The organism is Streptomyces sp. NBC_00620, assembly GCF_026341825.1.
In the GTDB taxonomy this organism is placed as follows: domain Bacteria; phylum Actinomycetota; class Actinomycetes; order Streptomycetales; family Streptomycetaceae; genus Streptomyces.
Genome location: NZ_JAPENY010000001.1, coordinates 2,510,502 through 2,568,172, shown reverse-complemented (window position 1 = coordinate 2,568,172; position 57,671 = coordinate 2,510,502). Strand labels below are relative to the sequence as shown.

The window sequence follows — 57,671 nt, the reverse complement described above, 5'->3', positions numbered from 1 at the left end:
CCGGTGCCGTCCCACGAAGACCGCCCCGTGTACGTCATCGGCGGCGGCCCCGGCGGACTCGCCGCGGCGTACGCGCTGCGCGCGCAGGGCGTACGCGCCGTCGTGCTGGAGAAGTCCGAGCGCGTCGGGGCATCCTGGCGGCGCCACTACGACCGGCTGCACCTGCACACCACCCGGCGGCTGTCCTCGCTGCCGGGGCTGACGATGCCGCGCGCGTTCGGGCGGTGGGTGTCGCGGGACAACGTGGTGCGCTACCTCGAGAAGTACGCCGAGTTCCACCAGCTGGAGATCGTGACGGGCGTCGAGGTCTCGCGCATCGAACCCGCCCCGGGCGGCGACGGCTGGCTGCTGCACGCCACCGGCGGACGCGAGCTGACGGGCAGCGCGGTGGTCGTCGCCACCGGCTACAACCACACGCCCCACATCCCCGACTGGCCCGGCCGCGACAGCTACACCGGCGAGCTCCTGCACGCCGGCGACTACCGCAACCCCGCCCCCTACACCGGCCGCGACGTCCTCGTCGTCGGCATCGGCAACACGGGCGCCGAGATCGCCGTGGACCTGATCGAGGGCGGCGCCTCCCGCGTGCGGCTGTCCGTCCGCACCGCGCCGCACATCGTGCGCCGCTCGACGGCAGGGTGGGCCGCCCAGTTCACGGGCATCGCCGTACGGCGGCTGCCGGTCGGCCTCGTCGACCGCCTCGCCGGACCGATGGCCAAGCTCAGCGTCCCGGACCTGTCCGAGAAGGGGCTCCCCCGCCCCGACACCGGCCTCTACTCACGCGTCAACGAGGGCTCCATCCCCGTCCAGGACGTCGGCCTCATCGACGCCGTCCGCAAGGGCCGGGTCGAGATCGTGGCCGCGGTGGACGGCTTCGAGGACGGCAAGGTCGCCCTCGCCGACGGGGACCGGATCGGACCGGACGTGGTGATCGCCGCAACCGGTTACCAGCGCGCACTGGAGGGCCTCGTCGGCCACCTCGGCGTACTCGACGAGCGCGGCCGCCCGGTCGTCCACGGCGCCCGCACCCCGAGGAACGCACCAGGCCTCTATTTCAGCGGTTACACCAACCCCATCTCCGGGATGTTCCGCGAAATGTCGATCGACGCGGAGAAGATCGCGAAGGCCGTCGCCCGCCATGCCCCGACCCGGAAACCGTCCTCGTCCGCACGCTGACCCGATCACCTCCCTGACGTAGGGACTCTCAACTTCCTGATGTACCAGGGGTGTTACTGGTGCGTCAGATGGGGCGAGAGTGCTGTACCGATCCAGCCACGGGGGCCAGAATGCGAGCCCTGCTCACTTTCCAGCTCCATCCACCTCGCGCATTCGACGGAGGATGAACGTGGCCCGTGAAAGACAGCTCTCCCGGCGCTCCCTGCTCGGCGGTGCCGCCGCGACCGGCGTCGCCCTCACCGGCGCGGCCGCCGGCACCGCGTCCGCCGCCACCCGCGAAGCCGACGTCGCCGTCGTCGGCGGCGGGCTCGCCGGACTCACCGCCGCCCGCGACCTGGTGGCGGCGGGCAAGACGGTCGTCGTCCTGGAGGCCCGTGACCGCGTCGGCGGCCGGGTCGTCAACCTGAAACTGGCGAACGGCGGTGTCACCGAGGGCGGCGGCGAGTTCATCGGCCCCACCCAGGACCGCATCAAGGCCCTCGCCGACGACCTGGGCGTGGCGACCTTCGCCACGTACAACACCGGCAAGAACGTGCTCTACAAGGACGGCAAGCGCACCCCGTACGCCACCGACGGCCTCCTCGGCTCGGTCCCGCCCGTCGACCTGGCCGGGCTCGCCAACGCCGCGGCCCTGCAGGCCATGCTCGACGACATGGCCACGAAGGTGCCCGTCGACGCACCCTGGACCGCCGAGAAGGCCGTCGAGTGGGACCAGCAGACCTTCGAGACCTGGCTGAAGGCCAACGCCATCATCCCCTCGGCCAAGTTCCTCCTGGACGTCGCCTGCACCTCCCTCTTCTCCGCCAAACCCCGCGAACTCTCCCTCCTCTACGTCCTCTTCTACATCGCCTCCGCGGGCAACGCCTCGAACCCCGGCACCCTGGAACGCCTCACCGAGACCGCGAACGGCGCCCAGGAGACCCGCTTCGTCGGCGGCTCGCACCAGGTCCCGGTGAAGCTCGCCGCCACCCTCGGGGACCGTGTGGTCCTGAACGCGCCCGTCCGCTCCATCACCCTCTCCGGCGGCCGGTACACGGTGACGGCGGACGGAGTGACCGTCAGCGCCCGCCGCGTCGTCGTTGCCCTGCCGCCGCCGCTGGCCTCGCGCATCTCGTACGATCCGCTGCTGCCCGCCGACCGTGACCAGCTCAGCCAGCGGATGCCGATGGGGTCGGTCGGCAAGGCCGTCGCCGTGTACGACACCCCGTTCTGGCGCGCCGACGGCCTCAACGGCCAGGTCGTCAGCGACACCGGCGCGGTCCGCTCCACCTTCGACAACTCACCGCAGGACGCCTCCTACGGCGCCCTGATGGGCTTCATCGAGGCGGACGAGATGCGCGCGTTCGACTCGGTCCCGGCCGACGAGGTCAAGGCGGCCGTACTGAAGGACTACGTCACCTACTTCGGCGACAAGGCCAAGTCCCCCAACTCCTTCGTACTCCAGCGCTGGGACAACGAGGGCTTCTCCCGCGGCGGCCCGGTCGCCTACGCCCCGCCCGGCGTCCTCACCCAGTACGGCCCCGCCCTCCGCCGCCCCACCGGCGGCATCCACTGGGCCGGCACCGAGACCTCCACCTACTGGAACGGCTACATGGACGGCGCCGTCCGCTCCGGCGAGCGGGTGGCGAAGGAGATCCTGGCGGTGCTCTGACGGGCACTTCGGACCGCCTCGGATACTCATGAGCGTCTGCTCATGAGTGTCTGCTCATGAGTGTCTCTCTGCCAGTGAAGCGGCGAACCACGTGGTACCCGCCGAGCAGTCTGCGCCCGGCGGGCACCACGTCCGCGACCGGTCAGGACACGGTGCGCTCGGCGAGGACGCGTCCGGACAGGTTGTGTACCAGTCCATCCGCGGCGTGCGGGGTGCGGACCGCGCCGACTATGTGGAACTCGGGGCAGACCGCGCCGCAGGGCCAATGAACGCCGAGGCGTCAGGAGCCCATCATCTCGTGCACCAGAGGTGCCACCTGGGTGCCGTACAGCTCGATGTTGGTCATGAGCGCGTCGTGCCGCATTCCGTTCATGCCGTACTTCAGGTCGAAGCGCGTAGCGCCGAGTTCCTTGAGCGTCGCCGCGATCTTGCGGGCCACGGTTTCGGGGGATCCGACATGCAGCGCACCGCCGGGGCCCACGTCGCGCAGGAGGCTCTCGCGGGTGGGAGTGCGGAAACCGCGCTGCGCGGCCACGCTACGGATCACGGCTTCGAAGGCGGGCAGGAATTCCTCCTGCGCCTGCTCGTCCGTGGCCGCGACATGGCCGGGCGCATGAATGCCGACGGGCCGCCGGGGCTGTCCGAACTTCTCCAACGCCTGCTGGAACAACTGGGAGAACGGCGCGAACCGGCCCGTGTCGCCCCCGATGATCGCGAGCATCAGCGAGAACCCGTACCGGGCTGTTCGGACGACCGACTGGGGGCTGCCGCCGACGCCGACCCAGGTCGGGATCGCTCCCGACTCGCTGCGCGGGTAGATGGCGAGGCCGTCGAGCGACGCGCGGGTCTTGCCCGACCAGGTGACCGGCTTCTCCCGCAGCAACTCGGCAAAGAGGCCGAGCTTCTCCTCGAACAGCTCCTCGTAGTCGTTCAGGTCATAGCCGAAGATCGGGAAGGACTCGGTGCTCGATCCCCTGCCGAGGATCACCTCGGCGCGACCGCCGGAGACGCCGTCGAGGGTGGCGTAGCGCTGGAAGACCCGGACGGGGTCGTCGGAGCTGATCACCGTGACCGCCGAGCCCAGGCGGATACGTGATGTGCGTGCCGCGACGGCCGCGAGCACGATGTCGGCGGCCGACAGCGGCATGGACTCCGTGTGGTGCTCGCCGATGGCGAAGTGGTCCAGGCCGACCTGGTCGGCGAGGACACCTTCCTCGACCAGACCGCGAATGGTCTGGCCGTGCGTGAGGGGTGCGCCGTCGGCGTCGTTCGTCACGTCACCGAACGTGTCAAGGCCGAGCGTGATGTCTCCGTCACCGGTTCGGTCGATCGAGTGGTCGGTCATCGTCGTGCTCCTCGGGTTCTCGCACCGGCGCGCATCACCAGGCGGGTCAGGTCGCGAAGTGCCGCAGTGCGCTGATGAGTTGGGTCAGATCGGCGCCCTCGACGTGGTCGAGGATGTGGCGCCGGACGCTGGCCAGGTGGGCGGGCCATGCCTGTTCCAGCCGGGCGAGGCCCGCATCCGTGAGGACGGCGTTCCACCCTCGGGCGTCCTCGGCGCACCTGACCCGTTCGACCAGCCCCTGCTTCTCCAAGCGGGTGACGATGCGGGTCATCCCGCTCAGCGAGAGGGTGCCGGTGGCGGCGAGCTCGCTCATGCGCATCAGCCGGTGCGGGGCCTCGGACAGAAACATCAGTGTCGTGTACTCGGAGAGTTGCATGTGCTGCTCTCGCATCATGTCGGCGTCGACCACGCGAGGAAGGGCGATCATCACCCGGCTGAGCTCGCGCACGAGGGCTTCCTCGTCCGTACTCATGGGTTGCAGTGGCTGCTCGGAGGTCGGCATGCGCCCCATCTTACTTGTTTGACGAATCAAGGGCTATGTGATTACTTGACGGAACAAGCATATTCACGGATGGATCAATGGGAAGGCGTAGCGCTATGACCAAGATCGGGATCATCCTCGGCAGCACCCGCCCCGGACGCAACGGGGCGGCCGTCGCCCAGTGGGTGCACGAGGTCGCCGCACAGCGCACCGACGCGGAGTTCGAGCTCGTCGACCTGCTCGACTACAAGCTCCCCCACCTCGACGAGGCGTACCCGCCGTCGCTGGGCCAGTACACGCAGCCGCACACCCTGAGCTGGGCCAAGAAGATCGCCTCGTTCGACGGCTACGTCATGGTGACGCCGGAGTACAACCACTCCACCTCCGGTGCGCTGAAGAACGCCATCGACTTCCTCTACGCGGAGTGGAACAACAAGGCCGTCGGGTTCGTCAGCTACGGCTCGGCCGGCGGCACCCGCGCCGTGGAGCACCTGCGCCTGATAGCCGGCGAACTCCAGATGGCCGACGTGCGCGCCCAGGTCGCCCTGTCCCTGTTCACCGACTTCGAGAACTTCAGCGTGTTCAAGCCCACCGACTTCCAGCGCAACTCACTCACCACCACGCTGGACCAGGTCGTGGCATGGAGTCAGGCGTTGGCCCCGCTGCGCGCCGGCTGAGCTCACACCCTGTGAGGTGAGGGCGAGGTCCCGCTGGATGTCGGTCGGCGTCCGAGCCTTGAGAGCCTGTGCCACATCCCCGGCCGGATCAGTGCACGTCGTCTGGTGCGTGCGATCGCAAGGCGCCGGAAGGTCCTCGTAGCGGAGCTACTAGGGCCTTTCGGCAACGCGGCGAGCGTGCGTGCCAGGCGGCGGGCGCCCGGCCGGGGATGTGACACAGGCTCTGAGGGCCACTGTTTCCGAATTCCCTTGCCCCCGTTGGCCTTTGACCGCGGTGTCGGCCGGTCGCCACGTTCACGACCAGCATCGACCGGCCGGGCACGACGCCGGAGACCGGGCGCCGCAAGGACGTCTGCGACCCGGCGATCTGCGGGCTGAGGGGAATCGCCGGTTCGACGAGATCGGCCAGTCAGATCTGGTTTCCCCGCAGCAGGGCGGCCGCTTCGGCCGCCTGTGCCGTGACGTGAGCGGCCGCGCGAGCGGCTCGTCCGGACACCCGCCAGGCGAGCATGCTCAGCGCGGTGGCCGGTGCTGGAGGAAAGATGCCGAGCTGGCCCAGCATGGTCATGTCGTCGCGCACCGCTTCATGTCGGACCACCCTGCCGTCGCGGATGTCGAGAACGTGAATCTGCTCGAAGTCGATTTCGCGCCGCGTGGGGGGTATGGCCTGGTCGAGGGCGCCGTCGCGGAAGCGGACGAACGGGCCGGTGTGGTGGCCCTGCATACGCAGCCGCACCCAGACCTGGTCGTCGTTGCCGGTCATACCGACGACGGGGAAGCGCAGGTCACTGAAGGCCGACCGCATCCACGCACCCGAGGCGAGAACCCCCGCAGGCCCGGGAAGTGAACAGGCCGGGGGCGACACGGCCGCTTCGCGGTTGTGGAAGTCGTCGCCCACCACGTCGGCGGCCAGCGCCGGATCACCCGCCACGAGGATCTGGAAAAGTCCCTCGGCCAGACCCCTGGCATCTATTCCCATTGCGTTCATTCCTCTCGCGACTGGAGAATCTGTTTCGCTCGACGATCACACGCGGCAAAGCTGTGGACAGAGCGCCAGGACACATCCGTGATCGCCACAACTTTGAAATCGCACTCGCCGGGGTTCAGTCGGCTTCAGGGAGAATAACGACACCGGATTCCTCGTTGAACTTCAGAATCTCCGGAGTGGCGAAACGCTCCAGCGTCCAGCGGATCGGTGACTGACCGGGCTGTGCTTCGTCGCCGTACATGAATACGCGTTCCTCGCCGGGCGGAGTGAACATAAACAAAATCCTGGCAGCGTGCACGCCGGTATTCTTGAACCGATGCCGCGTTCCTCGCGGGACGAAAACGAAGTCGCCCGTGCCGGCCGTGAACGTTCGTTCACCGTCCAGGATCTCCACTTCTCCGTTGAGGACGTAGAACGCCTCGTCAGTCTTGGTGTGCACATGAGCGACCGGTCCATTGCCCGGGGGAACCGTGGCTTCCACGAGTCCGAGTGAACCATTCGTGGTCTCACTTGACGCCTTGATCGTGTACGTATCCCCGGAGAACCATTTACTCGGCCCCTCTCCCGCGGGGACGTACAGAGCTCCACTCTTCAGATAATTCGGATCCTGGTCGTCATGAAACGGCAGACTCATCTCAATAGCCTTTCAATCGTGGAGCCCGTGAGAGCGGAAGCCCCGACTCGTACCGTCAGGAAACCCCGCACCGGTCGCCGGGAACAGCGCCGAGAGTGGCGTAACACCGGAAGACGCGGACGGGAACATCGGGGTTGGTCATCGTCACCACCGAACGGAGGCGGCTGCGCAACCTGCGCGACGCGACGGCTGCGAGCGGGCGGTGCGGGCATCGGCCCTAATCGGTGAGGGCCTAATCAGTGCGGACATAGGTTGCAGCGGGCTGCTCGGCGCTGGGCACAGGCATCACCATACTTACTTGACGCGTCAAGCGCTATGCTTGACGGGACAAATATCTCCCCTTGCGTCATCGGAAGGTTTGCCACACGACGGAGGGGTCAGGTCATGACTCACGCGGGTACACCTGAGACTGCGGGGGGGCGCCGGGCGCCTTTGCCGAGGACCTGGCGCCAGCGCCGAGAACCCACAACCAAGCGTCCTCCACACGTCTTTGCGTGCACAACGGTTCCTGACACGGCGTCAGTTAAGTAATCTGACAGTGCGTCAGTTAATTGGCTGTCACACAGGAGCGGGCGGACCGATGCTTGGATCAACCCACGGCACCCTCACCACCGACTCCCGCCGGGCCCGGGTCATCGCCTGCGGCGAGCAACCCTCACCCGTCGTGCACGGCCGGCCGGCCGAGGTCCACGACCTGGACGTCAGCGGCCGTCCGCTCTACGCGGGCGTACCCGATCTGGACCGTTTCTTCCGTCCCGAGTCCGTGGCCGTGATCGGCGCCTCGGACGCCGAGGGGCGGCCGAACACCGGCATCACGCGACAGCTGATCGCCTGGGCCGAGCGGGTCGGCGCGCGACTGCACCCGGTGCACCCCACCCGTCAGTCCGTCTTCGGCATCCCGTGTCTCCCTTCCATCTCGGACCTGCCCGAACAGGTCGACCTGGCCGTGCTTCTGGTCGGCGACCCTCTTCCCGTGATCGAGAAGCTGGCCGAGGCCAAGGTGAAGTTCGCGGTCGCCTTCGCCTCCGGGTTCGCCGAGACCGGAGCCGAGGGCGCCCTCGCACAGGCCCGGCTCGCCACCGCCGTCGCCGGCTCGGGGCTGCGGCTGCTCGGGCCCAACACCAACCTCAACGCCTTCGAGAAGTTCCGGGACGACCTCGACGGTCCGGCGATCGCGCTCATCACACAGTCCGGGCACCAGGGCCGCCCTGTGTTCGCGATGCAGGAACTGGGCGTGCGGCTCTCCCACTGGGCGCCCACCGGCAACGAGGCCGACCTGGAGACCGCCGACTTCATCTCCTACTTCTCCGAGCGGCCCGAGGTCGGTGCCATCGCCTGCTACGTCGAGGGCTTGAAGGACGGCCGCTCCTTTCTGCTCGCCGCCGACCGCGCCGCCCGGCGCGGCGTACCCGTCGTCGCGGTCAAGGTCGGCCGCACCGAGACCGGCGCCCGCACGGCCGCCTCACACACCGGCAAGCTGACCGGCGCCGACACGGTGGTGGACGCGGCGATGCGGCAGTTCGGCGTGATCCGCGTCGACGGGCTCGACGAACTCCAGGACACCGCGGCCCTGTTGGCCCGCGCCCGCGCCCCGCAGGCCGACGGCGTCGTCGTGTATTCGATCTCGGGCGGCACGGGTGCGCACTTCGCGGACCTGGCGAGCGGGGCCGGACTCTCCCTGCCCACGCTGTCGGCCGACAAGCAGGCCGAGCTGCACGAGTGGATACCCGAGTACCTGAACGTCGCCAACCCCGTCGACAACGGCGGCCACCCGGTGGGCGACTGGCGCGGCCGCAAAATCATCGACGCGATCCTCGCCGACCCGTCCGTCGGCGTGCTGATCTGCCCCATCACCGGGCCCTTCCCGCCGATGAGCGACAAACTGGCACAGGACCTGGTGGACGCGGCGGAGCAGACGGACAAGCTGGTCTGCGTGGTGTGGGGGTCGCCCGTCGGCACGGAGGCCGCCTACCGCGAGACGCTGCTCGGGTCGTCCCGGGTCGCCACCTTCCGTACCTTCGCCAACTGCATCACCGCCGTACGCGCCTATCTGGACCACCACCGGTTCGCCGCCTCGTACCGCTCCCCCTTCGACGAGGCGCCCCGTACCCCCTCGCCCTCCTTCCGCAAGGCGCAGGCGCTGATGCGGCCCGGGCAGCAGCTGAGCGAGCACGCGGCGAAGCAGCTGCTGCGGGCGTACGGGATCCGGGTGCCGCGCGAGCAGTTGGTGACCAGCGCGGCGGCCGCCGTGCGCGCGGCGAGCCTGATCGGCTACCCCCTCGTGATGAAGGCCTCCGGCGCGCAGATCGCCCACAAGACCGAACTCGGCCTGGTGAAGCTGCCCCTGACCTCCGCCAGCCAGGTCCGCGACGCCTATCGCGAGCTGACCGACATCGCGCGCTACGAGGGGATCTCGCTCGACGGGGTGCTCGTGTGCCAGATGGTCGAACGGGGCGTCGAGATGGTCGTCGGCGTCACGCACGACGAGCTCTTCGGACCGACCGTGACCGTCGGCCTCGGCGGCGTCCTCGTCGAGGTGCTCCGGGACACGGCCGTCCGCGTGCCGCCCTTCGGTGACGACCAGGCCCGCGCCATGCTCGCGGAGCTGCGCGGGCGGGCGCTTCTCGACGGGGTCCGCGGGGCTCCGCCCGTCGATATCGACGCGCTGGTGGAGGTCGTCATCCGCGTCCAGCGCATGGCGCTCGAACTCGGGGACGACATCTCGGAGCTGGACATCAATCCGCTGATGGTGCTGCCGCGGGGGCAGGGGGCGGTGGCGTTGGACGCGCTGGTGATGTGCCGCTGAGCGGCCTCGCCTCCCGCTCCGGAGGCCCACGGCTCCTCGTACGGAAACCGTTGTTCCTCGCAGGAGAGCCACTGCTCCTCGTACGAAAAAGCCCAGCACTCCTCGTACGAAAGGGCCCACCACTCCTCGTACGAAACGGAGTACCCCCATGTCCGACTCTCCCCATGTATCTCCCGAAAAGTCCCTCGACTCATTGATACTTCACGCCACTGACAACGCGGTCGCCCGGATCACCCTCAACCGGCCCGAGGCGATGAACGCCCTCACCTGGGACCAGCGGGAACGCATGATCGCGCTGCTCGCGGAGGCCTCCGCCGACCCGGACGTACGGGCCGTCGTGATCACGGGGACGGGCCGCGGCTTCTGTGCGGGCGCGGATCTGCGCGGGGGCCCGCCGGCCGGAGAAAGGGTGCCCGGCGACGTCGCCCGTACGATCCGGCTCGGCGCCCAGCGGCTCGTCTCCGCCGTCCTCGACTGCGAGAAGCCGGTGATCGCGGCGGTGAACGGCACGGCGGCCGGGATCGGCGCGCACCTCGCGTTCGCGTGCGACCTCGTACTCGCGGCGGATTCGGCCAAGTTCATCGAGGTGTTCGTACGCCGGGGCCTGGTCCCGGACGGCGGCGGCGCGTACCTCCTCCCCCGGCTGATCGGCCCGCAGCGCGCCAAGGAGCTGATGTTCTTCGGCGACGCGCTGACGGCGGCGGACGCGGAGCGGCTCGGCCTCGTCAACAGGGTTGTGCCGCCTGAGGAGTTGGAGAAGACCGCGCGCGAGTGGGCCGAGCGGCTGGCCACCGGGCCGACCCGCGCGCTCGCTCTCACGAAACAGCTGGTCAACGCGTCGCTGGACAGCGACCGCGCGGCCGCCTTCGCCGCGGAGGCGGCGGCGCAGGAGATCAACATGACGACGGCGGACGCGAACGAGGGGGTCGCGAGTTTCGTGGAGCGGCGGGACCCGAAGTACCGGGGGCGTTGAGGTACGGAGGGCACCGGCACAGGTTCCGACCAAAACGGCTGGCGGCATTCACTTCTGACTATCCGTCAGCTTCAATGGGTGCTGTGATGGGACACGCAGGGATGGCGGCCACCGCCGTCCGATACCTCAGGTCGGTCGGCGCATCCACGGTCGCGGAGCCGGTCGAAGCGCTGCCGCGCCCGGAGCTGCGGGCCGTCGGCGACGACGAACGGGCACCTGTCGACCAGGCCGAATTCCGCCGCGTACTGGGGAACTTCGCGACCGGAGTGACCGTCGTGACGGCACCGGCCGGCGACGCCGCTCCCGGCGAGGGCGGGGGCTCGGGAACCGGCCCCGCCGGCTTCGCCTGCCAGTCCTTCTCCTCCCTCTCGCTCGACCCTCCGCTGGTCTGCTTCATGGTCGGCCGTACGTCGTCGACATGGCCGCGGATCGCTCGCGCGGGCGTCTTCTGCGTCAACGTCCTGGGGGCGCACCAGGGCGAGTTGTGCCGTGGCTTCGCGGTGCGCGGCGGGGACAAGTTCGCCGGGGTCGTGTACGACGCGACGCCCGTCACCGGCTCCCCCCGCCTCGCGGACGCCACGGCCTGGATCGACTGCACGATCCACGCGGTGCACACGGGCGGGGACCACCTGATCGTGGTGGGGCGGGTGGAGGCGCTCGGCACGGGCGACGACGAGGCGGACCCGCTGCTGTTCCACAGGGGCAGGTTCATCTGAGGCTGAGGCTGAGGCCGAGGACGCCGGTGCGCCGTCAGGCCGCCAGCAGGGGCGTCCGTACGGGCCGCCTGCGCCGGATCACCAGCGCCATCAGCGCCGCCGCCGCGCACAGCGCCCCCGACGCGTACCAGACCACGTTGTACGAGCCGAACGTGTCCCGGGCGACGCCGCCGAGGAAGGCGACGAGGGCGGCGCCGATCTGGTGCGAGGCGAGGACCCAGCCGAAGACGATGGCGCTGTCCTCGCCGTACTGCTCGCGGCACAGGGCCAGGGTGGGCGGGACCGTGGCGACCCAGTCGAGGCCGTAGAAGACGATGAAGAAGATCATCGGCGGGTGCACGGTCTCGGCAAGCAGCATCGGCAGGAAGAGGAGCGAGATGCCGCGCAGGGCGTAGTACACCGCCAGCAGCCGGCGCGGGTCGAAGCGGTCGGTGAACCAGCCGGAGGCCACCGTTCCGACGACGTCGAAGACCCCGATGACCGCGAGCAGCGAGGCCGCCGCCGTGATCGGCATGCCGTGGTCGTGGGCGGCGGGCACGAAGTGCGTCTGGATCAGGCCGTTCGTGGAGGCGCCGCAGATCGCGAAGGTTCCGGCGAGCAGCCAGAAGGGGCCGGTGCGGACGGCGGAGAGGAGGACCGTCACCGCGCGGCGGGCGGCGCCCGGCACGGGGGCGGGCTTCTCGACAAACTCCGTTGCCCCGTAAGGCTTCTGGCCCACGTCCGCCGGGTGGTCCCGCAGCAGCAGCCATACGAAGGGGACCACCGCGAGGGCCGCGAGGGACACCGTCACGGCGGCCGGCCGCCACTCGTGCCTCGTCACGATCCACGACAGCAGCGGCAGGAAGATCAGCTGACCGGAGGCCGAGGCCGCCGTGAGGATGCCCGTCACCAGGCCGCGCTTCTCCGTGAACCAGCGGTTCGTGACCGTCGCCGCGAAGGCGAGCGCCATCGAACCGGACCCGAGCCCGACCAGCAGCCCCCAGCACAACAGCAACTGCCAGACCGCCGTCATCCACACCGTCAGTCCCGACCCGAGCGCGATGACGACCAGGGCGACCGCGACGACCCGCCGTATCCCGAAGCGGTCCATCAGCGCGGCGGCGAACGGCGCCGTCAGCCCGTACAGCGCGAGGTTGATCGACACCGCCAAGCCGATCGTGCCGCGCGACCAGTGGAACTCCTGGTGCAGCGGGTCGATCAGCAGCCCCGGCAGCGACCGGAAGGCCGCCGCGCCGATGATCGTCACGAAGGTGACGGCGGCGACGAACCACGCACGGTGGATGCGGTGCCGTCTGCTGGTACGGGGCTTCTGAGCGGCCTCTGCGGCTTCGGTCGTCTGGGTCACGTCTAGAGCTTCGGGCCTGCGATCTCCGCGAACGAGTGGCCCGAAGGACATCATTCGCTAGGATCGGGCCATGGCCGACCAGCAGGCACCTCCGCAGCAGACGTCCGCGCACGAGACACCCCCGCACCAGACATCTGAGCCGCAGGCATCCGAGCCGCAGGCCTGCTCCAGGCACCGAGTCGTCGTCCTCGCCCTCGACGGCCTGCTGCCCTTCGAGCTCGGCATCCCGCAGCGCATCTTCGGCAAGGCGCGCGACGCGGACGGCAGGAACCTGTACGACATCGTCACCTGCTCGATCCGCCCGCCCGGCCTCGTCGAGACGGACGCCGACTTCGCCGTCCTCGTCCCGAACGGCCCCGAGGCACTGGCCACCGCCGACACCGTCGTGATCCCCGCCTCGTACGAGCTCGGCCCCGTCCACGACGAAGGCGTTCTCACCCCCGAACTGGCCGCCGCCCTCGCCCACATCCGCCCCGGCACCCGCCTCGTCTCCATCTGCACCGGCGGATACGTCCTCGCCGCGGCCGGCTATCTCGACGGCCGCCCGGCCACCACGCACTGGATGCACGCGGAGCACTTCCAGGAGCTCTTCCCGAAGGTCAGGGTCGACGCCGACGTCCTCTTCGTCGACGACGGCGACGTCCTCACCTCCGCCGGGGTCGCGGCCGGCATCGACCTGTGCGTCCATCTCGTACGCCGCGACCACGGCGTCGCCGTCGCCAACGACGTGGCCCGCCGCACCGTCGTACCGCCGCACCGCGAAGGCGGCCAGGCGCAGTACATCCAGCGCCCGGTCCCGGAGGCACAGACGGCCACCACCACCGCCGCCCGCGCCTGGGCCCTCGCCCGCCTCGCCGAGCCGCTGCAACTCCGCGACATGGCCGAGCAGGAGTCCATGTCCGTACGCACCTTCACGCGCCGCTTCCGCGAGGAGGTGGGCGTGAGCCCCGGCCAGTGGCTCACCCAGCAACGCGTCGAACGCGCCCGCCACCTACTGGAGTCCAGCACCCTCTCCATCGACCAGGTGGCCCACGAAGCCGGCTTCGGCACACCCCAGTCGATGCGCCAACACCTGCAAACGGCCCTCGGCGTCACCCCCACCGCGTACCGGCGCACCTTCCGCGCCGGAAACACGTCCGGGATCCCGGACGTCCACAACGACCTTCTCCACAGCGGGAGTTAACCCCCGGTGCTGACCCTCTAGAAGGTCAGCACCGCCCGCGCCACCCTCCCCCCCTGCGCATCCGCCACCGCCTTCTCGAAGTCCTCCACCGGATACGTCTCCGTCACCAGCTCGTCCAGCAGCAGGCGGCCCTCCCGGTACAGCTCCGCGTACAGAGCGATGTCGCGTTGCGGGCGGGAGGAACCGTAGCGGCAGCCCAGGATCGACTTGTCCAGGTACATGGAGGAGACGAGGAAGGAGGCCTCGGCGGTCGAGGGGGGTACGCCGAGCAGTACCGCCTGGCCGTGGCGGTCCAGCAGGTCGATGGCCTGCCGGATGAGTTCGACGCGGCCGACGCACTCGAAGGCATGGTTGGCGCCGGTGGGGAGGATGTCCTTGACGGTGTCTGTCGAGGTCAGGAAGTGTGTCGCGCCGAACTGGCGGGCCACCTGCTCCTTCGCCGGGTTGGAGTCGACCGCGACGATCTTCAGGGCGCCGGCGATCCGCGCGCCCTGGATGACGTTGAGGCCGATGCCGCCCGTGCCGATCACCAGGACGGTGTCGCCCCGGTCCACCCGTGCGCGGTTGAGTACGGCCCCCACCCCCGTCAGCACCCCGCAGCCGATCAGCGCGGCCGACGGCAGGGGAATGTCCTCGGGGATGCGGACCGCCTGGACCGCCTTCACCAACGTCCGTTCCGCGAAAGCCGAGTTGGCCGCGAACTGGTACAGCGGCCGCCCTCCCCGCGTGAACGGCTGCTGCGGCATCCCGATCGCCTTGCGGCACATCGTCGGCCGCCCCCGGTCGCACTCGGCGCAGGTCCCGCAGTTGGCGAGCGTGGACAGCGACACATGGTCACCCGGCTGGACATGGGTGACGCCCACACCCACCGCTTCCACGATCCCCGCGCCCTCATGGCCCAGCACCACAGGAACGGGGAAGGGTATGGTCCCGTCCACCACGGACAAGTCGCTGTGGCACAGCCCGGCCGCGGAGATCGCGACCTGCACCTCGCCGGGCCCTGGATCCCGTACCTCCAGATCGTCCACGACCTGGGTCTGCTTACCGTCGAAGATCACGCCCCGCATCAAATCCGGCATCGCTCCGCCTCCCTATCCCCTGGGTTCCTTCGGCAGGCCGAGCACACGCTCGGCGATGATCGTGCGCTGGATCTCGTCCGAGCCGCCGTAGATCGTGTCGGCCCGGCTGAACAGGAACAGGTGCTGGAACGCGTCCAGTTCGTACGGCGACGAGGTCGTCCAGTCCGCCGGTCCCACCGCGGCCGCGACGCCCCGCACCCGCACCGCCAGCTCCCCGAGCCGCTGATGCCACCGCCCCCACAGCAGCTTGGCCACGCTGGGCGCGCCCGGGTCGCCCAAGCCTCCCGGACCGTCTGCTTGGGCCGGACTCCCCAACGTCCGCAGCGCGTTCCACCGCATCGTCCGCAGCTCCGCCCACAGCCGTACAAGGCAATCGCGTACGACGGGATCCTCGACCGCGCCGTTCGCGACGGCCGCCTCCACGACCCGCCTCAACTCCTCCGCGAAGCCGATCTGTTGGGCCAGCGTCGACACGCCCCGCTCATAGCCGAGGAGGCTCATCGCGACGCGCCAGCCGTTGCCCTCGCCGCCCACGACATGCTCGGCACGCGCCACCGCTCCGTCGAAGAAGACCTCGTTGAACTCGCTCGTTCCGGTCAGCTGGCAGATCGGGCGGACCTCGATCCGGCCCGGCTGGTCCATCGGGACGAGGAGGAAGGTCAGGCCGTGGTGGCGGAGCGACTCCGGTTGCGTGCGGGCGAGTACGAAGCACCAGTCGGCCTCGTGGGCGAGAGAGGTCCAGATCTTCTGGCCGGTGACGCGGTAGGAGTCGCCGGGTGCAGCGTCCTTGTCCCGTACGGCAGTTGTCCGTACGGCCGCCAGGTCGGAGCCCGCGCCGGGCTCGCTGTAGCCCTGGCACCAGAGTTCCTCGCCTCGGGCCACGGGAGGGAGGAAGCGGGCCTTCTGTTCGTCCGTTCCGTGGGCGATGAGGGTCGGTGCGAGCAGGTTCTCGCCGATGTGGCCCGAGCGGGGTGGTGCCTTCACGCGGGCGTACTCCTCGGCCCAGACGACCTGTTGGGTCAGGCTCGCGCGCCGGTTGCCGTAGCCGCCCTCGTCCCACCCGAGCCCGATCCAGCCGGCCCGGCCGAGCTCCCGTTCCCACTCCCGACGGTCGCCACCGAGGTGCTCCCGCAACCAGGCTCGCGCCTCCCCCCGGAAGTCCTCGTCCTCCGGACCGAATCCGAACTCCACGGTTTCCGCCTCACGTTGGGTCGGTCCACGTCATGTTTTTTTCGCCCCCTCCGCCCCTGCCCGTCCCGTACCTGGGGGCTGCGCCCCCAGACCCCCGCTTTCGGCCTGGACGGCCTCGTCCTCAAACGCCGGACGGGCTGAGGGGGTTAGCCCCTCCGGCGTTTGAGGAGCGGGGGTTTGGGGGCGGAGCCCCCAAGGGACGGGAATGGGTAGGGGCGGAGGGGGCGAAAAACCCACCCCAGCCCCCACCCACCGTCACTCATTGGGCCGCGCCTTCTCCGCCGCCGCCCGCGCCATCGCCTCCACCCGCTCCAGCAACGGCATCGGATCCACCCCCACACTCCCCGGCAGAAAGTCCGCGATCCGCTCCGGAGTCCAGGAGCCCTCCGCATACGCCGCCCGCAGCTCCCGAGGCTGCGCCCACACCGCGATCTTGGGCCCGGCGATGGTGTACACCTGCCCGGTGATGCGTTCCTGCCGGGCGCGTTCCGACAGCAGGTAGACGACGAGCGCAGCCACGTCCTCCGGCTCGCCGATCTCCGTCAGCTCCATGGGAACGCCCGCGGACATGCGGGTACGGGCGACCGGTGCGACCGCGTTCGCCGTCACCCCGTACTTGTGCAGGCCCAGTGCCGCGCTGCGGACGAGCGAGATGATCCCGCCTTTGGCGGCGCTGTAGTTGGCCTGGGAGACGGACCCCTGGTGGTTGCCGCTGGTGAAGCCGATCAGTGTCCCCGAACCCTGTTTGCGCATCACCGCCGACGCGGCCCGGAAGACGGTGAAGGTGCCCTTCAGGTGGGTCGCGAGGACCGGATCCCACTCCTCCTCGGACATGTTGAAGAGCATCCGCTCGCGCAGGATCCCGGCGACGCACACGACGCCGTCGATACGTCCGTACGACGTCAGTGCCGCGTCGACGACCCGCTGGCCGCCCGCCATCGACGAGATGTCGTCGGCCACCGCGACCGCTTCCCCGCCCGCCGCCTCGATCTCCTTGACCACGGCTTCGGCGATCGAACTCGTCGGCTGGGCGCCCTCGACGGACACCCCGTAGTCGTTGACGACGATGCGCGCTCCCTCGGCCGCCGCGGCCAGCGCGACCGCACGTCCGATGCCCCGCCCCGCCCCCGTGACGGCGATGACCTTGCCTGCCAGGAAGTTCCCCACGCCCGGCCCCTTCCCGCGGTTTCTGACGGTCCGTTAGATTCAACTCGGATTCTACGACCCGTCAGATACCTGGAGACAAGCCCCCGGGGAGGACTCATGTCACTGCCGGCCGAGTTCCATGACATCGCCAAGCGCGTGAACAACTGGGGGCGTTGGGGGGCCGACGACGAGATCGGCACCCTGAATCTCATCACCGACGAGGTCGTGCGCGAGGCCGCCGCCACTGTCCGAACCGGGCGGCGCATCCCCCTCGCCCTCCCGCTCCAGCAGGACGGCGTACAGACCGGCATGATCCCCGGGCGGGTCAATCCCCTGCACGTCATGGTGCAGATCAACCAGGAGCTCTTCGGCCCCGGCACGGTCGCGTGCAGCGACGACGCCGTGACGATGGGACTCCAGGCGGCGACCCACTGGGACGCCCTCACCCATGTCTCGCACTCCGGGAAGCTCTACAACGGCCGCCCGGCCGGCACGATCACCCCGCACGGCGGCGCCGAGTTCAGCGGCATCGACAAGCCGCGGCACCTCGTGTCGCGGGGCGTGCTGCTCGACGTCGCACGCGCACGGGGCAAGGACCGGCTCGACGGCGGGCACGCCGTGACACCCGAAGACCTGGACGCGGCCGAGGAGTTGGCGGGTACGCGGGTACGGGCGGGCGACATCGTGCTCGTACGGACGGGGCAGATCCAGGTGTATCTCGCGGGCGACAAACAGGGATACGGGTATCCGTCACCCGGTCTCTCCGTGCGCACCCCCGAGTGGTTCCACGCACGGGATGTCGCCGCCGTCGCCAACGACACCCTCACCTTCGAGATCTTTCCGCCCGAGATCGAGGACCTCTGGCTGCCCGTGCACGCGCTCGATCTGGTCGAAATGGGGATGTTGCAGGGCCAGAACTGGAATCTCGAAAAGTTGTCCACAGCCTGTGGAGAAGAAGGGCGCTACGCGTTCCTGCTGTCCGCGATGCCCGAGCCGTTCGTCGGCGGCACGGGAACCCCGGTGGCCCCGGTCGCCCTGCTGTGACCGAGCGTCGGCTGGCGGCGCGCCACTGCGCGCCCCGAGCACGGCATCGCGCGCCGCCATCCGGCTCCGGCGTTCCCGCCCCGCTCCCGCTGCCCCGCGGGAGCCGACGCCGAGTCGCGACCCGCACTCGCCGAGGGCTCCCGTCACCGGAACCCTCGGCGTCCCCTCGCGGCGAATCGCTGAACACAAGCGTGATCAAACGGACACGCCACGTCAACACCTGCTCGGAGATTTACCGCTTATGTCCCATTCATGAAGGCGCGCACAGAAGCACAGCCCGGCGCATTCAGCCACATCCGAAGCCACGGAAACAGAGTTCGTGCATAAATGCACGAACCCGTGCCTCAAGGTCAAACGCGTTCAGGCGCCTTCAAACGCCTTCAGACAGCTTCGTACGCGAAGCCTCAGACCGCTTCGTACGCGAAGTCCTCGTACGCCGGATACGCCGCCCCCGGCGTCGCAGTGGGCGAACAGCGGTCCACCTCGCACCAGATGCGCTTGCCGGCACCCTCGGGGCTCCAGCCCCAGCGGTCCGCGAGGCCGTCGACCAGCTCCAGGCCGCGGCCGTTGGTCTCGTCGCCCTCGGCGTGCCGGGGGATCGGCGGCCGGGTGCTGGAGTCGGCCACCTCCAGGCGGACGGTGGTGGCCTCCGCCCCGCCCGGCATGGAGAGCCGCACCACGGCAGGGCAGCCGGTGTGCACCACGGCGTTGGTGACGAGTTCGGAGACGAGCAGGATCAGCGTCTCGGCGAGCGGCTCATCGACCCCTATCCCGGACCCGGCGAGCCGCGAACGCGCCCACCTCCGGGCTCGCCCCACCTCTGCGGGGTCGGGCCGAATCTCCAGCTGCACTTGAAGCACCTGCACCGCTCACACCATCCGAACCGGCGGACACATCGCCTCGCGCCTCACAAGGGCCACGATCGTAGCCATTTTCTGCATGGCCAGAACAAGGATCACGGAACGTGATTCCCTTGCGAAACAGCATGGTTGACGTACAGTCACCCCAACAAGCGCTTCGGGCATATTCCAGCGCGAAGGAGTACGCGTGCGGGATACTGTGCGACGCTCGCCACGGGGAGTCGAACACGCAGGCGCGGGGATCCGCCCTGCCTCGCGAGCGGTGTGCATCGCCGGGTCCGGCGCCGCCTCAGAGGCAACACCGGCATGGCTCAAGCTCGGAACCACTCGCATCCCACACAAGGTACCGGAGCACGGCTCCGACTCCAGGCCGTGACAAGTCACGCCTAGGACACAACCCGATATCAACGCTCCGTAATTCCGGTATGCCACGATCCGCGACATCCGTTTCCGGTGCTTCCCGAACCGTTCCTGCACAGAGCCCTACTGGGCCGTTCCGGCGAGCAGATCGTCCGCCAACGCGTCCTCACTCTGTGTCGCGCCACCCGTACGCTGCGTCCGCACCCACGCCCTCTTGAGATACAGATGGACGTCTGCCTCCCAGGTGAAGCCCATGCCGCCGTGCACCTGGAGGCAGTCCCGCGCACCGCGCACCGCGGCCTCGTCGGCGAGCAGCCGGGCAGCCGCGACGTCCAGCGGGTCGGCGGTCACAGCGGCCGCGTAGACGGCGGCGCGCGCCACTTCCACCCGCACCAGCATCTGCGCGCACAGATGCTTCACCGCCTGGAAGGCCCCGATCGGCTGCCCGAACTGCTCGCGCGTCCGGGCGTGTTGCACCGCCAGCTCACAGACACGGGCGGCGGTACCGAGCTGTTCGGCGGCGGTGAGGAGTGAGGGGAGGAGGGAGGGCAGGAGCGAGGTGCGGAGTACGGCCGCCGGGTCGGGCTCTGTGGAGGCGGGCACCCGGTGCAGCGGGGTCAGCGGGTCCACCGACCTCAGGGGCTCCGCGCCGGCCGCGTCCCCTCGTACGACATCCGCCTCCGCCAGCCACTCCACCAGCTCCCCGTCGACGGCGGCCACCACGGTCTCGCCCGTGGCCGCCCCGTCCACCGTGCCCGCCGCGAGGTGGGTGGCCACCAGCGGTCCGGGCAGCAGCACCCGGCCGGCCTCCTCGAAGGCCAATACGGCCTCCGGGAGGCCGAGTCCGACGCCGCCGTCCGACTCAGGCAGCCGCAGGGCGAAGAAGCCCGCCTCGCCGAGCTCGCGCCACAGGGTCCGGTCGAGCGCCGGCCCGTTGTCCACGGCGGCCCGCAGGCCCTCGCGCCCGAAGCGCGCGGTCAGCAGCTCTCGCACGCCCGCCTTCAACGCCCGCTGGTCGTCGTCGAGTTGAAAGTCCACGGGGAAGACGTCACCGTCCCTTCGGAAGGCCCAGGATCCGTTCGGCCACGATGTTCGACTGGATCTGCGAGGTGCCGGCCGCGATGGTGTACGACAGGGACGAGAGCCGGTCGAGGGTCCACTCCCGGCCCAGGTCGAGGGCCTCGGGGCCGAGCACCTCGGCGGCGGCGTCGTACAACTCCTGCCGCGCGTGCGAGTACCGCAGCTTGAAGACGCTGCCGCCGACGCCGGGTACTCCCCCGGTCCTCTGCGACTCGCTCACGTTCCATTGCGTGAGCCGCCACAGGGCGCGGAACTCGGCGTTCAGCCTGCCGAGGCGGCGGCGCAGCACGTCGTCACCCCAGCGGCCGTTCCCGCGTGCCTCACGGGCGAGTTCGCCGAGCACGCGGCGGCAGGCGACGACCTCTCCGACGAAGGCGGTGCCACGCTCGTACGACAGCGTCACCATGGTCACGCGCCAGCCGTCGTTCTCCGCGCCCACGCGGTTGGCGACCGGCACCCGTACCTCGTCGAGGAAGACCTCCGCGAACTCGGTGGAGCCCGCGAGCGTACGCAGCGGCCGGACCGTGATCCCCGGTGCGTCCATGGGCATCGCCAGCCACGAGATCCCCCGGTGCTTGGGCGCCGAGGGGTCGGTGCGGACCAGCAGCTCGCACCAGTCGGCGACCTCCGCATGGGAGGTCCAGATCTTGGATCCGCTCACCACGTAGTCGTCGCCGTCCCGCCACGCGCGCGTGCGCAGCGCCGCGAGGTCCGAGCCGGCGTCCGGCTCGCTGAACCCCTGGCACCAGACCTCCTCGCCGCGCAGCACGGGCGGCAGCCAGCGCGCCCGCTGCTCGGGGGTCCCCTCCGACGCGATGGTGGGTCCGGCGTGCAGCAGTCCGACGAAATTGGCCCCTACGTAGGGTGCGCCCGCCTTTTCCGTCTCCTCCAGGTAGATGAGGTGCTGTGTGGGGGTGGCACCCCGGCCGCCCGCGTCGAGGGGCCAGTGCAGCCCCGCGTACCCGGCGTCGTACAGCGCCCGCTGCCAGCCGAGGTCGTACGCGCGGCGCCCCGGCCAGTCGTCGGGGGACGGTTTCGGCGGCAGCGAGGGGAGCACCTTGGCCAGCCACTCGTGCAGCCGCGCGCGGAAGTCTTCCTCTTCCTCCGTGTAGGCGAGATCCATAACCCCGTCCGCTACTGGGAATCTGATGGGTCGTCAGAATGCAGGCTAGCCCCGCACCTATGGACCGACAAGGCGGTGAGCCCTACGCTCTCCGCACGATCTGACTGTCCGTCAGTTCCATCAGCCACTGCCAGGGGGCCGAAGTGAACGACACCGCACACGCCCTGGGTTCCTCCCGCACCCTCTGGGAACTGGTCGCCCGCCGTGCCGACCTCACACCCCACCGGCCCGTCCTCCTCCAGGGCGACCGCTCCCTGAGCTTCGGCGAGTTGCGTGACCGCGCCGAGCGGGTGGCGGCCGGCCTGTACGACCTGGGCGTACGCCCGGGCACAGTGGTCGCCTGGCAGCTGCCCACGCGCATCGAGACCGCCGTGCTGTCCTTCGCGCTGGCCCGGCTCGGCGCCGTGCAGTCCCCGGTGATCCCGTTCTACCGCGACCGTGAAGTCGGCTTCGCGCTGCGGGAGTCCAAGGCCGAGTTCTTCGCCGTACCGGGTGAGTGGCGCGGCTTCGACCACACGGCGATGGCGCGGCGGCTCGGCGCGAAGGGCGTCTTCGAGGCGTACGACACCCTGCCGGACGGCGATCCCTCCGCACTCCCCGCCCCGCCCTCCGAGGGCACCTCGGTCCGCTGGATCTACTGGACCTCGGGCACCACCTCCGACCCCAAGGGCGTTCTGCACACCGACCGTTCACTGATCGCGGGCGGCTCCTGCCTGGCGCACGCGCTGCACCTGTCCGCCGACGACGTGGGCTCGATGGCCTTCCCGTACGCGCACATCGCCGGGCCCGACTACACGGTGATGCTGCTGCTGTACGGCTTCCCGGCCGTGCTGTTCGAGCAGTTCGCGCTGCCCGCCGCCCTGGAGGGCTACCGCAAGCACGGCGTGACGGTGGCCGGCGGCTCGACGGCCTTCTACTCGATGTTCCTCACCGAGCAGCGCAAACAGCCGGGGGAACCGCTCATACCGACTCTGCGGCTCCTGGCGGGCGGTGGGGCGCCGAAGCCGCCCGAGGTGTACCACTCCGTCGTACGGGAGATGGGGGTGCAGCTCACCCACGGGTACGGGATGACCGAGGTCCCGATGATCACGATGGGGTCGCCGGACGACACGGTGGAGAACCTCGCGACGACGGAGGGGCGGCCGCCCGAGGGCATGGAGATACGGATCGCGGACGGGGAGGTGCGGCTGCGCGGGGAGGCCGTCTGCCAGGGGTACTTGGACCCGGCGCAGACGGCGGAGGCCTTCGACGCGGACGGGTTCCTGATCACCGGTGACGTCGGGCATCTGACGGAGAGCGGGCACCTGGTGCTCACCGGGCGCCTCAAGGACGTCATCATCCGCAAGGGCGAGAACATCTCGGCCAAGGAGATCGAGGACCTGCTGCACCAGCACCCGGCCGTCGGCGACGCCGCCGTGATCGGGCTGCCGGACGCCGAGCGCGGGGAACGGGTCTGCGCCGTGATCGAGGCGGCCGAACAGCCGCCGGGGGCGGACGAGTTGACCCTCTCCGCGATCACGTCCTACCTGCGCGCGGAAGGGCTGTCCGTGCACAAGCTGCCGGAGCAGCTGGAGGTGGTGGACGCCCTTCCGCGCAACGACGCCTTGCGGAAGGTGCTCAAGTACAAGCTGCGCGAGCGCTTTTCACGGCCTTCGGGTGCTACTCGGGCACCGTGAAGTAGCGGGCGAACGCGCTCACGATCTCCGCCTCGCCGATCCGGCCGTCGGCGTCCGTGTCGAGGGTTCCGGCCGCGGCGGCGGCGACGTCCTCGGGGGCGCCCAGGGCTTTGAGCACGCGCGCGGTCTCGTCGACCGTGGCCGCGCCGTCGCCGTCGGTGTCCGCGACGGCGAGGGCCGCGTGCAGGAAGGGGCGGGCGATCTCGGCGAAGCGCTCGGGGTTGTCGCGCAGCCGCTTGACCGCGCCGTTCACGAACTCCTGGCGCGTGATCCGCTGGTCGCCGTCCCGGTCCGCTATCCCCGCCATGCCCTGCCAGAAGGCCTCCGCGCCGACATACAGGGCCTGGCCCTTGTCCGACCGCGCCGTCGTACCGAACTCGGCGAGGACCGCCTTGGTCGCGGCGTTGAAGTCCTCCCGGTCGATGTAGCCGTTGCCGTCCTGGTCGAAGCCGGAGAACCGGGCCGCGATCCTGCGCTCGTACTCGCTGTTGGCCATTGCCTTCGGGCCGCCTTACGTCACGTGAGGGTGCATCTGGAACGGAGCGTACGACGTCAGGGGCGCCCGGGGAGCGGGAAAACGACGCTTGTACCAAGACTGCGGGAATTCCGGGACAACGGTGTGGCGCAGCGCTCCCGCCGGGTGAGGGTCCCCTCACGTCTCGTGATCACGAAGCCCCGCTCGCCGCCCGCGCCGCACGTCACGCCGAGAGGGGGCTCGACTCCTCGCCGACGGCCGCGGTGACGTCCGGGTAGACGTCGAAGAGGCGGCGGACGCCGAGGGCCGCGAGGACCCGGTTGACGTGGGAACCCTCGACCGCCCCCTGTGCGGGCAGGATCAGGCGCAGGCGGCCCTGGCAGGAGCGGATGAGGCGGCGGGTGGCGATGAGGACGCCGACGCCGCTGGAGTCGCAGAAGAGGACCTCGGAGAGGTCGAGGACAAGACTGCGGCGGCCGTCGGCCACCGCTTCGTGCACCCGTTGACGCAGCTCCGGCGAGGTCACGAGGTCCATCTCGCCGGACACCCGCAGCACGGCCCACTCACCCTCATCGCCGTAGGTCACCTTGAGTGTCACCGCCACGCCTCTCGCTCGCCTCACACACTGGAAACGGAAGGGATTCCTACGCTTCTCTTCCCCGCGACTGCCCGACTGTCGTTCCATGAAACACCGGTCCGGAACCAAAGAAACGTCGGTCCAAGGTCGAAAGCGCGCGATGAGCGAGTCATTTCGGTCACGTACGTTCCGATGTGTTCAGTACAGGGCAGGCGCCTACCATTCCTGGACCGTCCGGGGGCGCACATTGACACAAAGGGGCGTGCGCCCACAGACGTGCCGACTACATTCGAGACAGCGAGTGCGCGCAGGCTGGACACAGCACGGACACGCGGACACGCAGGCTGGACAAAGGGACAGGCGCCGGGCACGACCAGGGTGAGGGGGCCGCATGGCGACGAGCAACGCACCGCCCCGCTGGGACCGCAAGATGCAACAGCGGCTCGCACGCGGGGAGGCGGCCGCACTCGGTGAGCTCTACGACCGGTTCGCCTCGCTGGTGCACGGCCTCGCCCACCGCGTGCTCGGGGACGAGCGGGCCGCCGACGGCATCACGCGCGAGGTGTTCACGCACGTCTGGGAGAACCCCGACGCGTACGACCCCAAGCAGGGCCCGCTGCGTTCCTGGGTCGCCACACTGACCCACCGCCTCGCCGTCCAGCGGCTGCGCGCGACGGAGACCGCCGCGCTCGCCCGGGACGGCCTCGGCACCACCGAGGAGCTGGAGCGCAAGGTGCGCAGCGCCTCCGTGGCCGCCCGCGCCGACTACATCGTCACGTCCATGCCCGCCCCGCTGCGGGCCGCCCTGGAGCTCGCCTACTTCCAGCGCCGCGACTACCGCCAGGCCGCCGCCGACCTCGGCGTCACCGAGGACGAGGCCCGCCGCCGGCTCCGCCTCGGCCTCCAGCTCCTGTCCACCGCCCACGACACCGGCGGCTCCCCCGGGGCGCCGCCCGAATACGGGGGTGCCCGGTGAGCGCAGGGGCGGACCGGTACGAGGCGTTCGACGAGCGGGACCGGAACGAGGACGGGGACGGGGACGGGGGGAAGGACGGGGACGAGAAGCGGGAAGAGGGCGTCCAAGGTGCCGAGGGGGAGCCCAGTGAGTTCGGGGCGCCCGGTCGGCCGGGAGATCTCCGCGGGCCGGAAGGCCCTGGTGGGCCGCAGGGTCCCGACCGGCCGGAGGGCAGTCGCGACGACGTGCCCGGAAGGCCGCCGCGCATACCGCTGCCGCGTTCCTCCGTCGAGGACACCGGACTGCCGCTGCCCACGCCGGTACCCGCCCCCGCGCCCCCGCCCCTCGTCCTGGAGCACCGGGTACTGAAGTCGCTGCTCGGCGCGTGGGCGCTCGCCGCCTGCTCGGCGCAGGAGACGGCCGCCGTCGAGGAGCACCTCGGGGACTGCGGCTCCTGCGCGGACGAGGCGCTGCGGCTGCGTGAGGCGGTCGGACTGCTGCACCCGGCGGAGAGCCTCGACCTCGACCCGGCGCTGCGCACCCGCGTTCTGGAGGGCTGCCTCGGCCGGCGCCCGCCCCGGATCCCGGTGCCCGACTGGGCGACTCCGTACGACGCTGAGGCCGCGCGGCTCGACGCGCTGCTCCAGGACATAGGTGACGCCGAGTGGCACGCGCCCGTGCGGCTGCGCTGGTTCGAGGGCAACGGGCCCACCAGCCGCCGTACGACCGTCGCCGGGGTCATCGCCCATCTGCTGAGCGTCGACGGACTGGTCGCCGTCGCCCTCGGCCTGGAGGACCCGCTCGACTCGCCCTCCGCCGAGGCGACTCCGACGGCCCGCACAGAGGCGTACTGGGATGCCTCGCACTTCCCGCCCACCCGGTCCGTGCGCGGACCCTGGCGGGAACAGAGCCACAACCTCGTCCGTACGGTGTCGTTCGCGGGCGGCGGCTCCGGGCGCCTGCCCGTGCCGTACGGCGCCTTCGAGCTGCCGCTGAGCGACTCGATGCTGGACCGGGCCTTCGAGTGCTGGGTGCACGCGGGGGACATCGCGGACGCGGTGGACTATCCCTACGAGCCGCCGGCCCCGCGCCATCTGCACAGCATGATCGACCTGGCGGCCCGGATGCTGCCCGGCTCACTGGCCGAGCGGCGCCGGGCGGGGCTCTCCGCGGCACCGGCCCGCCACCTCGTCGAGGCGGGCGCGTCCGGGCGCAGCCTCCGTCTGGAGATCGAGGGCTCCGGCGGCGGCGAGTGGCTCATCCCGCTCGACTCACCCGGCGCGATCGCCTCCGCCGAGCGCGAGGTCGCCCATGTCGCCCTGGACGGCGTGGAGTTCTGCCGCCTGGCGGCGGGGCATGTGTCACCGGAGGAGGCGGCCGCGGGGCAGGACGGGGACCGCGAGGCGATCAGGGATGTGCTGTTCGCGGCGGCGTCGTTGAGCCGGATGTAGGCGGGCGTCGGGGGTTTTCGCCCCCTCCGCCCCTGCCCATTCCCGTCACTTGGGGGCTCCGCCCCCAAACCCCCGCTCCTCAAACGCCGGAGGGGCTGAAACCGGGCGTAGCCCGGAAGCACGGGACGGGAAGGGGCGGAGGGGGCGAAACCCGCCCTACCCGAACACCACCGTCCGGCGCCCGTTCAGCAGGATCCGCCGCTCGGCATGCCACTTCACCGCCCGCGCCAGCGCCTGGCACTCGACATCCCGCCCGATGGCGACCAGCTGGTCCGGCGTCACACCGTGCCCGACCCGCTCGACCTCCTGCTCGATGATCGGCCCCTCGTCGAGATCGGCCGTCACATAGTGCGCGGTGGCACCGATGAGCTTCACACCCCGGGCATGCGCCTGGTGATACGGCTTCGCGCCCTTGAAGCTCGGCAGGAACGAGTGGTGGATGTTGATGATCCGCCCGCTGAGCTGCTTGCACAGGTCGTCCGACAGCACCTGCATATAGCGGGCGAGGACGACGAGTTCGACGTTCTCGGCCCGGACCAGCTCGAGGAGCTGAGCCTCGGCCTCCGCCTTCGTGTCCTTCGTCACCGCGATGTGGTGGAAGGGAATGTCGTACGACCCCACAAGCTCGGCGAAGTCCGTGTGGTTGGAGACCACGGCCGCGATCTCGACCGGCAGCGCACCGGTCCGCGCGCGGAAGAGCAGGTCGTTCAGGCAGTGCCCGAACTTGCTGACCAGCAGCACGATCCGCATCTTGTCCTCGGCCCGGTGGATCTGCCAGTCCATGTGGAAGGAGTCACCGATCGCCGCGAAACTCGCGCGCAGTTTGTCCACGGTCACCGGCGCCTCCGCCGAGAAGTGGACGCGCATGAAGAACAGTCCCGTGTCGTGGTCGCCGAACTGCTGACTGTCCTCGATGTTGCAGCCGGTCATGAAGAGGTAGCTCGACACGGCGTGCACGATGCCCGGCTTGTCCGGGCAGGAGAGGGTCAGGACGTACTGCTCGGCGGCGGGTGCGGCCCCGCGGACGGACTGCTCATTCATGCAGGACAGGTTCCCATACCGCCCGCCCACGACGGGCGCCCGTCCCGCCAGGCGGACCAGGTCAGGCACGGGACGGCGCGACTACCCGTGGTCGGGGTCGTGACCGTGGCCGAGGTCGTGACCGGGAGCCGGGGTCGTGACCGAGAGCCGGGGTCTACGCCGACCGCGTCAGGATCTTCAGCACCTCAAGCGTGCGCGGCGGGATGTCGGGGTCCTCCCCGTCACTCACCGCGAGGCGCACATGCGCGTCGCGCGCGGCTCGTACGGCGTCCGGCCAGCCCTGGTGGTCGAGGTACGTGGAGACGAGGGCGTCGGGTCCGACCTGGTGCATGATCCGCAGGACGCGGAGCACGGCGGTGTCGACGAGCGCCGCTTCCTGGGAGTCCCGGAAGATCGTGCCGACGTATTTCTCGGCGGACCAGTTGTCCAGCCAGGTGTCCTCGACCAGGCGATACACGGCGTCGGTGACGTCCCCGTACCCGTCGACGCCTGCGAGCCAGACGCCCCGCTGGAAGTCGGTGTCGGAAAGCATGTGCAGCGCGGAGCGCACATTGCTGCGCCAGCGCCACCACGGCATGTCGTTCAGTGGCATGTCGCCCATGGTGGACGAGCGACGGCCGCGACGGGAAGAGTTCTCCGAACCTTGCACGGTCACCGATCGTACGTTCCCCGCGAAGAGCAGATCGTCCGCCCCCGCAATTCACCTCTGAGTCACCTGATGTTGACCGCGGGTCACACCCTGGTTAGTGGTGTGCCGGAATCGTGCGTGTGCATGACCGGCAGTCGACGCACGCGCACCGTCTCTCCCGTCCTCCCCCGGCCTCTCAAGGCCACGTTGCTGTCCGCGGGCGCGCTGGTGGCGTGTGCGTCGGTCGCCGTCGGGTGTGGGGTCATCCCTGGTGCCACGGGGGGCTCCGGGGACGACTCCATCACCGTCATGACGTGGGCTCCCGAGCAGACCGCCGCCACCAACAAGCCCGGAATGCCCGCCATGGCGAAGGCCTACGCCCGCTGGGTCAACAGCCGCGGCGGCATCAACGGCCGCAAGCTCAAGGTCCTCACCTGCAACGACCACAACGACAACGTGGACGCAGCCAACTGCGCCCGGCGCGCCGTCGACGAGAACGTCGTCGCGGTCGTCGGCTCCTACAGCCAGCACGGCCGCTCCTTCCTCGCCCCCCTGGAGGGCGCGGGCATCCCCTACATCGGCGGCTACGGCGTCACCGACGACGAGTTCACCAGCCCCCTGTCCTACCCCGTCAACGGCGGCGAGCCCGCGCTCCTTGCCGGCCTCGGCGAGCAGCTCGGCAAGACCTGCGGCCCGGTCTCGCTGATACGTCCGGACACCATCGCCGGTGACGAACTCCCGGTGCTGCTCGACTCCGGCCTGCGGGCGGCGGGCCACAAGTCCGCCTCCGACCAGCGGGCCGCCGACGACGCGACCGAGTACTCGCGGCAGACGCAGACGTCCCTGGAGAACGCGACCTCCGACCCGTACAAGAACGGTTGCGTGGTGCCCGCGCTCGGCGACCGTACGGACACCTTCATGGACTCCTTCCGGCGCGACCGCGAGGACTACTCGAGGGTGGGCGTGGGCACGGTCCTCGGCAGCGTCGACCAGTCGGTGATCAACTCCACCGGCGGCGCGTCGAGTCCGTACGAGGGCGCGTACGTCACCGGCTGGTACCCGCCCGCGAGCGACGCCGGCTGGGACCCGCTGCGCAAGGTGATCAAGGACCACGCCTTCGGCGACAACCGGATCGACCCCACGGACGCCGGAGTGCAGACGACCTGGATCGCCTACACCGTGCTGGAGAAGCTCGTCGACGCGCTCGGCGACGGCGAGGTGTCCGCGCTCGCGATCCGGCGGGCCCTCGACGACGGCCTCAAGGTGACCACCGGCGGGCTCACCCCGACCCTCAGCTGGCGCTTCGAGGACATGATCGCCGCCGTCGACTTCCCCCGCCTCATCAACGCCGACGTCACCTTCCAGGTCGTGAGCAAGGGCCAACTGGTCGCGGCGCGCAAGGGGTTCGTCAGCATGTCGAAGACGCTGGAGAGCGCGGACTAGCTCCGCCGGGAGTCCGGTGTGTCGTCTGCGGGTCCGTCGTGGCTGGTCGCGCCCACGCGGCGGAGCCGCATGTATGTCACAGCCCCGCGCCCCTTACGGGGCGCGGGGAACTGCGCGAACCGGTGCTCACAGTTGGATGCGTGTGCGCTCGGTCAGTCCGTACTTCGACGCGATGGAGTTCCACAGCTTCGCGGCCTTCTCCTTCGCCGTGCTCGCCGTGCCGCTGTCCCGGACGGCTGCCTGGCTCTGGCCCGTGCCGCGGGCCTGGCCGTTCTTGCAGCCCTTCTTGCCGGCCGCCTGGTCGGCCCAGGCCGCGTAGTGGTTGTCGGCCGACTCGGAGGCCTTCCAGCCGTTGGTGAGCGCGGTGGTCAGCTCGGCGTGGTTCGGGAGCTTGTCCAGCGAGAGGGCGTCGAGCCGGGTGACCAGCTCGCCGCGCTGGTTGGCCGCGTCCCGCAGATCACTGGCCGCCTGGCCCAGGTTCTTGCACGCCGTCACGTCCGCCACGGCGTTGATCACCGAGTCGCGGCTGGCGTTGGCGTCCGCGAGGAGCTTGTCCAGCTCGACGGCCTGCGCCTTGGCGGGGTCGGCGGCGGACGCCGACTCCGAGCCCTCCGTGGCGGGGGCGGTCGCCGACACGGTCGTGCTGTTGTCGTCGCTGTCGGCGTCTCCGCCGCTGCTGAGCAGGGCGCCGGCGCCGATACCGAGCACGGCGATGCCGATGCCGACCGCGGCGATCAGCGGAACACGCGAGCCGCCGCGCCCTCCGCGCCCGCCACCGCCGTCATTCGCGCCCCCGCGCCGCGCGGCAGCGCGTCCGCCCGGCGCTCCGGGCGCGCCCGGGGCTTGCGCGCCGTAGGCACCCGGGTTCTGCGCGCCGTACGCGCCGGGAGCCTGCGCGCCATACGAGGCGTGCGCCCCCTGCGGGGCCTGCGGGGCCTGCGCGCCGTGCGGAGCCGAAGGGTCGAACCGCGGCAGCTGCTGCGTCGACGCGGGCGCCGACGGCTCACTGCGGAACAGGTTGTCGAACTCCGCCGGAGGCTGCCTGTCCTCCGGCCCGCCCGGACGTACCCCGTAGGGCGCCCCGCCCGACTGCGCGGGAACGGGCGGGATGTACTGCGTGGCCTGCGCGTCCGGGTGCGCGGCAGGAGGCAGCGGTCCGGCACCGCCCTGGGGCGCCCGCCCCAGGAACTGGGTCGCGTCGGCCTGCACCTCGGGCGGCAGCGCCCCCGGGCCCACCGGAGGGATGTACTGGGTGGCGCCCTCATCGGGCACGGCCGCGGGCGCGGGCACGGAGGCGGCGGGCGGAATGTGCGGGATGTACTGAGTCGCCCCCTCGTCTGCGAGCGGGGCGGGCGGTATGTGCGGGATGTACTGCGTCGCACCATCAACAGCGGCAGGCGGCAGCGGCACACTCGACCCCACACCGGCGCCTCCACCCACACCCGCATCCACGGGCGGCAGCGGCTGCGCGACGGGCGGTCCCTGCGGAACGCCGCCGTCATGACCCTCGTACGCAGCCTGAGCGCCCCCGTACGAGGAAACCTGGGCGCTCCCGTACGACGGAGCCGACGCGCCCTCGGGCGGCAGCGTCCCGGCACCGGGCGCGGGCTGCGACTGCGGAGCGAAGCCCTGCGGCTGCTGGGCTCCACGCGAGCCCGGCAGCGAGCCCGGCAGTTCCTGAGCCCCGTACGCGCCCGGCAGCTCCTGCATCGGCTGCTGCTGGGCCGGGTTGTCGCCCCATCCCGGTCTCGGTTCCGCGGGAGCCCAGCCCTGGGACGCGTCGGGCGTGCCCCAGTCGGCGGCGGGCGCGTTGGGCCCCGGCGGCTGGGCGGCTCCCCAGGTCTGGGTGCCGTTCAACGGTGCCCCCCAGCCCTGGTCCGGCTGCTGTCCCGGCTGCGGGGCGGGGGCCGCCTGCTGGTCGGGTCCCCAGGGCCGGTCCCAGGCCTGGCCGCCCGCCGGGGTCGTACGGTCGCCCGTCGTACCCGGCAACAGGGGCGCGCCGCCGTCGGAGGGCAGCACGATGCCTTCGCGCGCGGGTCGCGGCGAGGGCTCTTCGCCCTGTCCACTCTGCGTCACCGGGACTCCTACGAATGGGGGACCTTCGGAATCATCGGCTCACGCTACCGGGTCCCCGCAACCCCGTGCCACGCAGCACAGGGCGTGACCACCACACCTGTGACCGCGGTAACAGATCCGCTCCCCTTTGCGCTACATATGCCTCCCCTCACAACCCTCTTGATCGTTTCCCGTCCGTTCACGCCCTGGATCACCAGCCGTTCACGCCGCGGCCTGCAACTCCATCCGCGCGCCGAACTCCCGTACCACCGACTCGTCCTGATACGGCTCCAGGCGCTGCTGGAAGTCCTCCAGATAGTCGGCGCCCCGGTTGGAACGGAGCGTGCCGAGCAACTCGACGGCGCGCAGCCCGGTGTGGCACGCCTGTTCCACCTCGCGCTGCTGGACCTGCGCGGTGGCGAGCAGTACGTAGCCGATCGCACGCCGCCGGGCCTTCGACTCGGGAAGCCCGGCGAGGGACTCCTCCGCGCAGCGCGCGGCCGCCTCCGCCTGTCCGAGGTCCCGGTGGCAGTGCGCCAACTCGTCGGCCAGGTAGGCCTCGTCAAAGTGCGAGATCCACGTCGGGTCGTCCCCGGAGGCCGCGTCCGCCGACTCCAGTGCGCCGACAGCCCGGCCGGACGCCACCTGAGCGGCGCGCGCGTCGCCCAGGAGCGCGTGCCCGCGCGCCTCGGCGGCGTAGAACATCGACTCCGCGCGCGGAGTCACCCGCCCGCGCGCCCCCTCCTGCGCCGCGCGCGCCAACTGCGCGATCTCGCGCGGGTTGCCGAGCTGCGCCGCCAAGTGGCTCATGGACGCGGCGAGTACGTACCCGCCGTACGCCCGGTCCCCGGCCGCCTGGGCGAGCCGCAGCGCCTGGATGTAGTACCGCTGGGCGAGGCCCGGCTGACCGGTGTCGATGGCCATGTAGCCCGCGAGTTCCGTCAACCGGGACACGGCGGCGAACAGTTCACGCCCGACCGCCTCCCGGTAGGAGCCCGCGAGCAGCCCGGAGACCACGCTGTTCAGGTAGTGGACGACGACCGGGCGTACATGCCCGCTGCCGTACTGGTGGTCCAGGTCCACCAGCGCCTGGGTCATCGCGCGGACCGCCGCGACGTCCGAGACCCCGACCCGCGGCCCCGCCGAGCGCGCCACCTGGGAGTCCGGCGAGGAGATCAGCCAGTCGCGGCTGGGCTCGACGAGCGCGGAGGCGGCGACGGACGAGCCGGAGAGGAAGTCCCTGCGGCCGACGTCACTGCGCCACAGCTCGCAGACCTGCTCGATGGCCCCCAGTACGGTCGGCGAGAACTGGAGACCGACGCCGGACGCGAGGTTCTTGCCGTTGGCCATGCCGATCTCGTCGATCGTGACCGTACGGCCCAGCTTGCGGCCGAGCGCCTCGGCGATGATGGCTGGAGCACGTCCGCGCGGCTGCTGTCCGCGCAGCCAGCGCGCCACGGACGTCTTGTCGTAGCGCAGATCGAGACCGTGCTCCGCGCCGCACATGTTGACCCGGCGGGCCAGCCCGGCGTTCGAGCAACCCGCTTCCTGGATGAGCGCCTGCAGTCGTTCGTTCGGCTGCCGCGCGACGAGCGGCCTTGCGGCCATGGCGTACCCCCTGTGGCTGCGGTGCCTGCCCACGCACCGAGTTGACGTGTCCTCAGCGGCCGAACCCAGTGAAGAACAGCGAAAGAACTCGGCCAAGAAGATCAATGCCCCGCAGACATACCGAAGATGCGAGACATGTGAGGATTGCCGGGGTAAGGGCAGTGACCCAACCCCTCACGTGGGTTACCCAGCCCCCGCCGCGTTTCCCCATGCGCGCCCCCACCCGTGCATCCATGCGCCCCACGTGCGGAATCGATGCTCCTCCCCCGCGCGCGCGTCCCCCGTAACCCGAGGTGGACGCGGGAGTTGAGTTCCACGTGGACGAGACCATCGCAGGCACCGAGACCGCACAGATCCCCAAGCAGCGCGGCGAATCGCTGCAGGACACCGCCGTGCGCTATGCCGAGGAGCGCCACTGGGACGTGTTCCCCGGCACCTGGCTGGAAGCCGTCGACGGAGTGCAGCGCTGCTCCTGCGGCGAGGCGGCGTGCCCCCTACCCGGCGCGCACCCGGCGCGCGAGGACTGGGCGACGCAGGCCACGGGCAGTGCGACCGTCGCGCGCCGGCTGTGGGCGAAGCAGCCCACGGCGTCGATCCTGCTGCCGACCGGGCGTACGTTCGACGCGATCGACGTGCCCGAGACGGCCGGGTTCCTCGCGCTCGCCCGCATGGAGCGGATGGAGCTGACCCTCGGGCCGGTCACCTGCACGCCGGACCGGCGCATGCACTTCTTCGTGCTTCCGGGGGCCTCCGCGAAGGTCTCCGATCTCGTACGGAAGCTGGGCTGGCCGCCTGCCTCCCTCGACCTGGTCGCCCTGGGCGAGGGGTCGTACGTGGCGGGTCCGCCCACCCGGTACGGGTCGCAGGGCGCCGTGCAGTGGGCCCGTCGGCCCACGCCCGCGAACCGGTGGCTGCCGGATGCGGAGGAGTTGATCTCGCCGCTCGCCTACGCCTGCGGGCGGGAGGGACGCCGGTAGCTTCCGCAGCGCCGTCGTATTCTGCGGATCCGTCGTGGCTGGTCGCGCCCCGCGGCGGAGCCGCTTGAAGGCAGAGTCCCGCGCCCCTAAAGACGGGCGTTGGCCCTTAGGGTGCCTGTATGACCGAGGGAGCAGGGGGCGGCGTGCCCGCCGTGCGTGTGCGGGGGCTCTGGAAGCGGTTCGGGGAGCAGGTCGCCGTCGCCGGGATCGATCTGGAGCTGCCCGCGGGGCAGTTCATCGGGCTCGTCGGTCCGAACGGGGCCGGCAAGACCACCACCCTGTCGATGGTGACCGGGCTGCTGAGGCCCGACCAGGGCACCGTCGAGGTGGTCGGCCACGACGTGTGGCGCGACCCGGTGGAGGTCAAGGCGCGGATCGGTGTCCTGCCCGAGGGGCTCCGGCTCTTCGAAAGGCTCTCCGGGCGCGAACTCCTCGGCTACACCGGACGGTTGCGCGGCCTGCCCGGCGCCGAGGTCGACAAACGGGCCACCCAGCTCCTCGACGTACTCGACCTCGCGGGCGCCCAGCACAAACTCGTCGTCGACTACTCGACGGGCATGCGCAAGAAGATCGGCCTCGCCTGCGCCCTCCTCCACAACCCCGAAGTCCTCTTCCTCGACGAGCCGTTCGAAGGCGTCGACCCGGTCTCCGCGCAGATCATCCGCGGCGTCCTGGAGCGGTACACGGCATCGGGCGCCACGGTCGTCTTCTCCTCCCACGTCATGGAACTGGTCGAGTCGCTGTGCGACTGGGTCGCCGTGATGGCCGCGGGGCGCATCCGCGCGCACGGCCCGCTCGCGGACGTCACCGGCAGCGCCCCCTCCCTCCAGCAGGCCTTCCTGGAACTGGTCGGCGCGAACGGCCGAGCCGCCGGCGCCGACCTGGACTGGCTGGGCGGCGGCGCGCGATGAGCGCGAACGCCGGTGTCTCCGCCGCGTCGATCACACCCGTCGTCGTACGGCTGAAGCTGTCGCTCCTGCGCAACGGGCTGCGGCAGTCGGCCGGACGGCGGGCCGCGTACGTCGCCTCAGCCATCCTCGTCCTCCTCTTCGGGGCCCTCCAACTGCTCGGCCTGATCGCGCTGCGCGGCAACGCGCACGCCGTCGCCGTCGCCGCACTCCTCGTGGCGCTCCTGGCGCTCGGCTGGGCCGTGATGCCGCTCTTCTTCTCCAGCGGCGACGAGACGCTCGACCCGACCCGCCTGGTCATGCTGCCGCTGCGGCCACGCCCGCTCGTACGGGCGCTGCTCGCGGCCTCACTCGTCGGCATCGGACCGCTGTTCGCCCTGTGCCTGCTCACCGGATCCGTGATCTCCGTGGCCCACGGCACGGCGGCGTACGTCACCGCCGTCGTCGCCGCGGCCCTCGGGCTCCTCGTCTGCGTGGCCCTCGCACGCGCCGTCGCCGCCGCCAACATCCGGCTGCTGACCAGCCGCAGGGGCCGCGACCTCGCGGTGCTCAGCGGCCTGCTCATCGCGATCGGCGCGCAGGTGGTCAACTTCGGTGCGCAGCGGCTCAATTCGTCGGGTGGACTCTCCGAGCTCGACACGCTGGGGGATGTGCTGAGCTGGGTGCCGCCCGCGTCGGCGATCGGCGCGGTGCATTCGGTGAGTGAGGGGTCGTACGGGATCGGAGCCGCCCAACTCGCCTTGAGCGCGGCCGCGTTGGTGGGGCTGCTGGCGCTCTGGTCCCATCACCTGACCCGGCTGATGACCTCGCCGGACGGGTCGACGCTGCAGGCTGCGGAGCCCGCGGCGCGGGAGCGGGGTTCCACCGGCCTCGGCCGGCTGCTGCCCACGGGCCGCACCGGGACCGTCATGGAGCGCAGCCTGCGCTATGTGTGGCGCGATCCCAAGACCAAGGCGGCCTGGGTGACCTCACTCGCCATCGGGCTGATCGTGCCGGTGTTCAACGCCCTGCAGGGCACCGGCTCGATCTACTTCGCCTGCTTCGCGGCCGGGATGCTCGGGATCCAGATGTACAACCAGTTCGGGCAGGACACGTCCGCGTTCTGGATGGTCGCGATGACGATCTCGTCCACCCGGGACGCGTACGTCGAACTGCGCGGGCGCGCGCTGGCGCTGCTGGTGATCACCCTGCCGTACACGGCCCTCGTGACCGTCCTGACGACGGCGATGCTGGACGACTGGAGCGCGCTGCCCGAGGTGCTCGGCCTCTCCTTCGCGCTGCTCGGCGCGATGCTGGCGACCGGCGCGTGGTCCTCGGCCCGCTTCCCGTACTCGATCCCCCAGGAGGGCTACAAGAACGTGGCCCCCGGCCAGGCCGGGCTCGCCTGGATCTCGATCTTCGGCGGCATGATCTCGGCCGCGCTGCTGTCCGCTCCCGTCATCGTTCTCACGATCTGGCTGAACACCTCGGCGGACGGCGACGAGTGGATGTGGCTGCTGCTGCCGCTGGGTGCCGGGTACGGCACCCTGATCACGTGGTGCGGACTGCGGTTGGCGGCGCCGCGGACGGCGGCGCGGCTGCCGGAGATCCTGACGGCGGTGAGCAAAGGCTGACGCTCAGGACCTGAGGACGTCAGGGCGTCAGGACCCCGTCCAGGAACGGTTCGATCGCCACGCGCCACGCGTCCGGCTGGTCGTAGTGCACGAGGTGGCCGGCGTCGGCCACCTCCGCGTACTGGCCGTTCGGCAGGACGCGGACCATCTCCTGGGACTCGGCCCGGCCGAGCTCGCCGTCGAGACCCCGTACGACCAGGGCGGGGCACCGGACCTGCGCGAGTTCCTCCCAGTGGGCGTCGTACACCCAGGTCTGGCGGGACTTGAGCATCTGCGCGGGCTCGAAGACCGGGCGCCAGCCGTCGGCGGACTCGTGCATCACCTCGGCGTAGAACTCGCCGCGGGACGGATTCGGCCGCTCCACCCAGGGGTCGTCCTCGCCGAACCACTTGCGTACGTCGGCGAGCGTCGCGAAGGGAACGGGCCAGGCCTTGAACCAGTCCTCCCACTCACGCTGCGAGGCGGCGCCCAGCGCCGACGCCCGCATGTCGCAGATGATCAGACCGGAGACGAGATCGGGGCGTTTGGCGGCGAGCTGCCAGGCGGTCAGGGCGCCCATGGCATGGCCGATGAGGACTGCCGGGCCCAGGCCCAGCTGCTCGAGAGCGGCCTCGGCGTCCTCGACGTATGCCTCGCGGGTGTAGGCGGCCTCGGGCGGCTTGTCGCTCTGGCCGTGGCCGCGCTGGTCGAGTGCGACGGCGCGGTGCCGTTCGGAGAGCCAGCGGGCGGTGGAGGCCCAGTGGGAGGCGCGGCCCATGAGGCCGTGCAGTAAGAGCACGCCGGGCGCCCGCGAGACCTCCTCGGTCTTGGGAGGGTCCCCGAACTCCCAGGCGGCGAGGCGTACGCCACCCGCTCCCGTCACGTCGATGCGCCGCACCACAGGTAATGGCACCCCCCTAGCTCGCTCGGACCGCCTCGCTCCCGCTCGAGCCGGCCGGTCCACTCGTACCGCTTCCTACCTCGTCGTACCCCTGCTCCTGCTGCCCGCTTGCACTGGATTGCCGCTGACCGATGCTGAATTCTGCCGACCGCTGCCGGATTCTGCCGACTGCTGCTGGGATTTTGCTGACTGCTGTCCTGCGAGTACCCGTGGTACCCCGACTACGCCGCCACGTTATCGAATGGGGATTCGAGAATGCCTTTCTCGGCGGCAACACCCCTCGTTCGAGTGACCATGCTCAAGGATTGACCGCCTCCGCCGAGGGGAGATCTTCAGCGGGGGGCGGGCCGCTCGGGGAAACCGGTCCGAAGGGAATGACCCTGGGAGCTCGGGGCTCCGGGTCAGTACAGGGGAGGACAGGCCCCGGCGCCAATCGGCGCCGGGGCCCTCTCCACAACTGCGGCACATCCTTCCGCCCCCTCCCCGACCGCGCGCCATCGCTCTCGGACACGGTCAAGAGCTCTCAGGTCATATGCCTCACGCGACAGCCTCGCACGCAAATGGTCCCAGCGCTGCGATTCTGCACACTGAATCTTGGTTTCGGTGAGGTCACGCAGGCGTCACAACTGCCTCTGTGGTCGCGGCAGTTGACGTGCCCTCCGGCGCCTCAGCGCTTGGCGACGAACACGTGGGAAGCGACGTCCGCCTCCAGCTCCGCGGCCTCGCCACCACTGCCCACCAGGACCCCGCCCGCGGACTCCGTCACACTCACCACGGAGCCGGGCTGCACGCCCGCCCGCCGCAGCGTGTACATCAGCTGCGCGTCCGTCTGGATCGGCTCGCCGATACGCCGTACGACCACGGTCTTGCCGTCGACGCCCGGGTCCAGCTCGGCCAGCGACACCATGCCCTCGTCCAGGAACGGGTCGGCGCTGTCCTTCTCGCCCAGCTCCTCCAGGCCCGGGATGGGGTTGCCGTACGGCGACTCCGTCGGGTGGCGCAGCAGCTCGAGCACCCGGCGCTCCACGGCCTCGCTCATCACGTGTTCCCAGCGACACGCCTCGGCGTGCACCTGCTCCCACTCCAGACCGATCACGTCGACGAGGAGGCACTCCGCGAGCCGGTGCTTGCGCATGACACGCGTGGCCAGCCGCCGCCCCTCGTCGGTGAACTCCAGGTGCCGGTCGCTGGCGACCGCCACCAGGCCGTCGCGCTCCATGCGCGCCACCGTCTGGCTGACCGTCGGGCCGCTCTGGTCCAGCCGCTCCGCGATCCGGGCGCGCATGGGGACGACGCCTTCCTCCTCCAGTTCGAGGATGGTGCGGAGATACATCTCCGTGGTGTCGATCAGTCCGGACATGTGTGCCCCTCGATTAGCTCTGCCGGAGGCTCCGTGGCTCACCGGCTTGTGCGCTGGCCCTGGACTCAATTCTGACGCATACCACTGACAAGCGTGCCTCGCCGTTGAAACCACGTGGTTACGAGTGCCTCCGAACACCCTCCACGGCGGTCCCGACCCGGGCGAAAGCCCCGTATACGAGCCCCGCGTCACGTTGCACCACGTACTGCCCGCGGTATCACCCGCCGTATTGACAGCACGCTGGTCCAGACCGCAACGTGATCCGCGACGCGTCGACGGTGACGAGACTTCGACGGGACTTCGCCGAGAATTCGAAGGGGCTTCGCCGATGAGCGACAGCAAGCTGGCCGGACAGTTCTTCGACGCGGCGATCGGCCTGCTGCAACAGGTGCGGGACGAGGACGCCGGAGAGATCCAGGCGGCCGGAGCCCTGATCGCCGACACCGTCGCCACCGGTGGACGACTCTTCGCGTTCGGCGCCGGGCACTCCTCCCTCGCCGCCCAGGACATCGTCTACCGCGCGGGCGGCCTCGCCCTGATGAACCTGCTCGTCGTACCCGGCGTCGTGGGTGTCGACGTCATGCCGGCGACCCTGGGCTCGGCCCTGGAACGGGTCGACGGCCTGGCGAGCGTCGTCCTGGACTCCAGCCCGGCACGCTCCGGCGACCTGCTCGTGATCATCTCCCTCTCCGGCCGCAACGCACTCCCCGTCGAGATGGCCATGAGCGCCCGCGCCCTCGGCCTCAAGGTCATCGGCGTCACCTCGGTCGCGTACACGACGGAGACGGAGTCCCGGCACGTCTCGGGGACCTACCTCAAGGACCACTGCGACATCGTCCTCGACTCGAGGATCCCGGTCGGCGACGCCGAACTCACCCAGGACACCGTCCAGGCCCCCTTCGGCCCCGCCTCCACCGTCGTCACCACGGCCCTCCTCCAGGCCGTCATGGCCACGGCCGCGGGCGCCCTGGCCGACCGCGGCATCGAGCCCCCGCTCCTGCGCTCGGGCAACGTGGACGGCGGCCACGAGTGGAACAACCGCGTGATGACGGAGTACGGGGACCGGATCTTCTACCAGTACTGAGCCGGCGGGGGCACCCTCAGGGGCGCCCCGGCAGGCCCGCCAGTCCCTGCAGATCCTCCAGATCCAGCGCCATGGCGATCCGTACGGCCACATCCTCCGCGTACGTCGCATCCGTACGCTCGAACTGGCTGCGCCCCGCCCCCCGCAGGAACGTCACCACGCCCAGCGTCCGCCCCCGGCTGCGCAGTACCGCGCACAGCGCGTGCACCGAGTCCGGCGGCCACTGCCGTGCAACAGCCCACTCACGCGCGCGCGCCGGGTCGGTCTCCCTCGCGCTCGCCCGCACGGCCCCGCCCCGCTCCACGCACTGCAGCGCCGGATGCCCGTCCACGTACCGCACCGGCAGCCCGGCCTTCCCGGTCGGCATGCTCGGCCCCGGCGCCCCGGAGGGCGTGGCCGCGGCCCGTACGAGCCGCACCGGAGTGTCACCGTCGACCACCGAACCCCCCGCCACCCGGTCGATCAGCGCGTGATCGGCGAACCCGGCGAGCGAGAAGTCCAGATGTACGGTGGCCGCCTCGCCCGGGTCCTCGCACTCGGCCGCGGCCCGCGCCGCCCGGTGCAGCTGGTTGGCCCGGAACCGCAGCAGCGCCGCCTCCTGCTCGGTCTGCTTGGCCCCCGTCACATCCTGGAAGAGCCACCCCACACCCAGCGGTACGGGCTCCTCCGTGAGCGGCGAGGAGAGCCGCAGGAACCCGCTGCGCCAGCACCTGCGCGTCTCACCCTCCGGCGTCCGCACGCTCACCCACATCTCGGCGGGAGCGGGCGGCGCACCCTCGGCCAGCACATGTGTCAGCGCGCTCTCCAGTTCCTCGACGCCCTGGGAGAGCAACTCCCCCAGCGGCCGGCCGAGCACCGCCGTACGCCCGATCCCCAGCGCCCGCGCCGCATGGGCGTTGACCACGGCCGGCCGCAGATCGGCGTCCACCAGCACGACACCCCAGCTGGCGTCCTCGAACAGCGCCTCGCTCAGGGCGATGGACCGCTCCAGATCGATCTGCGCGTGCACCTCGCTGAAGGCGCAGTACACCCCGGCGGGCTTCCCGTCGGGGCCGCGCACCGCGGCCGACTGGGTCCGTACGAGGACTCGCCCGCCGTCCTTGGTGAGGAGGGCGAACTCGTTCACCTGCCGCCCGGGAGCCTCCATGGCGGACAGCAGCCGACCCTCGACCTCCTCGGCGTCGGCGGTCCGCACGGCCCACCCGGCGAACCCCTGCCGCCCCACGGCCTCGGCGGCCGTCCACCCGAGAATCCGCTCGGCCTCACGGTTCCAGTGCGTCACGACCCCATCGGCGTCAAAGGCGCACAAGGCCGCGTCCATCCCGTCGAGGAGCGCGGCAAGAAGATCCGAACCATCCCGGTCGGGCTCGTCCGGCCCCAGCTCATCGGTAGTCCCACTACGCCGGGAAGCACTCACCTGAACCCCCTGCAGGCTGCGTCCGCACGTACGGCGTGACAGTTCGCTCACTCACCATCATTCAACTCGAACGTGACCCAGCCCACACCTGGTTCCCCAAAGATTGGACGAAATCGTTGTACGCCGGATTTCCGTCCCACGCGCCCCATGAGCTGCGGGTGCTCGAGTGGTCTGGATAGCAGCAAGATCGGTTGCGCGTTCGGGGAATTGGCGTTGTTCGCACGGATGGGCGCTTTCGGGGGCATTCGGCTCCCTGCGGGCGCTTGATCGCTAGCGTCGTTGATGCACGCGCGAAAGGAGGTCACTCGCTCCTCGGTCGCAGGCCGAAGCCTGTCTACATGGTGGACAGGCCGAGTGACCAGCCCAAGTCATCACGATCCGCAAGATCAGCGAGGTGCCCTCGATGACTACGTTTCCTGCAGGCGAGCAGACTCACCCTGGCGTGCTTCCTCAGCGCCAGGCTCTGGAATCCGTGGGAGCAGACACCCCTGGGAGCAGGGACGAAACGGCTCACGGACACCCCGCCATCGCACGGGGCACCGACAGGGAACATGGGCGAGGGGAGACCGACGGGCACGGCACCAGAACCCGTCGGCGTCACGCTGAAACCGCCCCTTCGGGAGCGGAAACGGCAGCGAACGGGAACGGTGACGTTCCCCCACACGAGCGCGGCTATGTGGGCGGCATCGGCGCGAGCAGAGTCTTCGTCCTGTCCAAGGAAGGACAGCCCCTGATGCCCTGTCACCCCGCCCGCGCACGCGAACTCCTCCGCAAGGGGCGGGCCGTGGTCGCACGACAGGTCCCCTTCACCATCCGGCTGAGAGACCGCACGCTCGCCGAATCGGAAGTCGACGGCGTGCAGTTACGCATCGACCCCGGCTCCAAGGGAACGGGTCTCGCCCTCACCGACGAGAAGAAAGAGACCGACGAGTGCGGTGTCACTGCCACCGTCAGGCGCGGACTGGTCTCCATCGAACTCCAGCACCGGGGCGACCAGATCCACATGTGCATGCAGCAGCGCGCCGGATACCGAAACAGGAGACGGTCGGCCAACTGCCGCTACCGACAGCCCCGTTCAGACAACCGCACTCGCCCAGCAGGCTGGCTTCCGCCCTCGCTGCGCCATCGCGTCGACACCACTGTCTCCCTGGCCACCCGCTTGTGCAGATACGCACCCGTCACCGAGATCCACATAGAACGCGTCGCCTTCGACACCCACTCCATGATCACAGGCAGACCCCTCACCGGAGCCGAGTACCAACAGGGCACGCTCGCCGGAACCGAAGCCCGCGCCTACCTCCACGCCAAGTGGAACCGAGCCTGCGCCTACTGCGACGCCACCGGCGTACCGCTGAACATTGACCACCTCCGGCCCCGGAGCCGTGGCGGCTCCAACCGCGTCTCGAACCTTGTCCTCGCTTGCGTCCCCTGCAACCAGGCCAAAGGCAGCACGCCCGTCGACGTCTTCCTGGCCGACCGGCCCGATCGCCTCGCGAAGATCCTGCAGCAGGTCAGGACGCCACTCCATGACGCCGCAGTCATGAACGCGACCCGATGGCGGCTCACAGCGGCACTGGAAACCCTAGGTAGACCAGTCCACACATGGTCGGGCAGCCGCACCAAGTGGAACCGCACGGCTATGGGGCTCAACAAGACTCACACCGTGGACGCCCTGTCGGTCGGACGCCTGAATCACGAGGACGGCGACGCCATCGTCCGGCTGCCGGAACTGGTCCTCGTCGCCAAAGCCACCGGGCGCGGCTCATACGCCCGCACCACTCCAGACCGGTTCGGGTTCCCTCGCCTCCGGCGGGCCCGGGTGAAGCAGCACTTCGGGTATGTCACTGGAGATCTCGTACGTGCCACCGTGCCCTCCGGCAAATGGACAGGCACATGGACAGGGCGTATCTCCGTACGAGCCAGGGGGCAGCACAGCCTCACAACACCAGCGGGCCGCTTCAACGTCTCCCACTGGAACCTACGGCTCGTGCAGCGGGGCGACGGATACGGTTACTCCACCCGGCCAGAGCTCGCGCCACAACCTTTTCGAAAAACCGGTTGAGCTGCGTTCGATCGGTTCCTAAGGTGGGCCGCACGCTAGGGATAGGAGGTGATCCGGCAGATGTATGAATCCCGGACGAGCGAGGTGGCTGCGGGCTAGTAGCCCGTCACCACACGTAGTGCGGTGCCGGACCAGCACGCGAGATCAGCGTGCAGCCGGCCGAAATTCCACGCAGTCACCCGACCCGCGGGCTCGCCGGTACGTCCGGCCGGCTCCTTCGCCGAGAGGCGGAGGGACCAGAGCTCGCGGGTCGTCTGCGTTCCAAGGGGTGCGGTCAGTGCGTGATGTCCTCGTAGCCCGCGATTTCCTGTGGGCCGCGTGTGCTGGGGCCGACGTAGCGCGCGGAGGGGCGTACGAGCCGTCCCGTGCGCTTCTGCTCAAGAATGTGCGCGGACCAGCCTGCGGTGCGGGCGCAGGTGAACATCGAGGTGAACATGTGTGCCGGGACCTCGGCGAAGTCGAGGACGATGGCGGCCCAGAACTCGACGTTCGTCGCGAGGATGCGGTCCGGGCGGCGGGCGTGGAGTTCGGCGAGGGCGGCCTTCTCCAGGGCTTCGGCGATCTCGAAGCGGGGGGCGCCGAGTTCGCGGGCGGTGCGGCGGAGCACGCGCGCGCGTGGGTCCTCGGCGCGGTAGACGCGGTGGCCGAAGCCCATGAGGCGTTCGCCCTTGTCGAGGGCCTGCTTGACGTACGCGTCGGCGTCGCCGGTGCGTTCGATCTCCTCGATCATGCCGAGGACGCGGGAGGGGGCGCCGCCGTGCAGCGGTCCCGACATGGCGCCCACGGCTCCGGAGAGGGCCGCCGCCACGTCGGCGCCGGTGGAGGCGATGACGCGGGCGGTGAAGGTGGAGGCGTTCATGCCGTGTTCGGCGGCGGACGTCCAGTAGGCGTCGACCGCGGCGACGTGCTTGGGATCGGGCTCGCCGCGCCAGCGGATCATGAAGCGCTCGACGACGGACTGCGCCTTGTCGATCTCGCGCTGCGGGACCATGGCGTTGCCCTGGCCGCGGGCGGACTGGGCGACGTACGACAGGGCCATGACGGCGGCGCGGGCGAGGTCCTCGCGGGCCTGCTGCTCGTCGATGTCGAGGAGGGGCTTGAGGCCCCACACGGGGGCCAGCATCGCCAGCGCGGACTGGACGTCGACGCGGATGTCGCCGGAGTGGACGGGGATCGGGAAGGGCTCGGCGGGCGGCAAACCTGGGTTGAAGGCCCCGTCGACGAGCAGTCCCCAGACGTTTCCGAAGGAGACGTGGCCGACCAGGTCCTCGATGTCGACGCCCCGGTACCGGAGGGCGCCGCCCTCCTTGTCCGGTTCGGCGATCTCCGTCTCGAAAGCGACGACTCCTTCGAGTCCGGGTACGAAGTCGGACATCAGGCGGCTCCTCATGATGCGTGCGACAGATGATTTGTGGGGGGTTCGGTGGTTCTCGTGACCATATGCGCGTGGCGGGGGTGCACGTCCGGTTCCGCGGTCTCCTCATGGACTCGCGGTCCGGTACGTCACCCCGGTGATGCCCCGTCCGGTCGGTCGCGCAACCGTTTCGGCACCAGCACGATATCCCTGAGTGCCACCTTTGGGGAGAGTGTGCGGCACTCAGTGCCACGAAAGTGCCCTTCAGTGATGAAGCACACCCCCACGGCGCCGGGCGCCCGTACGGCAGGATGACGATGTGAATGATCGTGATCCCGCCCTCGACCCCGCCCTCGACCCCGCCGCGATGCGCGAGCACTACCGGGCCGAGGGACTCGCCGAGACCGAGCTGGCCGCCCACCCCATGGAACAGTTCGCGCGCTGGTTCGGTCAGGCCGCGCAGGCCGCGGCACAGGGCGTGGTGTACGAGCCCAACGCCATGGTCGTCGCCACGGCGGACTCCGAGGGCCGGCCCAGCTCGCGCACGGTGCTGCTGAAGCAGTACGACGAGCAGGGCTTCGTCTTCTACACCAACTACGGCTCCCGCAAGGCCCGCGACCTGGCCGCCAACCCGTACGTCTCGCTGCTCTTCCCCTGGCACCCCATGGCCCGCCAGGTCATCGTCACGGGCACGGCACGGCGCACCGGGCGCGACGAGACCGCCGCGTACTTCCGCACCCGGCCGCACGGCTCCCAGCTCGGCGCCTGGGCCAGCGCCCAGTCCACGGTGATCCGCTCCCGCGCCGAACTGGACGCCTCGTACGCCGAGTTGAGCGCCCGCTACCCGGAGGGCGAGCAGGTTCCGGTCCCCCCTGACTGGGGCGGTTTCCGTGTCGCCCCGCAGACGGTGGAGTTCTGGCAGGGCCGCGAGAACCGGCTGCACGACCGGCTGCGGTACGTGGCGGGGGCGGACGGCAGCTGGACGGTGGAGCGGCTCAGTCCCTGAAGCCGCTCAGCCCCTGGTCCCGCTCAGTCCCTGAACCCGGTCCCCAGCGCCTCGTCCAGCAGTACGGCCCACTGGGTCACCACCCGCTCCCGCCGTCCCCCGTCGTCCGTGAGCAGGTTGGCGAGACCGAGGCCCCGGGCCATGTCGAGGAGCCCTTGGACGGTCTCCCGTACCCCCGGGCGGGACTCGTCGGCGGCCAGCAGTTCCACCGCTATGCGGTGGGTCTCGCGGCCGACTCGGGCTTCCAGTTCCGTGACCCTGGGCCGGAGTTGCTCCTCGTTGGAGGCGGCGACCCAGAGGTGGAGGGCGGCGCGGAAGAGGGGTCCTGTGTAGAGGTCGACCAGGGCGGACACCACCTCGCGGCGGTCGGCGGCGCCCTGGGGGAAGAGGGCGCGCAGGGCTGTGGAGCGTTCCTCGGCGACGTATTCGACGGCGGCCGTGAAGAGGTCCTCGCGGGTCGGGAAGTGGTGCTGGGCGGCGCCCCGGGAGACGCCGGCGCGTTCGGCGACGACGGAGACCGTGGAGCCCGCCCAGCCGTGTTCGGCGAGGCAGGCCACGGCGGCCGCCAGGAGCCGCTGCCGGGTGGCCCGGCTGCGGTCCTGTTTGGGGACGTGCGCCGGACGCGCGGCGGCTTCCCCCGCCCGCTCAGGCGCGCTGTCCGTCGTGGTCACACCACCCATACGGGATCCCGTCTTTCGAGGAAGGCCGTCATCCCCTCGCGGGCCTGCGCGGAGGAGAACAGCCGGGCCGAGAGCGCGGTCAGCTCGGCCGCGTCCCGGTCGAAGGCCTCCAGCACCTTAGCCGTGAGCAGCGACTTCGTCTCGGCGAGGCCTTGCGGGGACGACCTGCGCAGGCCGTCGAGGACGGGCTCAAGGGTTACGTCGACGTCGTCGCCCGCCGCCGTCAGGAGCCCGGTGCGTACCGCCTCGGTGGCGTCGAAGCGTTCGCCGGTGAGGTAGTAGCGGGCGAGTGCGCGGGGGTCGGTACGGGGCAGCAGGGGCAGCGAGATGACGGCGGGGGCGACTCCGATGCGTACCTCCGTGAAGGCGAAGGTGGATTCCAGGGAAGCGGCCGCGATGTCGCAGGCGCCGAGCAGGCCGAGGCCGCCCGCCCGGACGTGTCCGGTCACCCGGGCCACCACCGGCTTGGGCAGTTCGACGATCTGCCGGAGCAGCCCGACGAGGGCGTCCGGGTGATGGGGGTCCCCCCGCTCGAGCGAAGCCGAGAGTGGGGGAGGGTCGCGGAGATCGGCGCCCGCGCTGAAGGTGTTCCCGGTGTGGGTGAGGACGACCGCGCGTACGTCACTGTCCTTGCCGCAGCGGGTGAGGGCGTCCGTCAGGTCGCCCACGAGCGCCGCCGACAGGGCGTTGCGGTTGCCGGGCGAGTCGAGGGTGAGGGTGGTGACGGCGCGGTCGTGCGCCGTGTGCACAAGAGTCACGCGAGCTCCCGGAGCCGGCGGCGCAGGATCTTCCCGGAGACCGCCCGCGGCACATCGTCGATGAAGGTGACGTGGCGGACCCGCTTGTACGGGGCGACGCGTTCGGCGACGTACATCATGACTTCTCCTTCGGAGAGGTCGGTCGCGGACGGCTGGCGCACCACGTACGCGTGCGGGACCTCGTTCTTGTCCTCGTTGTAGACGCCTATGACGGCGGCGTCGGCGATGCCGGGGTGGGTGAGCAGCAGGGCCTCGAGTTCGGCGGGGGCGACCTGGAAGCCCTTGTACTTGATGAGTTCCTTGACGCGGTCGACGACGAAGAGCCAGCCGTCGGCGTCCACGTATCCGACGTCTCCGGTGTGCAGCCAGCCGTCCGGGTCGATCATCGCGGCGGTGGCGTCGGGCTGTCCCAGGTAGCCCTTCATGACCTGGGGACCGCGGATGGCGATCTCGCCCGCTTCACCGACTTCCAGGTCCTTGGAGGGGTCGTCCAGGGACACGATGCGCATCTCCGTGCCTGCGATGAGCTTGCCGACGGTCCCGGGGGGCGGGTTCTCGGTGCCGAGGGGCACGACGTGTGTGCCGGGCGACAGTTCCGTCATGCCGTACGCCTGGCCGATGGGCGGCAGGCCGAGCCGCCGTGAACAGGCGGCCGCCAGAGCGGCGTCCAGGGGGGCCGCCGAGCAGATGATGTATTCCAGGGAGGACAGGTCGTACTGCGCGACGGCCGGGTGCTTCGCGAGGGCGAGGACGATCGGCGGGGCCACGTACAGGGCGTTGATGCGGTGTTTCTCGATGGCCGCGAGGAAGGTCTCGAGGTCGAAGCGGGGCAGTACGACGACGGTGGCGCCCTGCCTGAGGGGCGCGTTCATGAGGGCGGTCAGCCCGTATATGTGGAAGAAGGGCAGCACGGCGAGGATGCGGTCGCCGGGGCCCGTCGGCATGAGCGGCGAGAGCTGCGCGAGGTTGGTGGCGATGGACCGGTGGGTCAGCATCACGCCCTTGGGGACGCCGGTGGTGCCGGAGGAGTACGGGAGGGCCGCGACGTCCTGCGCGGGGTCGATGTCGACCTGCGGTTCGGGCGCGGTGGTGCCGAGCAGGTCCATCAGCGACCGGTGCCCCGGCGCCTTGTCGCAGACGAAGATCTCCCGTACGCCGCCCGCGAGTTCGGCGGCCTGGCGTGCCGCGTCCAGGAGGGGCGAGACGGTCACGATCCAGGTGGCGGCGCTGTCGCGGAGCTGCTTGGCGAACTCCTCGGCTGTGGCGAGCGGGTGCACGGTGGTGACCGATGCACCCGCGCGCGTGGCCGCGTAGAACGCCGTCGGGAAGGCGATGGTGTTCGGGCTGTGCAGGGCCAGTACGTCGCCCTTGCCGACACCCGCCTCGGCGAACGCGGCGGCCAGCCGGCGGTGGAACAGGTCGAGTTGGCCGTAGGTGAGGGTGGTTCCGTCGACGCCGTCGATGAGCGCGGGCGTGTCGCCCCACTCGGCGGCGCGGCCGAGGACCGCGTCGTGGATGGGTACCTCGACGGCCGGAACATCTGCGTACTCGCTGCGGAACATCGGTTCCTCCTGGCACGGCTGGGGCGGCTGGGCACTGTCTGACGCGCCACCTGGCGCACTGTCTGGCGCACTGCCTAGCACGGCTCAGTACGACTTGGGCAGGCCCAGGGTCTGGTGGGAGATGTAGTTGAGAATCATTTCCCTGCTGACCGGTGCGATACGGGCCACGCGCGACGCCGTGATCAGCGAGGCGAGGCCGAACTCGCGCGTCAGGCCGTTGCCGCCGAGGGTCTGCACGGCCTGGTCGACGGCCTTCACACAGGCCTCGCCTGCCGCGTACTTGGCCATGTTGGCGGCCTCGCCCGCCCCGGCGTCATCCCCCGCGTCGTACAGGTGGGCCGCCTTCTGCATCATCAGGCGGGCGAGTTCGAGCTCGATGTGGGCCTGCGCGAGGGGGTGCGCGATGGCCTGGTGGGCGCCGATGGGGTCCTTCCAGACGGTGCGCTCCTTGGCGTAACCGATCGCTACGGAGAGGGCGTACCGGCCCATGCCGATCGCGAACGCGGCCGTCATGACGCGCTCCGGGTTGAGCCCGGCGAAGAGCTGGAGGAGACCCGCGTCCTCGTCGCCGACGAGCGCGTCGGCGGGCAGCCGCACGTCGTCGAGGGTCAGCTCGAACTGCTTCTCCGCGCCGTGGAGTTCCATGTCGATCCGCCGCCGCCCGAAGCCTTCGGCGTCGCGCGGGACGATGAACAGGCAGGGCTTGAGGCGGCCGGTCCTCGCGTCCTCCGTACGTCCGACGATGAGCGTCGCGTCGGCGATGTCGACTCCGGAGATGAACACCTTGCGGCCGCTCAGCACCCACTCCTCGCCGTCGCGGCGGGCCGTGGTGGTGATGCGGTGCGAGTTGGAGCCCGCGTCGGGTTCGGTGATGCCGAAGGCCATGATGCGGGTGCCGTCCGCCAGGGCGGGGAGCCACTCCTGTTTCTGCGAGTCCGTGCCGAAGCGAGCGATCACTGTGCCGCAGATCGCGGGCGACACGAGCATCATCAGCAGGGGGCAGCCTGCGGTCCCCAACTCCTCCAGGACGATGGAGAGTTCCGAGATGCCGCCGCCTCCTCCGCCGTATGCCTCCGGCAGGTTGACGCCGAGGTAGCCGAGCTTGGCCGCCTCGGACCAGAGTTCGTTCGGGTGGGCGCCGTCGGCGATGACCTTGTTGATGTAGTCGCGGCCGTAGCGGGTGCCCAGGGCGGCTACGGCTGATCGGAGTGCCTTGTGCTCGTCGGATTCGGTGACGGGGGTCATGGGGTCTCCTGAAGGGTGCGGATTCGTTGTGGCTGGTCGCGCCCACGCGGCGAAGCCGCATATGTGAGCAGCCCCGCGCCCCTAAAGGGGCTCGTTCGGCTGAACGACCGCCAGAAGGGTTCCGACCTCCACCTGTTGGCCGGGGGCCGCGTGGAGGGCGCTCAGGATGCCCTCCGTCGGCGCTGAGATCTTGTGCTCCATCTTCATCGCCTCCAGCCAGACGAGGGGCTGTCCGGCCGTCACGGCGGCTCCGGTGGTCAGTCCCTCGGCGACCCGGACGACGGTTCCCGGCATGGGGGCCAGGAGGGAGCCGGGGGCCTGCTGGGTGGTGGGGTCGGGGAAGCGGGGCAGGGCGGTGAGGGCGGTGGGGCCCACGTGGAGCTGGTCGCCGTAGCGGCTGATCTCGAACTTGCGGCGTACACCGTCGATTTCGAGTACGACGAGACGTGCGTCGGCGTGCACGACGCGTACGCCTTCGGCGGTGAGGCCTTCGCGGGTGTGCCAGTAGTGGACCTCGTGCTCGGTGCCGCCCATGAGGTAGCGCTTGGTCTGCGGCTGAGAGGGGAGGTTGCGCCAGCCGCCGCCGAAGCGGGAGCGGCCGTGCGCGTCCGAGAGGGCCGCGGCGAGCGGTGCGTACGGGTCCGGGGTCGCCCTGGTGAGCTCCTCGAGGTGCCGCTCGTAGAAGCCGGTGTCCATGCGGGCGCCGGTGAACTCCGGGTGCCGCAGGGACCGTACGAGAAGGTCCCTGTTGGTGACCGGGCCGTGGATCTCGGCCCTCTCCAGGGCGCCCGACAGTTTGCGGAGGGCTTCCGCGCGCGTCGGGGCGTGGGCGACGGCCTTGGCGAGCATCGGGTCGTAGTGGATGCCGATGGGGTCGCCGTCGGTGTAGCCGGTGTCCAGGCGCACGCCCTCCGGGACGGCGAGGCGGTGCAGGGTGCCGGTCTGCGGGGCCCACGCGCGGGCCGGGTCCTCGGCGTACAGGCGGGCCTCGATCGCGTGGCCACGCGCGCGTGGAGGGTCATTTTCCAGTACGGCGCCCTCGGCGACCTGGAGCTGGAGCGCCACGAGGTCGATGCCGAAGACCGCTTCCGTGACGGGGTGTTCGACCTGGAGGCGGGTGTTCATCTCCAGGAAGTGCGCCTTGCCGTCCGCGATCAGGAACTCCACGGTGCCCGCGCCCACGTAGTCGACGGCGCGTGCGGCGCGCACGGCCAGCTCGTGGAGCTCCGCCACCAGCGCGGGTACAAGGCCGGGTGCCGGCGCCTCCTCGATCACCTTCTGGTGCCGCCGCTGCAGCGAGCAGTCGCGCGTGCCGAGCGCCCACACCGTGCCGTGCGCGTCGGCGAGGATCTGCACCTCGACATGCCGGCCGCCCTCCACGTAGGGCTCGACGAACACCTCCCCGTCGCCGAAGGCACTGAGGGCCTCGGCGCGGGCGGCCGTCAACTCGGCGTCGAGTTCCGCGAGTTCCCGTACGACGCGCATGCCCCGCCCGCCGCCGCCCGCGGCCGCCTTCACCAGCACGGGGAGATCGTCTGCGGTCACCGTCGACAGGGGCTCGAGCCCCATCAGCTTCTTGGCGCGCGTCTTGGAGGCCATCGCCTCGATCGCCTCGGGCGGCGGACCGACCCAGACGAGGCCCGCGTCGATCACGGCCCGCGCGAAGTCGGCGTTCTCGGAGAGGAAGCCGTACCCGGGGTGCACGGCGTCCGCGCCGGCGCTCAGGGCCGCCTTCACGATCAGGTCGCCGCGCAGATACGTCTCCGAAGGAGCCGCGCCAGGCAGCCGTACCGCCGCGTCGGCCACGCGCGCGTGGAGGGCGTTCTCGTCGGCGTCCGAGTGCACGGCGACGGTTCGGATTCCCAACTCGCCGCAGGTGCGGAAAACCCGGCAGACGATCTCGCCCCGGTTCGCCACCAGAAGAGTTCTGATCATGAGGAACGCACTCTTTCCACTAGATCACCGCAACCATCAATTGAGGAACCACGACGGCGAGCAACCGGGTCCGCGAGAGCAGCGGCGGTTTAGCCGCAAAGGGGAGCCGGCTCTCACATCCGGAAGATGCCGAAGCCACCGCGCGCACCCTCGTAGGGCGCCGTGTGGATCGCGGACAGGCACAGGCCGAGCGCGGTGCGGGTGTCGCGGGGGTCGATGACCCCGTCGTCGTACAGCCGCCCGGACAGGAACATCGGCAGGGACTCGGACTCGATCTGCTGCTCCACCATGGCGCGCAGCGCGGCGTCGGCGTCATCGTCGTAGGGCTGCCCCTTGGCGGCGGCCGACTGGCGGGCGACGATCGATAGGACGCCGGCGAGCTGCTGGGGGCCCATGACGGCGGACTTGGCGCTGGGCCAGGCGAAGAGGAAGCGCGGGTCGTACGCGCGCCCGCACATGCCGTAATGGCCCGCTCCGTAGGAGGCGCCCATCAGCACGGAGAGATGCGGGACGCGGCTGTTGCTCACCGCGTTGATCATCATCGCGCCGTGCTTGATGATGCCGCCCTGCTCGTACTCCTTGCCGACCATGTAGCCGGTGGTGTTGTGCAGGAAGAGGAGCGGGATGTCGCGCTGGTTGGCCAGCTGGATGAACTGGGCCGCCTTCTGCGACTCGGCGCTGAAGAGCACTCCTTGGGCGTTGGCCAGCACGCCGACGGGGTAGCCGTGGAGCGTCGCCCAGCCGGTGGTGAGGCTCGTTCCGTAGAGGGGCTTGAACTCGTCGAAGTCGGAACCGTCGACGATGCGGGCGACGACCTCACGGGGGTCGAAGGGGTGCCTGAGGTCCCCCGGGACGATCCCCAGGAGCTCGTCCTCGTCGTACTTCGGTGGGGCGGCCGGGCCCGGATCGCCGTACGCCTTGCGGTGGTTGAGGCGGGCCACCACCCGCCGGGTCTGCCGGATCGCGTCCTGCTCGTCGACCGCGAAGTAGTCCGCGAGCCCCGACACGCGCGCGTGCATCTCGGCGCCGCCCAGGGACTCGTCGTCGCTCTCCTCCCCGGTGGCCATCTTCACCAGCGGCGGCCCGCCGAGGAACACCTTGGCCCGCTCCTTGACCATGATCACGTGGTCGGACATGCCGGGGATGTACGCGCCCCCTGCCGTCGAGTTCCCGAAGACGACGGCCACGGTCGGGATTCCGGCCGCCGACAGCCGTGTGAGGTCGCGGAAGATCGCGCCCCCGGGGATGAAGATCTCCTTCTGGGACGGCAGATCGGCCCCGCCCGACTCGACGAGACTGATGCAGGGCAGCCGGTTGGCGAGGGCGATGTCATTGGCGCGCAGGGCCTTCTTCAGGCTCCAGGGGTTGCTTGCTCCTCCCCGCACGGTCGGGTCGTTCGCCGTGATCAGGCACTCCACGCCCTCCACGACACCGATCCCGGTGACCAGCGAGGCACCGACCGCGTAGTCGCTCCCCCAGGCCGCGAGCGGCGACAGCTCCAGGAACGGTGTGTCGGGGTCCAGGAGCAGTTCGATGCGTTCCCGGGCGAGCAGCTTGCCGCGTTTGCGGTGCCGGGCGACGTACTTCTCGCCGCCGCCCGCGAGCGCCTTGGCGTGCTCGGCGTCCAGCTCGGTGAGCTTGGCGAGCATGGCTTCGCGGTTGGCGGTGTAGTCGGAGCTCCTGGTGTCCAGGGACGACGAGATGACGGTCACAGGAGCGTCTCCGGGATGTCGAGGTGGCGGGAGCGGAGCCATTCGCCGAGGGCCTTGGCCTGGGGGTCGAAGCGGGCCTGCGAGGCGACGCCTTCGCCGAGGATTCCTTCGACTACGAAGTTGAGGGCGCGGAGGTTGGGCAGTAGGTGACGGACAACTTTCAGATGACAACTTTCAGATATCAGACTCTGAAATCTGTCAGTTGTCAGCTCATGGGTGATCCATCGCCATGCTTCGTCCGTCCGCACCCACACCCCGACGTTCGCGTTCCCGCCCTTGTCCCCGCTGCGGGCGCCCGCGACCAGCCCCAGGGGCGCTCGCCGGGTGGGCGTGCCGGTCGGCAGAGGCTCGGGCAGCGGCGGCGCTTCCAGGGTCTCCAGTACGAGGCTGTCGCCGGCCGGAGCCAGCGGGATACGGCGTCCGCCCTCGAGGACAGCCACATGGTCCACGGCGCCATGTGGGACGTACACATCCTCGAAGACCCCATAAGGCGCGCCCGTTCCAGGTGGCGCCATCACATGGAATCCCGGGTAGCTGGCGAGGGCGAGCTCAATCGCGGCGCCGCTGAACGCCCGCCCCACCGCGTGCTTGTCAGGGTCCCGGACGACGAGCCGGAGCAGCGCGCTCGCGGTCTCCTCGGTGGGGGCGTCGGGGTGGTCGGTGCGGGCGAGGTCCCAGCGGACGTCCGCCGGGCGGGACTTGGCGGCGCCGAACGCTGTCTCCATCTGGTCCTGGACCAGCGCGGCCTTCGCCTCGATGTCGAGCCCCGTCAGCACGAACACGACCTCGTTGCGGAAGCCGCCGAGCCGGTTGAGGCCGACCTTGAGGGTCGGGGGCGGGGCCTCGCCGCGTACGCCGTCGATCCGTACCCGGTCGGGACCCTCCTGGGTCAGCCTGACGGTGTCGAGCCGGGCGGTGACGTCGGGTCCCGCGTACCGGGCACCCGAGGTCTCGTACAGGAGCTGCGCGGTGACCGTGCCGATGTCGACGAGGCCGCCGGTGCCGTCGTGCTTGGTGATGACGCTCGTGCCGTCCTCGTGGAGTTCGGCGAGCGGGAAGCCGGGGTGGCGGAGAACAGCAAGGTCGTGTTCGGCGAAGAAGGCGTAGTTGCCGCCGGTGGCCTGGGTGCCGCACTCAAGGACGTGCCCGGCGACCACGGCGCCCGCGAGCCGGTCGTACGCGTCCGGGGCCCAGCCGAAGTGGGCCACGGCGGGGCCGGTGACCAGCGCCGCGTCCGTCACCCGCCCGGTGACGACGATGTCCGCGCCCTCGCGCAGACACGCGGCGATCCCGGCGCCGCCGAGGTAGGCGTGCGCGGCGAGGCTCTTCGGGTACCTGGAGGCGAGTTCGTCGCCCTCGACGTGGGCGACCCGCGCCGGGATGCCGAGCCTGTCGGCCAACTCCCGTACGGCGTCGGCGAGTCCGGCCGGGTTGAGGCCGCCGGCGTTCGCGACGATGCGTACGCCGCGCTCGTGCGCGAGGCCGAGGCACTCCTCCAGCTGGCCGAGGAAGGTCTTGGCGTATCCGCGCCCGGGGTCCTTCAGCCGGTCCCGGCCCAGGATGAGCATGGTCAGCTCGGCGAGGTAGTCGCCGGTGAGGACGTCCAGCGGGCCGCCGGTGAGCATCTCGCGCATGGCGTCGAAGCGGTCGCCGTAGAAGCCGGAGGCGTTGCCGATGCGGAGCGGCGAGATGGTCACCGCGTGGCCCCCTTCGGCGCGCGCCCGGCCCCCGATGGCCCCGCGAACGCCTGCGCGATGTCCAGCCACTTGTCGGCGTCGGGGCCTTCCGCCCGTACGGCGAGGTCGGCGCGGTTCGCCCGCTGGGTGACCAGCAGGCAGAAGTCGAGCGCGGGGCCGGTGACACGCTGGGCGGCGCCCTCTGGACCGTACGTCCACAACTCGCCCGAGGGGCCGACGAGTTCCACGCGGAACTCCTCACTCGGCGCGCTGAGCCCTCGTACCCCGAAGGCGAAGTTCCGCGTCCGCACACCGATGCGCACCACATGCTGGAGCCGGTCCGTAGGTGTGCGCATCACACCCAACGCGTCGGCCACGTCCTGTCCGTGAGCCCAGGTCTCCATGAGACGGGCGGTGGTCATGGAGGCGGCGGACATGGGTGGGCCGTACCAAGGGATGCGCACGCCGGGAGGCGCGGAGCGCAGCGCGCGCTCCAGTTCCGAGCGCCCCGCACGCCAGGTGGCGAGCAACCGCGCGGGCGCCGTGCGCGCCCCCTCCTCCGCACCCTCGTCCACGAAGGAGCCCGGCGCCGCGAACGCCTTCTCGGTCTCCCGCCCGAACGCCTCCGCGTCCGTGAGGGCCAGCAGCGCCGCCCGGTCGGTCCAGGCGAGATGCGCGATCTGGTGGGCGATGCTCCACCCCGCGGCGGACGTCGGAAGGGCCCAGGCACCCTCCGCCAACTCCCCCACCAGCAGGTCGAGTTCCTCGCTCTCCCGGTGCAGATCGTCGATCAGGGACGACGGGTCGAACACGATGGCGCTCCCCTCGGGGCACGACGGTGTGTGTCCCGGAGCATGGCAGCGCCCACAGAAACAAGCAAGCGTGCTTGCATTGTCGATTTGCACCACACGCTGCGTACGGGTGGCCACTCTCAGCCACAGCCCTCGAAGTCAACGATCTTTGCGAATTCGAACGTCACGAACTCCAGGGGAGTTACGATCGATTCGTAAGTAGGCACTGTTCAGTGCGTAGCGTCCCTGATGGGAGATGCGGATGACCACCACAGCGAAGTCGGCGCGCCAGATCGAGCCCGGCACGTACGAGGCGTACATGCATGACTGTCCCGCGGTGGCGTTGCTCTCGACGATCAGCAACCGGTGGGTCAGCCTGACGATGTGCACTCTCGGGTCCTACGGCGACGCGATGCGATACAGCCACATCAGCCGGGAGATCCCCGGCGTCAGCCAGAAGATGCTCACCCAGACCCTGCGCATGCTGGAGCGCGACGGCATGGTGAAACGGACGGCCACCCCGACCGTGCCGGTGCGCGTCGACTACGAGCTGACCCCGCTCGGGCAAGGCCTGTACGGCCTGCTTTCCCAGGTGCGCGACTGGGCCGCCGACAAGACCGACGAGGTCGACGAGGCGCGAGCACGCTACGACACCCGGAAGACCGACCAGTAGCGGCAACGGACGCCCCGTTCGGCGTGGCGACCGTCCACCCCGGCAGGGGTGTAACGAACTTTAAAGTGCCTACTTACGAATCGATCGTAACTCCCCTAGCGTTCGTAGCGTACACAGCGTTCGGATTTGCAAAGGGAAGAGTGAAGATCATGCGTGCAGCAGTCGTCAAGAAGATCGGTGGACCCGAGGCTGTCGAGGTCCTGGAGGTCCC

49 protein-coding genes (2 of these 49 cut by a window edge) are annotated in these 57,671 nt (G+C 70.5%); 20 read left to right on the top strand and 29 right to left on the bottom strand.

From position 1 onward, the window contains the following. Both OG246_RS11880 and OG246_RS11875 read left to right on the top strand, forming a co-directional pair. Positions 1-1,176, top strand: the 3' portion of a protein-coding gene (locus OG246_RS11880) for an NAD(P)/FAD-dependent oxidoreductase (RefSeq protein WP_266459820.1). The gene continues 33 nt to the left of window position 1, outside the view; only the last 1,176 of its 1,209 coding nucleotides appear in the window; its start codon lies off the left edge, out of view; the stop codon is at positions 1,174-1,176. Positions 1,177-1,345: 169 nt separating this feature from the next. Continuing rightward, positions 1,346-2,827: an FAD-dependent oxidoreductase gene (locus tag OG246_RS11875; RefSeq protein WP_266459817.1), complete on the top strand. Its 1,482-nt coding sequence runs from the start codon at positions 1,346-1,348 to the stop codon at positions 2,825-2,827. A 280-nt stretch (positions 2,828-3,107) separates the two neighbouring features. On the opposite strand, the gene OG246_RS11870 is transcribed toward OG246_RS11875, so the two are convergent. Both OG246_RS11870 and OG246_RS11865 read right to left on the bottom strand, forming a co-directional pair. Beyond that, positions 3,108-4,172: an LLM class flavin-dependent oxidoreductase gene (locus OG246_RS11870; RefSeq protein WP_266459814.1), complete on the bottom strand. Its 1,065-nt coding sequence runs from the start codon at positions 4,170-4,172 to the stop codon at positions 3,108-3,110. A gap of 46 nt (positions 4,173-4,218) precedes the next feature. Further along, positions 4,219-4,674 (bottom strand): MarR family winged helix-turn-helix transcriptional regulator, encoded by a 456-nt coding sequence (locus tag OG246_RS11865; RefSeq protein ID WP_266459811.1) that lies wholly within the window; start codon positions 4,672-4,674, stop codon positions 4,219-4,221. Positions 4,675-4,769: 95 nt separating this feature from the next. Between OG246_RS11865 and OG246_RS11860 the strand changes: the two genes are divergently transcribed. Continuing rightward, positions 4,770-5,330 carry an NADPH-dependent FMN reductase gene (locus OG246_RS11860; protein ID WP_266459808.1) on the top strand — a complete coding sequence of 187 codons (561 nt, stop codon included), beginning with the start codon at positions 4,770-4,772 and terminating at the stop codon, positions 5,328-5,330. A 409-nt stretch (positions 5,331-5,739) separates the two neighbouring features. Here the strand turns inward: OG246_RS11860 and OG246_RS11855 are convergent, their stop codons facing one another. Both OG246_RS11855 and OG246_RS11850 read right to left on the bottom strand, forming a co-directional pair. Continuing rightward, positions 5,740-6,309 (bottom strand): ester cyclase, encoded by a 570-nt coding sequence (locus OG246_RS11855; protein ID WP_266459805.1) that lies wholly within the window; start codon positions 6,307-6,309, stop codon positions 5,740-5,742. A gap of 124 nt (positions 6,310-6,433) precedes the next feature. Next, entirely contained in the window at positions 6,434-6,952 is a 519-nt protein-coding gene (locus OG246_RS11850; RefSeq protein WP_266459802.1) for a cupin domain-containing protein, read from the bottom strand. A 580-nt stretch (positions 6,953-7,532) separates the two neighbouring features. Between OG246_RS11850 and OG246_RS11845 the strand changes: the two genes are divergently transcribed. The 3 genes from OG246_RS11845 (at position 7,533) to OG246_RS11835 (ending at position 11,447) form a co-directional block, all read left to right on the top strand. Continuing rightward, entirely contained in the window at positions 7,533-9,758 is a 2,226-nt protein-coding gene (locus OG246_RS11845) for an acetate--CoA ligase family protein (protein WP_266459799.1), read from the top strand. 148 nt (positions 9,759-9,906) lie between these two features. Further along, positions 9,907-10,731: an enoyl-CoA hydratase/isomerase family protein gene (locus tag OG246_RS11840; protein WP_266459796.1), complete on the top strand. Its 825-nt coding sequence runs from the start codon at positions 9,907-9,909 to the stop codon at positions 10,729-10,731. Between the two features lie 86 nt (positions 10,732-10,817). Further along, complete coding sequence (locus OG246_RS11835; RefSeq protein WP_266459793.1) at positions 10,818-11,447, top strand: flavin reductase family protein; 630 nt, start codon at positions 10,818-10,820, stop codon at positions 11,445-11,447. Between the two features lie 34 nt (positions 11,448-11,481). Here the strand turns inward: OG246_RS11835 and OG246_RS11830 are convergent, their stop codons facing one another. Then, the gene (locus tag OG246_RS11830; RefSeq protein WP_266459791.1) at positions 11,482-12,792 is read right to left on the bottom strand and encodes an MFS transporter; all 1,311 of its coding nucleotides are present in this window, start codon (positions 12,790-12,792) and stop codon (positions 11,482-11,484) included. A 70-nt stretch (positions 12,793-12,862) separates the two neighbouring features. Between OG246_RS11830 and OG246_RS11825 the strand changes: the two genes are divergently transcribed. After that, positions 12,863-13,975 carry a GlxA family transcriptional regulator gene (locus OG246_RS11825; RefSeq protein WP_266459788.1) on the top strand — a complete coding sequence of 371 codons (1,113 nt, stop codon included), beginning with the start codon at positions 12,863-12,865 and terminating at the stop codon, positions 13,973-13,975. A gap of 17 nt (positions 13,976-13,992) precedes the next feature. On the opposite strand, the gene OG246_RS11820 is transcribed toward OG246_RS11825, so the two are convergent. From OG246_RS11820 to OG246_RS11810, 3 genes are all read right to left on the bottom strand, one after another. Then, complete coding sequence (locus OG246_RS11820; protein WP_266464126.1) at positions 13,993-15,042, bottom strand: Zn-dependent alcohol dehydrogenase; 1,050 nt, start codon at positions 15,040-15,042, stop codon at positions 13,993-13,995. A gap of 24 nt (positions 15,043-15,066) precedes the next feature. Beyond that, positions 15,067-16,245, bottom strand: a complete 1,179-nt coding sequence (locus tag OG246_RS11815; RefSeq protein ID WP_266459785.1) for an acyl-CoA dehydrogenase family protein — start codon at positions 16,243-16,245, stop codon at positions 15,067-15,069. Positions 16,246-16,500: 255 nt separating this feature from the next. Beyond that, positions 16,501-17,412, bottom strand: coding sequence for an SDR family oxidoreductase (locus tag OG246_RS11810; RefSeq protein ID WP_266459783.1), 912 nt, complete (start codon positions 17,410-17,412; stop codon positions 16,501-16,503). Positions 17,413-17,508: 96 nt separating this feature from the next. Between OG246_RS11810 and OG246_RS11805 the strand changes: the two genes are divergently transcribed. Continuing rightward, positions 17,509-18,435 carry a cyclase family protein gene (locus OG246_RS11805; protein WP_266459780.1) on the top strand — a complete coding sequence of 309 codons (927 nt, stop codon included), beginning with the start codon at positions 17,509-17,511 and terminating at the stop codon, positions 18,433-18,435. Between the two features lie 404 nt (positions 18,436-18,839). Here the strand turns inward: OG246_RS11805 and OG246_RS11800 are convergent, their stop codons facing one another. The 3 genes from OG246_RS11800 to OG246_RS11790 form a co-directional block, all read right to left on the bottom strand. After that, a complete protein-coding gene (locus tag OG246_RS11800; protein ID WP_266459777.1) occupies positions 18,840-19,301 on the bottom strand; it encodes an ATP-binding protein in 462 nt (153 codons plus the stop codon). A gap of 477 nt (positions 19,302-19,778) precedes the next feature. Next, positions 19,779-20,693, bottom strand: a complete 915-nt coding sequence (locus tag OG246_RS11795) for an acyl-CoA dehydrogenase family protein (RefSeq protein ID WP_266459774.1) — start codon at positions 20,691-20,693, stop codon at positions 19,779-19,781. A 10-nt stretch (positions 20,694-20,703) separates the two neighbouring features. Further along, positions 20,704-21,858, bottom strand: coding sequence for an acyl-CoA dehydrogenase family protein (locus OG246_RS11790; protein ID WP_266459771.1), 1,155 nt, complete (start codon positions 21,856-21,858; stop codon positions 20,704-20,706). 143 nt (positions 21,859-22,001) lie between these two features. Between OG246_RS11790 and OG246_RS11785 the strand changes: the two genes are divergently transcribed. Next, entirely contained in the window at positions 22,002-23,534 is a 1,533-nt protein-coding gene (locus tag OG246_RS11785; RefSeq protein WP_266459768.1) for a class I adenylate-forming enzyme family protein, read from the top strand. Here the strand turns inward: OG246_RS11785 and OG246_RS11780 are convergent. Both OG246_RS11780 and OG246_RS11775 read right to left on the bottom strand, forming a co-directional pair. After that, positions 23,518-24,030 (bottom strand): EF-hand domain-containing protein, encoded by a 513-nt coding sequence (locus OG246_RS11780; protein ID WP_266459765.1) that lies wholly within the window; start codon positions 24,028-24,030, stop codon positions 23,518-23,520. The two genes, OG246_RS11785 and OG246_RS11780, sit on opposite strands and share 17 nt — an antisense overlap. A gap of 202 nt (positions 24,031-24,232) precedes the next feature. Next, positions 24,233-24,613: an STAS domain-containing protein gene (locus OG246_RS11775; RefSeq protein WP_266459762.1), complete on the bottom strand. Its 381-nt coding sequence runs from the start codon at positions 24,611-24,613 to the stop codon at positions 24,233-24,235. 364 nt (positions 24,614-24,977) lie between these two features. Here OG246_RS11775 and OG246_RS11770 point away from each other — a divergent pair, with 364 nt between their 5' ends. Continuing rightward, positions 24,978-25,562, top strand: coding sequence for a sigma-70 family RNA polymerase sigma factor (locus OG246_RS11770; RefSeq protein WP_266459759.1), 585 nt, complete (start codon positions 24,978-24,980; stop codon positions 25,560-25,562). Then, positions 25,559-26,992, top strand: coding sequence for a maleylpyruvate isomerase N-terminal domain-containing protein (locus tag OG246_RS11765; RefSeq protein ID WP_266459756.1), 1,434 nt, complete (start codon positions 25,559-25,561; stop codon positions 26,990-26,992). Before OG246_RS11770 ends, OG246_RS11765 begins: the two co-directional genes overlap by 4 nt. Positions 26,993-27,148: 156 nt before the next feature. On the opposite strand, the gene purU is transcribed toward OG246_RS11765, so the two are convergent. Both purU and OG246_RS11755 read right to left on the bottom strand, forming a co-directional pair. Beyond that, a complete protein-coding gene (purU, locus tag OG246_RS11760) occupies positions 27,149-28,033 on the bottom strand; it encodes a formyltetrahydrofolate deformylase (protein WP_266459754.1) in 885 nt (294 codons plus the stop codon). Between the two features lie 154 nt (positions 28,034-28,187). Next, positions 28,188-28,688, bottom strand: coding sequence for a hypothetical protein (locus OG246_RS11755; protein ID WP_266459751.1), 501 nt, complete (start codon positions 28,686-28,688; stop codon positions 28,188-28,190). Positions 28,689-28,805: 117 nt separating this feature from the next. Here OG246_RS11755 and OG246_RS11750 point away from each other — a divergent pair, with 117 nt between their 5' ends. Continuing rightward, on the top strand, positions 28,806-30,104 hold the full coding sequence (locus OG246_RS11750; RefSeq protein ID WP_266459748.1) for an ABC transporter substrate-binding protein: 1,299 nt from the start codon (positions 28,806-28,808) through the stop codon (positions 30,102-30,104). Between the two features lie 126 nt (positions 30,105-30,230). Here the strand turns inward: OG246_RS11750 and OG246_RS11745 are convergent, their stop codons facing one another. After that, on the bottom strand, positions 30,231-32,180 hold the full coding sequence (locus OG246_RS11745) for a hypothetical protein (RefSeq protein ID WP_266459745.1): 1,950 nt from the start codon (positions 32,178-32,180) through the stop codon (positions 30,231-30,233). Positions 32,181-32,381: 201 nt separating this feature from the next. Beyond that, positions 32,382-33,767, bottom strand: coding sequence for a transcriptional regulator (locus tag OG246_RS11740; protein WP_266459742.1), 1,386 nt, complete (start codon positions 33,765-33,767; stop codon positions 32,382-32,384). A 317-nt stretch (positions 33,768-34,084) separates the two neighbouring features. Here OG246_RS11740 and OG246_RS11735 point away from each other — a divergent pair, with 317 nt between their 5' ends. From OG246_RS11735 to OG246_RS11725, 3 genes are all read left to right on the top strand, one after another. Then, positions 34,085-34,744, top strand: coding sequence for a bifunctional DNA primase/polymerase (locus OG246_RS11735; protein ID WP_266459739.1), 660 nt, complete (start codon positions 34,085-34,087; stop codon positions 34,742-34,744). Between the two features lie 119 nt (positions 34,745-34,863). Further along, complete coding sequence (locus tag OG246_RS11730; protein ID WP_266459737.1) at positions 34,864-35,655, top strand: ABC transporter ATP-binding protein; 792 nt, start codon at positions 34,864-34,866, stop codon at positions 35,653-35,655. Then, on the top strand, positions 35,652-37,265 hold the full coding sequence (locus OG246_RS11725) for a transporter (RefSeq protein WP_266459735.1): 1,614 nt from the start codon (positions 35,652-35,654) through the stop codon (positions 37,263-37,265). Before OG246_RS11730 ends, OG246_RS11725 begins: the two co-directional genes overlap by 4 nt. 19 nt (positions 37,266-37,284) lie before the next feature. Here OG246_RS11725 and OG246_RS11720 read toward each other — a convergent pair whose 3' ends face one another. After that, positions 37,285-38,145, bottom strand: a complete 861-nt coding sequence (locus OG246_RS11720; protein WP_266464123.1) for an alpha/beta fold hydrolase — start codon at positions 38,143-38,145, stop codon at positions 37,285-37,287. Between the two features lie 667 nt (positions 38,146-38,812). After that, the gene (locus tag OG246_RS11715; protein ID WP_266459732.1) at positions 38,813-39,505 is read right to left on the bottom strand and encodes a metal-dependent transcriptional regulator; all 693 of its coding nucleotides are present in this window, start codon (positions 39,503-39,505) and stop codon (positions 38,813-38,815) included. A 328-nt stretch (positions 39,506-39,833) separates the two neighbouring features. Between OG246_RS11715 and OG246_RS11710 the strand changes: the two genes are divergently transcribed. Next, positions 39,834-40,589: an SIS domain-containing protein gene (locus OG246_RS11710; protein ID WP_266459729.1), complete on the top strand. Its 756-nt coding sequence runs from the start codon at positions 39,834-39,836 to the stop codon at positions 40,587-40,589. 16 nt (positions 40,590-40,605) lie between these two features. Here the strand turns inward: OG246_RS11710 and OG246_RS11705 are convergent, their stop codons facing one another. Next, positions 40,606-42,006: a PAS domain-containing protein gene (locus OG246_RS11705; protein ID WP_266459726.1), complete on the bottom strand. Its 1,401-nt coding sequence runs from the start codon at positions 42,004-42,006 to the stop codon at positions 40,606-40,608. A 676-nt stretch (positions 42,007-42,682) separates the two neighbouring features. On the opposite strand from OG246_RS11705, the gene iscB reads away from it, so the two are divergent. Next, the gene (gene iscB / locus OG246_RS11700; RefSeq protein ID WP_266459723.1) at positions 42,683-44,068 is read left to right on the top strand and encodes an RNA-guided endonuclease IscB; all 1,386 of its coding nucleotides are present in this window, start codon (positions 42,683-42,685) and stop codon (positions 44,066-44,068) included. Between the two features lie 274 nt (positions 44,069-44,342). Here iscB and OG246_RS11695 read toward each other — a convergent pair whose 3' ends face one another. Continuing rightward, on the bottom strand, positions 44,343-45,443 hold the full coding sequence (locus tag OG246_RS11695; RefSeq protein ID WP_266459720.1) for a citrate synthase 2: 1,101 nt from the start codon (positions 45,441-45,443) through the stop codon (positions 44,343-44,345). Positions 45,444-45,741: 298 nt separating this feature from the next. Here OG246_RS11695 and pdxH point away from each other — a divergent pair, with 298 nt between their 5' ends. Further along, on the top strand, positions 45,742-46,428 hold the full coding sequence (gene pdxH / locus OG246_RS11690) for a pyridoxamine 5'-phosphate oxidase (protein WP_266459719.1): 687 nt from the start codon (positions 45,742-45,744) through the stop codon (positions 46,426-46,428). Between the two features lie 23 nt (positions 46,429-46,451). Here pdxH and OG246_RS11685 read toward each other — a convergent pair whose 3' ends face one another. From OG246_RS11685 to OG246_RS11650, 8 genes are all read right to left on the bottom strand, one after another. Continuing rightward, positions 46,452-47,108, bottom strand: coding sequence for a TetR/AcrR family transcriptional regulator (locus OG246_RS11685; RefSeq protein WP_266459716.1), 657 nt, complete (start codon positions 47,106-47,108; stop codon positions 46,452-46,454). Further along, a complete protein-coding gene (locus OG246_RS11680) occupies positions 47,096-47,866 on the bottom strand; it encodes an enoyl-CoA hydratase family protein (protein ID WP_266459713.1) in 771 nt (256 codons plus the stop codon). Before OG246_RS11680 ends, OG246_RS11685 begins: the two co-directional genes overlap by 13 nt. Then, positions 47,863-49,428, bottom strand: coding sequence for a 4-coumarate--CoA ligase family protein (locus OG246_RS11675; protein WP_266459710.1), 1,566 nt, complete (start codon positions 49,426-49,428; stop codon positions 47,863-47,865). The genes OG246_RS11680 and OG246_RS11675 overlap by 4 nt, the downstream gene beginning before the upstream one ends. Positions 49,429-49,512: 84 nt before the next feature. After that, positions 49,513-50,673 carry an acyl-CoA dehydrogenase family protein gene (locus OG246_RS11670; RefSeq protein ID WP_266459708.1) on the bottom strand — a complete coding sequence of 387 codons (1,161 nt, stop codon included), beginning with the start codon at positions 50,671-50,673 and terminating at the stop codon, positions 49,513-49,515. Positions 50,674-50,754: 81 nt separating this feature from the next. Continuing rightward, positions 50,755-52,608, bottom strand: a complete 1,854-nt coding sequence (locus OG246_RS11665) for a biotin carboxylase N-terminal domain-containing protein (protein ID WP_266459706.1) — start codon at positions 52,606-52,608, stop codon at positions 50,755-50,757. A 113-nt stretch (positions 52,609-52,721) separates the two neighbouring features. After that, a complete protein-coding gene (locus tag OG246_RS11660) occupies positions 52,722-54,320 on the bottom strand; it encodes an acyl-CoA carboxylase subunit beta (protein WP_266459703.1) in 1,599 nt (532 codons plus the stop codon). Then, complete coding sequence (locus OG246_RS11655) at positions 54,317-56,011, bottom strand: acyclic terpene utilization AtuA family protein (RefSeq protein WP_266464118.1); 1,695 nt, start codon at positions 56,009-56,011, stop codon at positions 54,317-54,319. Before OG246_RS11655 ends, OG246_RS11660 begins: the two co-directional genes overlap by 4 nt. A gap of 2 nt (positions 56,012-56,013) precedes the next feature. Further along, positions 56,014-56,808, bottom strand: a complete 795-nt coding sequence (locus OG246_RS11650) for a TIGR03084 family metal-binding protein (RefSeq protein WP_266459701.1) — start codon at positions 56,806-56,808, stop codon at positions 56,014-56,016. A 241-nt stretch (positions 56,809-57,049) separates the two neighbouring features. Here OG246_RS11650 and OG246_RS11645 point away from each other — a divergent pair, with 241 nt between their 5' ends. Together OG246_RS11645 and OG246_RS11640 are read left to right on the top strand one after the other, a co-directional pair. Next, positions 57,050-57,460, top strand: a complete 411-nt coding sequence (locus OG246_RS11645) for a helix-turn-helix domain-containing protein (protein ID WP_266459698.1) — start codon at positions 57,050-57,052, stop codon at positions 57,458-57,460. A 149-nt stretch (positions 57,461-57,609) separates the two neighbouring features. Then, positions 57,610-57,671, top strand: partial view of an NADP-dependent oxidoreductase gene (locus OG246_RS11640; RefSeq protein WP_266459695.1) — the beginning only. 859 nt of this gene lie beyond the right edge of the window; the window shows 62 of its 921 coding nt (coding positions 1-62); the start codon lies at positions 57,610-57,612; the stop codon falls past the right edge of the window.

Bases quoted from the DNA above. Each gene is read 5' to 3' on its own strand.
- OG246_RS11870 (WP_266459814.1), bottom strand. From the start codon at position 4,172: ATGACCGACCACTCGATCGACCGAACCGGTGACGGAGACATCACGCTC.
- OG246_RS11865 (WP_266459811.1), bottom strand. From the start codon at position 4,674: ATGCCGACCTCCGAGCAGCCACTGCAACCCATGAGTACGGACGAGGAA.
- OG246_RS11860 (WP_266459808.1), top strand. From the start codon at position 4,770: ATGACCAAGATCGGGATCATCCTCGGCAGCACCCGCCCCGGACGCAAC.
- OG246_RS11855 (WP_266459805.1), bottom strand. From the start codon at position 6,309: ATGGGAATAGATGCCAGGGGTCTGGCCGAGGGACTTTTCCAGATCCTC.
- OG246_RS11850 (WP_266459802.1), bottom strand. From the start codon at position 6,952: ATGAGTCTGCCGTTTCATGACGACCAGGATCCGAATTATCTGAAGAGT.
- OG246_RS11845 (WP_266459799.1), top strand. From the start codon at position 7,533: ATGCTTGGATCAACCCACGGCACCCTCACCACCGACTCCCGCCGGGCC.
- OG246_RS11840 (WP_266459796.1), top strand. From the start codon at position 9,907: ATGTCCGACTCTCCCCATGTATCTCCCGAAAAGTCCCTCGACTCATTG.
- OG246_RS11835 (WP_266459793.1), top strand. From the start codon at position 10,818: ATGGGACACGCAGGGATGGCGGCCACCGCCGTCCGATACCTCAGGTCG.
- OG246_RS11825 (WP_266459788.1), top strand. From the start codon at position 12,863: ATGGCCGACCAGCAGGCACCTCCGCAGCAGACGTCCGCGCACGAGACA.
- OG246_RS11820 (WP_266464126.1), bottom strand. From the start codon at position 15,042: ATGCGGGGCGTGATCTTCGACGGTAAGCAGACCCAGGTCGTGGACGAT.
- OG246_RS11805 (WP_266459780.1), top strand. From the start codon at position 17,509: ATGTCACTGCCGGCCGAGTTCCATGACATCGCCAAGCGCGTGAACAAC.
- OG246_RS11790 (WP_266459771.1), bottom strand. From the start codon at position 21,858: ATGGATCTCGCCTACACGGAGGAAGAGGAAGACTTCCGCGCGCGGCTG.
- OG246_RS11780 (WP_266459765.1), bottom strand. From the start codon at position 24,030: ATGGCCAACAGCGAGTACGAGCGCAGGATCGCGGCCCGGTTCTCCGGC.
- OG246_RS11770 (WP_266459759.1), top strand. From the start codon at position 24,978: ATGGCGACGAGCAACGCACCGCCCCGCTGGGACCGCAAGATGCAACAG.
- purU (WP_266459754.1), bottom strand. From the start codon at position 28,033: ATGAATGAGCAGTCCGTCCGCGGGGCCGCACCCGCCGCCGAGCAGTAC.
- OG246_RS11750 (WP_266459748.1), top strand. From the start codon at position 28,806: ATGACCGGCAGTCGACGCACGCGCACCGTCTCTCCCGTCCTCCCCCGG.
- OG246_RS11740 (WP_266459742.1), bottom strand. From the start codon at position 33,767: ATGGCCGCAAGGCCGCTCGTCGCGCGGCAGCCGAACGAACGACTGCAG.
- OG246_RS11730 (WP_266459737.1), top strand. From the start codon at position 34,864: ATGACCGAGGGAGCAGGGGGCGGCGTGCCCGCCGTGCGTGTGCGGGGG.
- OG246_RS11725 (WP_266459735.1), top strand. From the start codon at position 35,652: ATGAGCGCGAACGCCGGTGTCTCCGCCGCGTCGATCACACCCGTCGTC.
- OG246_RS11715 (WP_266459732.1), bottom strand. From the start codon at position 39,505: ATGTCCGGACTGATCGACACCACGGAGATGTATCTCCGCACCATCCTC.
- OG246_RS11710 (WP_266459729.1), top strand. From the start codon at position 39,834: ATGAGCGACAGCAAGCTGGCCGGACAGTTCTTCGACGCGGCGATCGGC.
- OG246_RS11695 (WP_266459720.1), bottom strand. From the start codon at position 45,443: ATGTCCGACTTCGTACCCGGACTCGAAGGAGTCGTCGCTTTCGAGACG.
- OG246_RS11685 (WP_266459716.1), bottom strand. From the start codon at position 47,108: ATGGGTGGTGTGACCACGACGGACAGCGCGCCTGAGCGGGCGGGGGAA.
- OG246_RS11675 (WP_266459710.1), bottom strand. From the start codon at position 49,428: ATGTTCCGCAGCGAGTACGCAGATGTTCCGGCCGTCGAGGTACCCATC.
- OG246_RS11670 (WP_266459708.1), bottom strand. From the start codon at position 50,673: ATGACCCCCGTCACCGAATCCGACGAGCACAAGGCACTCCGATCAGCC.
- OG246_RS11665 (WP_266459706.1), bottom strand. From the start codon at position 52,608: ATGATCAGAACTCTTCTGGTGGCGAACCGGGGCGAGATCGTCTGCCGG.
- OG246_RS11645 (WP_266459698.1), top strand. From the start codon at position 57,050: ATGACCACCACAGCGAAGTCGGCGCGCCAGATCGAGCCCGGCACGTAC.